Source organism: Candidatus Rokuibacteriota bacterium, from assembly GCA_016188005.1.
Classification (GTDB): Bacteria; Methylomirabilota; Methylomirabilia; order Rokubacteriales; family CSP1-6; genus UBA12499.
In genome coordinates, this window is sequence record JACPIQ010000098.1 from 1 (window position 1) to 51,028 (window position 51,028).

Annotated in this window: 47 protein-coding genes, 2 rRNA genes and 3 pseudogenes; 11 read left to right on the forward strand and 41 right to left on the reverse strand. The window is 70.8% G+C overall.

Annotated elements, in window-relative coordinates:
* Positions 1 to 87: 87 nt before the first annotated feature.
* The 6 genes from HYV93_19370 to HYV93_19395 all read right to left on the reverse strand — a co-directional run bounded on the left by HYV93_19370 (position 88) and on the right by HYV93_19395 (position 8,615).
* Positions 88 to 906 carry a phosphate ABC transporter ATP-binding protein gene (locus HYV93_19370; protein MBI2528129.1) on the reverse strand — a complete coding sequence of 273 codons (819 nt, stop codon included), beginning with the start codon at positions 904 to 906 and terminating at the stop codon, positions 88 to 90.
* A gap of 28 nt (positions 907 to 934) precedes the next feature.
* Positions 935 to 2,548 carry a phosphate ABC transporter permease PstA gene (pstA, locus tag HYV93_19375; GenBank protein MBI2528130.1) on the reverse strand — a complete coding sequence of 538 codons (1,614 nt, stop codon included), beginning with the start codon at positions 2,546 to 2,548 and terminating at the stop codon, positions 935 to 937.
* The gene (locus HYV93_19380) at positions 2,545 to 4,839 is read right to left on the reverse strand and encodes an ABC transporter permease subunit (GenBank protein MBI2528131.1); all 2,295 of its coding nucleotides are present in this window, start codon (positions 4,837 to 4,839) and stop codon (positions 2,545 to 2,547) included. The genes pstA and HYV93_19380 overlap by 4 nt, the downstream gene beginning before the upstream one ends.
* Positions 4,840 to 5,817 (reverse strand): phosphate ABC transporter substrate-binding protein PstS family protein, encoded by a 978-nt coding sequence (gene pstS, locus HYV93_19385; GenBank protein ID MBI2528132.1) that lies wholly within the window; start codon positions 5,815 to 5,817, stop codon positions 4,840 to 4,842. It lies immediately after the preceding gene.
* A gap of 204 nt (positions 5,818 to 6,021) precedes the next feature.
* Positions 6,022 to 7,920, reverse strand: a complete 1,899-nt coding sequence (locus HYV93_19390; protein MBI2528133.1) for a HAMP domain-containing protein — start codon at positions 7,918 to 7,920, stop codon at positions 6,022 to 6,024.
* An 8-nt stretch (positions 7,921 to 7,928) separates the two neighbouring features.
* Entirely contained in the window at positions 7,929 to 8,615 is a 687-nt protein-coding gene (locus HYV93_19395; GenBank protein MBI2528134.1) for a response regulator transcription factor, read from the reverse strand.
* A 231-nt stretch (positions 8,616 to 8,846) separates the two neighbouring features.
* On the opposite strand from HYV93_19395, the gene HYV93_19400 reads away from it, so the two are divergent.
* From HYV93_19400 to rho, 3 genes are all read left to right on the forward strand, one after another.
* On the forward strand, positions 8,847 to 10,499 hold the full coding sequence (locus HYV93_19400) for an indolepyruvate ferredoxin oxidoreductase (GenBank protein MBI2528135.1): 1,653 nt from the start codon (positions 8,847 to 8,849) through the stop codon (positions 10,497 to 10,499).
* The gene (locus HYV93_19405) at positions 10,492 to 11,070 is read left to right on the forward strand and encodes a 2-oxoacid:acceptor oxidoreductase family protein (GenBank protein MBI2528136.1); all 579 of its coding nucleotides are present in this window, start codon (positions 10,492 to 10,494) and stop codon (positions 11,068 to 11,070) included. Before HYV93_19400 ends, HYV93_19405 begins: the two co-directional genes overlap by 8 nt.
* Before the next feature lie 379 nt (positions 11,071 to 11,449).
* Positions 11,450 to 12,448: a transcription termination factor Rho gene (gene rho, locus HYV93_19410; GenBank protein MBI2528137.1), complete on the forward strand. Its 999-nt coding sequence runs from the start codon at positions 11,450 to 11,452 to the stop codon at positions 12,446 to 12,448.
* Here rho and HYV93_19415 read toward each other — a convergent pair.
* From HYV93_19415 to HYV93_19440, 6 genes and pseudogenes are all read right to left on the reverse strand, one after another.
* Positions 12,445 to 12,558 (reverse strand): annotated as a pseudogene (locus tag HYV93_19415) (ABC transporter permease). The gene rho and the pseudogene HYV93_19415 overlap by 4 nt on opposite strands.
* Positions 12,559 to 12,604: 46 nt before the next feature.
* Positions 12,605 to 13,513, reverse strand: a complete 909-nt coding sequence (locus HYV93_19420) for a carbamate kinase (GenBank protein ID MBI2528138.1) — start codon at positions 13,511 to 13,513, stop codon at positions 12,605 to 12,607.
* Positions 13,510 to 14,865: a tetraacyldisaccharide 4'-kinase gene (locus HYV93_19425; GenBank protein ID MBI2528139.1), complete on the reverse strand. Its 1,356-nt coding sequence runs from the start codon at positions 14,863 to 14,865 to the stop codon at positions 13,510 to 13,512. The genes HYV93_19420 and HYV93_19425 overlap by 4 nt, the downstream gene beginning before the upstream one ends.
* A gap of 118 nt (positions 14,866 to 14,983) precedes the next feature.
* Complete coding sequence (locus HYV93_19430; GenBank protein MBI2528140.1) at positions 14,984 to 17,233, reverse strand: MMPL family transporter; 2,250 nt, start codon at positions 17,231 to 17,233, stop codon at positions 14,984 to 14,986.
* 72 nt (positions 17,234 to 17,305) lie between these two features.
* Positions 17,306 to 18,386 (reverse strand): annotated as a pseudogene (locus tag HYV93_19435) (DUF4070 domain-containing protein).
* An 87-nt stretch (positions 18,387 to 18,473) separates the two neighbouring features.
* Positions 18,474 to 19,622, reverse strand: a complete 1,149-nt coding sequence (locus HYV93_19440) for an acyl-CoA dehydrogenase family protein (protein MBI2528141.1) — start codon at positions 19,620 to 19,622, stop codon at positions 18,474 to 18,476.
* A gap of 105 nt (positions 19,623 to 19,727) precedes the next feature.
* Here HYV93_19440 and HYV93_19445 point away from each other — a divergent pair, with 105 nt between their 5' ends.
* On the forward strand, positions 19,728 to 20,213 hold the full coding sequence (locus tag HYV93_19445) for an Lrp/AsnC family transcriptional regulator (GenBank protein ID MBI2528142.1): 486 nt from the start codon (positions 19,728 to 19,730) through the stop codon (positions 20,211 to 20,213).
* A gap of 48 nt (positions 20,214 to 20,261) precedes the next feature.
* Here HYV93_19445 and HYV93_19450 read toward each other — a convergent pair whose 3' ends face one another.
* The gene (locus tag HYV93_19450) at positions 20,262 to 21,203 is read right to left on the reverse strand and encodes a radical SAM protein (protein MBI2528143.1); all 942 of its coding nucleotides are present in this window, start codon (positions 21,201 to 21,203) and stop codon (positions 20,262 to 20,264) included.
* Positions 21,200 to 21,898, reverse strand: a complete 699-nt coding sequence (locus HYV93_19455) for a hypothetical protein (GenBank protein MBI2528144.1) — start codon at positions 21,896 to 21,898, stop codon at positions 21,200 to 21,202. The genes HYV93_19450 and HYV93_19455 overlap by 4 nt, the downstream gene beginning before the upstream one ends.
* A 358-nt stretch (positions 21,899 to 22,256) precedes the next feature.
* On the opposite strand from HYV93_19455, the gene HYV93_19460 reads away from it, so the two are divergent.
* The gene (locus HYV93_19460; GenBank protein ID MBI2528145.1) at positions 22,257 to 22,481 is read left to right on the forward strand and encodes a type II toxin-antitoxin system HicB family antitoxin; all 225 of its coding nucleotides are present in this window, start codon (positions 22,257 to 22,259) and stop codon (positions 22,479 to 22,481) included.
* Positions 22,474 to 22,689 (forward strand): type II toxin-antitoxin system HicA family toxin, encoded by a 216-nt coding sequence (locus HYV93_19465; protein ID MBI2528146.1) that lies wholly within the window; start codon positions 22,474 to 22,476, stop codon positions 22,687 to 22,689. Before HYV93_19460 ends, HYV93_19465 begins: the two co-directional genes overlap by 8 nt.
* Before the next feature lie 175 nt (positions 22,690 to 22,864).
* Here HYV93_19465 and HYV93_19470 read toward each other — a convergent pair.
* The 19 genes and pseudogenes from HYV93_19470 to HYV93_19560 form a co-directional block, all read right to left on the reverse strand.
* Positions 22,865 to 23,236, reverse strand: a pseudogene (locus HYV93_19470) (ISAzo13 family transposase).
* A gap of 594 nt (positions 23,237 to 23,830) precedes the next feature.
* Positions 23,831 to 24,688 (reverse strand): ABC transporter permease, encoded by an 858-nt coding sequence (locus tag HYV93_19475; GenBank protein ID MBI2528147.1) that lies wholly within the window; start codon positions 24,686 to 24,688, stop codon positions 23,831 to 23,833.
* Complete coding sequence (locus tag HYV93_19480; protein ID MBI2528148.1) at positions 24,681 to 25,625, reverse strand: ABC transporter permease; 945 nt, start codon at positions 25,623 to 25,625, stop codon at positions 24,681 to 24,683. The genes HYV93_19475 and HYV93_19480 overlap by 8 nt, the downstream gene beginning before the upstream one ends.
* A 41-nt stretch (positions 25,626 to 25,666) precedes the next feature.
* A complete protein-coding gene (locus HYV93_19485) occupies positions 25,667 to 27,244 on the reverse strand; it encodes an ABC transporter substrate-binding protein (protein ID MBI2528149.1) in 1,578 nt (525 codons plus the stop codon).
* Entirely contained in the window at positions 27,241 to 27,756 is a 516-nt protein-coding gene (locus HYV93_19490; protein ID MBI2528150.1) for a 3-isopropylmalate dehydratase, read from the reverse strand. The genes HYV93_19485 and HYV93_19490 overlap by 4 nt, the downstream gene beginning before the upstream one ends.
* An 18-nt stretch (positions 27,757 to 27,774) precedes the next feature.
* On the reverse strand, positions 27,775 to 29,025 hold the full coding sequence (locus HYV93_19495) for a 3-isopropylmalate dehydratase large subunit (GenBank protein MBI2528151.1): 1,251 nt from the start codon (positions 29,023 to 29,025) through the stop codon (positions 27,775 to 27,777).
* Positions 29,026 to 29,036: 11 nt separating this feature from the next.
* On the reverse strand, positions 29,037 to 29,945 hold the full coding sequence (locus tag HYV93_19500) for an isocitrate lyase/PEP mutase family protein (protein ID MBI2528152.1): 909 nt from the start codon (positions 29,943 to 29,945) through the stop codon (positions 29,037 to 29,039).
* The gene (locus tag HYV93_19505) at positions 29,945 to 30,094 is read right to left on the reverse strand and encodes a hypothetical protein (protein ID MBI2528153.1); all 150 of its coding nucleotides are present in this window, start codon (positions 30,092 to 30,094) and stop codon (positions 29,945 to 29,947) included. Before HYV93_19505 ends, HYV93_19500 begins: the two co-directional genes overlap by 1 nt.
* Entirely contained in the window at positions 30,091 to 31,359 is a 1,269-nt protein-coding gene (locus HYV93_19510) for a 3-isopropylmalate dehydratase large subunit (GenBank protein ID MBI2528154.1), read from the reverse strand. Before HYV93_19510 ends, HYV93_19505 begins: the two co-directional genes overlap by 4 nt.
* A 93-nt stretch (positions 31,360 to 31,452) precedes the next feature.
* Positions 31,453 to 32,118, reverse strand: a complete 666-nt coding sequence (locus tag HYV93_19515) for a GntR family transcriptional regulator (GenBank protein ID MBI2528155.1) — start codon at positions 32,116 to 32,118, stop codon at positions 31,453 to 31,455.
* 253 nt (positions 32,119 to 32,371) lie between these two features.
* A complete protein-coding gene (locus HYV93_19520; GenBank protein MBI2528156.1) occupies positions 32,372 to 34,258 on the reverse strand; it encodes a CBS domain-containing protein in 1,887 nt (628 codons plus the stop codon).
* Between the two features lie 62 nt (positions 34,259 to 34,320).
* Positions 34,321 to 35,469, reverse strand: a complete 1,149-nt coding sequence (locus HYV93_19525; GenBank protein MBI2528157.1) for an NAD(P)/FAD-dependent oxidoreductase — start codon at positions 35,467 to 35,469, stop codon at positions 34,321 to 34,323.
* A gap of 13 nt (positions 35,470 to 35,482) precedes the next feature.
* Positions 35,483 to 36,208 (reverse strand): methyltransferase domain-containing protein, encoded by a 726-nt coding sequence (locus tag HYV93_19530; protein MBI2528158.1) that lies wholly within the window; start codon positions 36,206 to 36,208, stop codon positions 35,483 to 35,485.
* Between the two features lie 2 nt (positions 36,209 to 36,210).
* Complete coding sequence (locus tag HYV93_19535) at positions 36,211 to 37,482, reverse strand: hypothetical protein (GenBank protein MBI2528159.1); 1,272 nt, start codon at positions 37,480 to 37,482, stop codon at positions 36,211 to 36,213.
* Complete coding sequence (locus HYV93_19540) at positions 37,479 to 38,300, reverse strand: outer membrane lipoprotein-sorting protein (GenBank protein MBI2528160.1); 822 nt, start codon at positions 38,298 to 38,300, stop codon at positions 37,479 to 37,481. Before HYV93_19540 ends, HYV93_19535 begins: the two co-directional genes overlap by 4 nt.
* Complete coding sequence (locus HYV93_19545; protein MBI2528161.1) at positions 38,297 to 40,612, reverse strand: MMPL family transporter; 2,316 nt, start codon at positions 40,610 to 40,612, stop codon at positions 38,297 to 38,299. The genes HYV93_19540 and HYV93_19545 overlap by 4 nt, the downstream gene beginning before the upstream one ends.
* Before the next feature lie 22 nt (positions 40,613 to 40,634).
* The gene (locus HYV93_19550; GenBank protein MBI2528162.1) at positions 40,635 to 40,796 is read right to left on the reverse strand and encodes a hypothetical protein; all 162 of its coding nucleotides are present in this window, start codon (positions 40,794 to 40,796) and stop codon (positions 40,635 to 40,637) included.
* A 45-nt stretch (positions 40,797 to 40,841) separates the two neighbouring features.
* Positions 40,842 to 41,201, reverse strand: coding sequence for a winged helix-turn-helix transcriptional regulator (locus tag HYV93_19555; GenBank protein ID MBI2528163.1), 360 nt, complete (start codon positions 41,199 to 41,201; stop codon positions 40,842 to 40,844).
* A gap of 163 nt (positions 41,202 to 41,364) precedes the next feature.
* Complete coding sequence (locus HYV93_19560) at positions 41,365 to 42,327, reverse strand: Tim44 domain-containing protein (protein ID MBI2528164.1); 963 nt, start codon at positions 42,325 to 42,327, stop codon at positions 41,365 to 41,367.
* Between the two features lie 159 nt (positions 42,328 to 42,486).
* Between HYV93_19560 and HYV93_19565 the strand changes: the two genes are divergently transcribed.
* Together HYV93_19565 and HYV93_19570 are read left to right on the forward strand one after the other, a co-directional pair.
* Positions 42,487 to 43,302, forward strand: a complete 816-nt coding sequence (locus HYV93_19565; protein MBI2528165.1) for an enoyl-CoA hydratase/isomerase family protein — start codon at positions 42,487 to 42,489, stop codon at positions 43,300 to 43,302.
* Positions 43,303 to 43,612: 310 nt separating this feature from the next.
* Positions 43,613 to 43,789, forward strand: coding sequence for a hypothetical protein (locus tag HYV93_19570; GenBank protein MBI2528166.1), 177 nt, complete (start codon positions 43,613 to 43,615; stop codon positions 43,787 to 43,789).
* A gap of 217 nt (positions 43,790 to 44,006) precedes the next feature.
* Here HYV93_19570 and HYV93_19575 read toward each other — a convergent pair whose 3' ends face one another.
* Together HYV93_19575 and HYV93_19580 are read right to left on the reverse strand one after the other, a co-directional pair.
* A complete protein-coding gene (locus HYV93_19575) occupies positions 44,007 to 44,246 on the reverse strand; it encodes a MoaD/ThiS family protein (protein ID MBI2528167.1) in 240 nt (79 codons plus the stop codon).
* Entirely contained in the window at positions 44,243 to 45,238 is a 996-nt protein-coding gene (locus HYV93_19580) for a transglycosylase SLT domain-containing protein (GenBank protein MBI2528168.1), read from the reverse strand. The genes HYV93_19575 and HYV93_19580 overlap by 4 nt, the downstream gene beginning before the upstream one ends.
* Positions 45,239 to 45,776: 538 nt before the next feature.
* On the opposite strand from HYV93_19580, the gene HYV93_19585 reads away from it, so the two are divergent.
* Positions 45,777 to 46,109 carry a hypothetical protein gene (locus HYV93_19585; protein ID MBI2528169.1) on the forward strand — a complete coding sequence of 111 codons (333 nt, stop codon included), beginning with the start codon at positions 45,777 to 45,779 and terminating at the stop codon, positions 46,107 to 46,109.
* 49 nt (positions 46,110 to 46,158) lie between these two features.
* On the opposite strand, the gene HYV93_19590 is transcribed toward HYV93_19585, so the two are convergent.
* The 4 genes from HYV93_19590 to HYV93_19605 form a co-directional block, all read right to left on the reverse strand.
* A complete protein-coding gene (locus HYV93_19590; protein MBI2528170.1) occupies positions 46,159 to 46,686 on the reverse strand; it encodes a hypothetical protein in 528 nt (175 codons plus the stop codon).
* 167 nt (positions 46,687 to 46,853) lie between these two features.
* Positions 46,854 to 47,765, reverse strand: coding sequence for a lysophospholipid acyltransferase family protein (locus HYV93_19595; protein MBI2528171.1), 912 nt, complete (start codon positions 47,763 to 47,765; stop codon positions 46,854 to 46,856).
* Entirely contained in the window at positions 47,762 to 48,757 is a 996-nt protein-coding gene (locus HYV93_19600; protein ID MBI2528172.1) for an inorganic phosphate transporter, read from the reverse strand. The genes HYV93_19595 and HYV93_19600 overlap by 4 nt, the downstream gene beginning before the upstream one ends.
* A gap of 10 nt (positions 48,758 to 48,767) precedes the next feature.
* A complete protein-coding gene (locus tag HYV93_19605; protein MBI2528173.1) occupies positions 48,768 to 49,385 on the reverse strand; it encodes a DUF47 domain-containing protein in 618 nt (205 codons plus the stop codon).
* Positions 49,386 to 49,547: 162 nt separating this feature from the next.
* Between HYV93_19605 and HYV93_19610 the strand changes: the two genes are divergently transcribed.
* Together HYV93_19610 and HYV93_19615 are read left to right on the forward strand one after the other, a co-directional pair.
* Positions 49,548 to 49,763 carry a DNA gyrase inhibitor YacG gene (locus HYV93_19610; protein ID MBI2528174.1) on the forward strand — a complete coding sequence of 72 codons (216 nt, stop codon included), beginning with the start codon at positions 49,548 to 49,550 and terminating at the stop codon, positions 49,761 to 49,763.
* Positions 49,760 to 50,410, forward strand: a complete 651-nt coding sequence (locus HYV93_19615; protein ID MBI2528175.1) for a site-2 protease family protein — start codon at positions 49,760 to 49,762, stop codon at positions 50,408 to 50,410. The genes HYV93_19610 and HYV93_19615 overlap by 4 nt, the downstream gene beginning before the upstream one ends.
* A 62-nt stretch (positions 50,411 to 50,472) precedes the next feature.
* Here the strand turns inward: HYV93_19615 and rrf are convergent.
* Both rrf and HYV93_19625 read right to left on the reverse strand, forming a co-directional pair.
* Positions 50,473 to 50,589 (reverse strand): 5S ribosomal RNA (gene rrf / locus HYV93_19620).
* A gap of 66 nt (positions 50,590 to 50,655) precedes the next feature.
* Positions 50,656 to 51,028 (reverse strand): 23S ribosomal RNA (locus HYV93_19625); the annotation flags it as partial.

Here is a 51,028-nt window from a genome sequence, read left to right on the forward strand (position 1 = left end):
CCTCGACGAGCCCCCCCATGGCGAGGAGGGTCTGCTTCAGCCCCTCCAGCTCCTCGTGAAAGTGCCGCTGCATGGCGTCGCTCCGTCCTATCCGAACCGGCCGGTGATGTAGTCCTCGGTGTGCTTGTCGCGCGGGTTGGTTAAGAGCTCCCGCGTGACCCCCCACTCGATCAGCTCGCCCAGCAGCATGAAGCCGGTGTAGTCGGACACGCGGGCCGCCTGCTGCATGTTGTGGGTCACGATCACGATCGTGTAGCTGTTCTTGAGCTCGAGCATCAGCTCCTCGATGCGCGCCGTGGCGATGGGGTCCAGGGCGGAGCACGGCTCGTCCATGAGAAGGACGTCGGGCTCCACGGCGATGGCGCGGGCGATGCACAGCCGCTGCTGCTGGCCGCCGGAGAGGCCGAGCGCGCTCTCCCCAAGCCGGTCCTGGACCTCGTCCCAGAGGGCGGCCGCGCGCAGGCTCCGCTCGACGATGCCCTCGAGATCGCTCCGGCTCTTCACGCCCAGGATCCGCGGGCCGTAGGCCGCGTTGTCGAAGATGGACTTGGGGAAGGGGTTGGACTTCTGGAAGACCATCCCCACCCGCTTCCGCAGCTCGGTCACGTCCACGCTCCGGTCGTAGATGTCGGTCCCCCCGACCCGGACGGTCCCGACGATGCGCACGCCGTCCACGAGGTCGTTCATCCGGTTGATGCAGCGAAGCAGCGTGGTCTTCCCGCAGCCGGAGGGCCCGATGTAGGCGGTGACCCGGTGCTTGGGAATGGACATGGAGACGTCCTTGAGGGCGAGCTTGGTCCCGTAGTAGAGCGAGAGCCGGTCGATCTCGACCATGGGGCTCTCCAGGGTCGACGCGGCCTGCGCCCGGGGGTTCAGGTTCGCCGCGAGCTCCACAGTGCCGGCCATGAGCGCCTCCTGGGGCATGCTGGCCCCGCTACACCGCCACGGTCGCGTACGTGCGGCGGAGGCGGTTGCGCATGTTGATGGCGAAGAGATTGAGCAGCACCACGAGGCCGAGGAGCAGGAGCGTCGTGGCGAACACCATCGGGCGCGCCGCATCCACGTTGGGCGACTGGAAGCCCACGTCGTAGATGTGGAAGCCCAGGTGCATGAACTTCCGGTCCAGGTGCAGGAATGGCCAGAGGTCGTCGATGGGGAGCGCGGGCGCCAGCTTCACCACCCCGGTGATCATCAGCGGCGCCACCTCCCCCGCCGCTCGTGCCATGGCCAGGATGAGCCCGGTCAGGATGGAGGGCATCACCGCGGGCAGCACCACCCGCAGCGTCGTCTCGAGCTTGGTCGCCGACAGCGCGAGGGAGGCCTCCCGCACCCCCCGCGGGACGGCGGCGAGCCCCTCCTCGGTGGCGACGATCACGACCGGCACCGTGAGCAGCGCCAGGGTCAGCGACGCCCAGAGAATGCCGCCGGTGCCGTAGGTCGGCGTGGGCAGGGCATCGGGATAGAAGAGCCGGTCGAGGGAGCCCCCCACGATGTAGATGAAGAAGCCCACGCCGAAGATCCCGAAGACGATGGAGGGCACCCCGGCCAGGTTGTTCACCGCGATGCGCACGGCGCTCACGAAGGGCCCCTGCTTGGCGTACTCGCGCAGGTAGAAGGCGGCGAGCACACCGAGCGGCGTGACGAGCACGCTCATGATCATCACCATCATGACCGTCCCGAAGATGGCCGGGAACACGCCGCCCTCGGTATTGGACTCGCGCGGCTCGTCGGAGACGAATTCCCAGACCCTGGCCCCGTAGTGCCGGAGCTTGGCGGACCCGCTCATGCGGTTCGGGAAGTAGACGTCGAACACCTGCGCCAGCGGCAAGGCCTTCTCCTGGCCCTGGTCGGCCGCCACCACGACGCTCGCCCCCTGCCGCTCGCGGAGCTCGCCGAGGCGCCTCGCCTGCTCCGTGTAGCGGAGCTGGAGCGCCGCCATCTCCTGCTGCAGGGCCTCCACGTCGGGCCCGCTCGTGATCCCCTTCCGGTCGAGGGTCTTCAGTCGGAGGCGGGTCCTCTCCTGGGCGACGTTGATGGCGCCGATGTCGCGGGTCTCGATGCGGCGGACCTCGGCGCGCACCCGCGCCGCCTCCGGCAGCCGCGTCTGCACCTCCCGCCAGCTCCCTTCGGGCTCTGTCGCCACGACGGCGTCGCCCTCCCGGACCTCCCTGATGGTGCCGACCAGCAGCCCCCATTCCGTCCGCTCGATCACGGCGACATCCGGGGGGAACTCCCGCCGGACGATCGCCGCCTCGTCCACCCAGTTGAAGTCCGCCCCGTAGAGATCCCGGTTGGCCACCTTGAGCTTGATCCGGGACTGGCCGGGCCGGCCCGGGATGGCCTCGCGGCCCGCCACCTGGCCCGTCATGATCTTACCGTCGGCGAGCGTGAGGCGGATCACGCCGCTGGGCCAGAAGAAGCCGAGCCCGTTCCCGAGGATGAGACCGACGAGGCCGGCGACCAGGAGGAGGGCGAAGGCGAGCGCCCCCCCTGTGAGCCAGATGAACGGCTCGCCGCTCCGCCATGTCTTGCCGAGGTCCGCTCTCACAGGTAGCGGTACCTCTCCCGGAGCCTCAAGCGGACCAGCTCGGCGACGGTGTTGATGGCGAAGGTGAGACAGAAGAGGAGGAAGGCGGCGAGAAAGAGGACCCGGAAGAGCGTCCCGCCCTCCGGCGCCTCGGGCAGCTCCACCGCGATGTTGGCCGACAGCGCCCGGAACCCGTTGAAGATGCTCCAGTCCATCACCGGGGTGTTGCCGGTGGCCATGAGCACGATCATGGTCTCGCCCACCGCGCGCCCGAACCCGATCATGATCGCCGAGAAGATCCCCGGGCTGGCCGTGGGCAGGACGATGCGCAGCGCGGTCTGCCAGCGCGTGGCGCCCAGCGCGAGCGAGCCCGCCCGCAGATGCTGGGGCACATTGGCCAGCGAGTCCTCGGCGATGGTGAAGATGATCGGGACCACGGCGAAGCCCATGGCCACGCCGACGACGAGCGAGTTGCGCTGATCGTAGGTGAGCCCGAGCGCGGAGAGCAGCCACCCGCGGTAGTTGCCGCCGAGCAGGGTCGCCTCGATGGCGCCCCCGAGCGCGAATGCCGCCCACGCCCCGACCACCACCACGGGCAGGAGGAGGAACACCTCCGTCCCCGTCTTGAAGCGGCCGCGCACCGCCGCGGGCAGGCCGCCCCAGGCCACGAAGGCGGCGAGGATGCACACGGGCAGGACGAGCGGCAGCAGGAACAGGCCCGGCACGATGCGCTCGATCATCGGGGCCAGCCAGAGTCCGGCGAGGAAGCCGAGGACGACGCTCGGCAGGGCCGCCATGATCTCGACGACCGGCTTGACGTACCCCTTGACGGTCGGGTGCATGAACTCGCTCACGTAGGTCGCGGCGAGCAGCGCCAGCGGGACCGCGAAGAGCAGCGCGTAGATGGTGCCCTTCAGCGTCCCGAAGATCAGCGGTGTCAGGCTGAACTTCGCCTCGAAGTCGTCGGTACCGCCCGTGGACTGCCAGACGTGCTCCGGCGCCGAGTAGCCCTCGTACCAGACTTTCCCGAACACCGTCTTGAGCGTGATCTCCGGGTGGGGGTTGTCCACCTCCCAGTGCGACCACCGGCCCGTGCCGTCCACCCCCAGGATGCCGTCGGTCTTGGGGGAGAAGACCACGGTCCGGAGGTCGCCGGCCGGCGCGCGCGGGGAGAGCAGGGTCTTGCCGGAGGTTCCGTAGTTGATGTGAAGCTGACCGGAGGCGTCCGCCGTGACGAACCCCTTGTCCCGTTTCGAGGCGCTGATGGCCACGACGGGACCTCGGTGCGGGGTGAACTCGTGGATGCGCGTGAGCCTCCGCTCGCCCCCCTGCGCAGGCGGGACCACCTGCCAGGTGGACACCCGTCCTTTCGCATCGCCGACCACGAGCGTGCGGTGGCCGATCAGGAACGCGAGCGCGGTGACCGGCGTGTCCTGAGCCTCGCCCACGGGGATGGCCTCTCTGACCGTCGGGCTCTCCCGGTCGCGCATGTCGTAGCGGAGGACCCAGCCGCGGGAGGTGCCGATGAACAGGTCCTCGCCCCGGCCGTCGAGCCTCAAGGCCGTGGTCTCCCCGTCCACGGAGACGGCAAGCGTCGTGAGGGATTCCTCGCGCCGGCTTCCGCCGATCAGCGCCTTCTTCTCCACGACCGAATGCAGCACCAGCTCCGTGGGGCCCACCTGGGCCACCGTCAACGTTCCCGTCCCCGTCTCCGCGAAGGCCAGCCGGCGCACTGGCCGGTTGCGCTCCGGATCGAGCGCCACGGGCTCGCCGAAGATCGGCTGCGGCGTCACCGTTCGCAGCCCGTCCTTGAAGGCGACGTCCAACTTCATCTCGAGCGGGATGGCCCGGCCGTCGGCTGAGCCGATGAGGTGCCGCCCGTTCCCGGCCGCAGCCACGGTCGTGACGGCCGAGCCGCCGAGTCCCGGGACGGGCACCGGAGGCAGAGCCCCCTTGCCCTTCAGGGAGACGAGCTGGAGCGTGCCCGCGGAGGTCACGGCATAGGCGATCTCGCGATACTCGTCCACCCCCGCCCCCTCACCCGGAGCGGGTACCAACGACGCCCCCTCCATGGCCCGGTACGTGCCGAGGAGCGAGGCGGTCGGCGCCTTGAAGAGCGGGTACACCTCCCCGACGATGACGAGGAGGATGGCGAGAATGGAGGCGATGATGATGATGCCGCCGGAGACGACGAGGCGCGAGGCCCAGCGGTCGAGCGCGATGCGCCGGCTCGTGCGGGCCCGCGAGACGACCAGCGGGCGAGCCGGCGATGCCGGCCCGCCTGTCCCCACCGCTTCGGCATGGCTCGCCACCTACTGGACCTTGTTCAGCTCTTCCCTGGCGATCCCGGCCGGGATCGGGAAGTAACCGTCCTTGATGACGACCGCCTGGCCCTCCCGTGACAGGATGAGCTTGACGAACTCCCGCGTCACCGGCTCCAGCGCCTTGCCCGGCGCCTTGTTGACGTAGACGAAGAGGAATCGCGACAGCGGGTAGGTGCCGGCGTAGGCGTTATCCGGGTCCGCGTCGTAGCACCTGGCGCCTTCCTTGGCCGCCAGCGGGACGGCGCGGACCCCGGCGGTGGCGTACCCGATCCCGCTGTAGCCCATGGCGAAGCGGTCCACGGTCACGCCCTGGACCACCGAGGCCGAGCCGGGCTGCTCCTTCACCTGGTCCTTGTAGTCGCCGTTCTCGAGGGTGTGTTCCTTGAAGAAGCCGTAGGTCCCGGAGGCCGAGTTGCGGCCGTAGAGGCTGATCGGCTTCGACGCCCACTCGCCCGTGAGGCCGAGCTGACCCCAGGTCCTGATGTCTTCCTTGTGGCCGTGCCGGCGCGACTTGGAGAACACCGCGTCCAGCTGGGGGATCGTCATGCACTTGATGGGGTTGTCCTTGTTCACGAAGACGCCGAGAGCGTCCACCGACGTGCGAATCGGCGTCGGCTTGTAGCCGTACTTCTTCTCGAAGCCGTCCACCTCGGTGCCCTTCATCTCGCGCGACATGGGGCCGAGCTGGGCCGTGCCCGAGATGAGCGCGGGCGGGGCCGTGGATGACCCCTTCCCCTCGATCTGGATCCTGGCGCTGGGGTAGAACTTCTTGAAGCTCTCGGCCCACAGCGTCATCAGGTTGTTGAGCGTGTCCGAGCCGATGCTGGAGAGGTTGCCGCTGACCCCGCTCACCGCCTTGTAGGCCGGCAGCGCGGGGTCGAGCTTGGGCGGGCCGCTGGCCCCCGCATACCCTGCCGCGAGGGTGACGGCCGCCACGGCTGCCGTGAAGATTGCGCGCTTTCTCATTCCTGTCTCCTTGTTCATGATCTTCAGTGTGCCCTGCCTGTGTTTCGAACACATGACCGCCACGTTACATTCGTGTTAACGGCCGTTCCGAGCCATCGCGGCCGAGTCTCTGCCGCCCGGGTGACGCCTTGATGACGGCGGGGTAAATTCTGCGTAAACGCTGGGCCGCGCGGCGGAGGCGGCCGCGGGTATGGGGACCTTCAACTACGTGGGCGACTTCTCCGGGGGGCCGCCATGGCCTCCTTCGGCCGCATCGATCTCCTGACCGATGTCGTCCTGAGGGATTGACGCACCTTCCGGGCTGGTCGGCAGCGTGAAGACGACCACCGTCCCCTCGCCGGGCCGACTGTCGATGCGAAGCTCGCCGCCGTGGGCCTGCACCAGGTGCTTCACGATGGCAAGCCCGAGCCCCGTCCCGCCCAGCTCGCGCGAACGCGCCCTGTCCACCCGGTAGAAGCGCTCCGTGATGCGGGGGAGATCAGCCGGCGGGATGCCGATGCCGGTGTCCGAGACCGTCACGGCGACCATCCCTTCCACGGTCGCCGCCGCCTCCACCGTCACGCGCCCGTCCGCGGCGCTGTACTTCACCGCATTGTCCACGAGGTTGAGCAGAACCTGGGCGAGCCGATCCCGATCCGCCCGAACCAGCGGCAGGTCGGCCGGCAGCCGGACGCCCAACGGGACACGCCCGGCCCGAGCCTTCGGGCCGATGATGCCGAACACCGACTCGACGACGTCTCCCAGCGCCACCGGCGCCAGGTGAAGCGAGACCCTCCCCAGCTCGATGTTCGACAGGTCCGTGAGATCCGCGAGCAGCCGGCCGAGCCTCTCGGTGTGCCGATGGGCGATCTTCAGGAATTCGCGCGCATGCTCGGTGTCGTCCAGCCCACCATCGAGGAGCGTCTCGAGGTAGCCGTGGATCGCGGTCAGGGGCGTCCGCATCTCGTGGGACACGTTGGCGATGAACTCCGTGCGGACCTGCTCGAGCCGGCGCAGCTCGGTGACATCGTGGAAGACCATCACCACAGCCGGCGCCCCGGCCCCGAGCCGCAGCGGCACCGCGGTGACCTGGAGGCTGCGGGCCGGGAGCCGGCTGAGGCGCAGCTCGCGGTGGAGCCCCACGCCCTCGGCCGCCGCGCGGGCCTCCCGGGCGATCTCGTGGAGATCCGCGTTGCGGACCGCCTCCAGGAGCGGCCTGCCCTCGACCGGCCCGGCCCCGACACCGGCCAGGACACGCGCCCGCTCGTTCATCCAGAGGATGCATCCCTGGCCGTCCACCGCCATGACGCCCTCGACCATCCCCTCGAGGATGGCCGTGACCTTCGCCCGCTCCGCCTCGAGCGCCTCGAGCCTCTCGGTGAGCCCCGCCATCATGCGGTTCAGCGCCCGGCCGAGCGCGCCGATCTCATCCGGCGAGCGCGCCGGAGCGCGCAGCGCCGAGTCGCCCTCGGCCATCCGCCGGGCGATGGACTGCATCTCGATGAGCGGGCGGGTGACCCGTCCGGCGACGAAGAGGCCGATGCCGGCGGCCACGGCCAGCGTGACGAGCGCCCCGGCGGCCATGATCCGGTACAGCGCGGCGAAGGAGGCCGTCACCTCGGGCAGCGGCAGCGCGAGGCGGAGGACGGCGCTCACGCGGCCGGGCTCACCGACCGGGATGGCGACATAGAGCAGCGGGGCTCCGAGGGTGGCGCTCGTGCGCAGGTCGCGGCCGGGGCGACCGCGCAGGGCCTCGCGGACCTCTGGCCGGCTCCCGTGGTTCTCGAGCCGCGCCAGGTCGCCGGGCTCGACCTCGGAGTCCGCGAGGACGGTTCCGTCCGGGGCGACGAGCGTCACCCGCGCTGCGGTGGGGCGCGCCGCCCGCAGCGCGAAGGCGCGCATGGCGGGCGCCGCGCGGCCGGCGGCGACGGCCCGGGCCTCGTCGTGCAGGAGGCGCGCGGCCAGCTCCAGCCGGGTCTCCAGCGACTCCACCGCGAAGGCCTGGAGGGCCCGGCTCAGATAGAGATCGGCGGCGAAGACGGTGACGGCGACGAAGCCCACCAGGGTCAGGGTGAGCTTCACTGCGATGCGGCCGCGGACGAGGCGGACGAGCCAGCGGACCATTCTGCGCCTCAGTCGGGGTCGAGCCGGTAGCCGATGCCCTTGACGGTGACGATGCGTCGGCCCTCGCCGCCGAGCTTGGCCCGGAGCCGTCTCACGTGGACGTCCACGGTGCGGGACTCGATCTCGTCGGCCCGCGCATAGCCCCAGACCCCGTTCAGCAGATGCTCGCGCGAGAGCACCCGCCCCGCCGACCCGAGAAGGGCCTGGAGCAGGTCGAACTCCTTCGGGGTCAGCTCCACCGGCTGTCCATCGACCTCCACCCCGTGGCGCCCCGCGTCCAGCCGCACCCTGCCGGCCATCAGCACCCGCCCGGTCTCCTGGGGCTCCGCCCGCCGCAGCACCGCGCGGACCCGGGCCACCAGCTCCTTCGGCGAGAAGGGCTTCGCGACGTAGTCGTCGGCCCCCAGCTCGAGCCCGACCACCCGGTCGATCTCGTCCGCGCGCGCCGTCAGCATGACAATCGGGATGCGCTCGGTCGCCGGGTCGGCGCGGAGGCGGCGGCACACCTCGAGGCCGTCGAGCTCAGGGAGCATGAGGTCGAGGACGACCAGATGGGGCGGCCGGCCCCTGGCCGCGCTCAGGGCCTCGGGACCGGTGGCGGCCGTCCGGCACCGGAACCCGCTTCGCTCCAGGTGCAGCACGATCAGCTTTCGGATGTCCGGCTCGTCCTCCACGACGAGGATCTCCTGAGGCATGGTCATCCCGCCGCCGAGCATACCCCAGGATCGACCGCGGAGAACGGCGGCGAGGCGGGTGCGCGACGACGGCTCCGGCCATCTTTGGCATCATTTGCGCAATCCAGAGGCATGAATGCCCTCGTCGGCATCCTATTTCGCAATCTTCTGTCGCCGGCAGTGCGCTAACGTGGCGACATGGGGCGCTCGTCCGTCGCCCCCCGCCCGGGCCCACCCTCTGGGAGGTGCTGCATGGACACCGGATGGAGTCAGGCCGAGGTCGTCGCGCTCGGTGTCGAGGCCGTCGCCTATGCGGCCTTCGACGCCGGCATCAAGGCCGTGTTCGGCTATCCGGGCACGCCGTCCACCGAGGGCTTCGAGCGCGCGGAGCTCTTGATCCGCGCCGAGAATGCCGGGCGCAGGGCGCACTGGGCCGCCAACGAGAAGGTCGCCTACGAGCTCGGCCTCGGGGTGAGCTACGCCGGCTACCGCACGCTCGTGACCATGAAGCACGTGGGGCTCAACGTGGCCATGGACGCCTTCGTGAACTCGGCGCTCACCGGGGTGCAGGGCGGCTTCGTGCTGCTGGTGGCCGACGACCCCGGCATGCATAGCAGCCAGAACGAGCAGGACAGCCGCTACCTGGCCGACTTCGCCCATGTCCCGTGTCTCGAGCCCGCGACAGGGCAGGAGGCCTACGACTACACCCGGGAGGCCTATGGCCTCTCCGAGCGCCTGAAGCTGCCGGTGATGCTGCGGCTGGTCACGCGACTGGCGCATTGTCGCGGGAGCGTGGCGCGTCGCGCCCCGGATCCTGTGTCGAGCGTCGGCTTGCCCCATCCATCGGAGGTCCCCGGCTGGATCCTGGCGCCCGCCAATGCCCGCGCCCAGTACCAGAGGCTCAAGCAGAAGCTCGGGCCGCTCCTGGCCGAGATCTCCCCCTACAACCGGCTCGTCCCGGGGGCCGCGCGTCGCGGGCTGGCCCTCGCGGGGCTCGGCCGGGCGCTCTTCTTCGAGCTGGCCCGCGAGGCCCCCCGGCTCCTCGACTGGCCGCGGCTCGAGGTGAGCGGCCTGCCCCTCGGCGCCGATCTCATCGACCGCTTCCTCGGGCAAGCCGACGAGATCTTCGTCTTCGAGGAGGACTACCCGTACGTCGAGGACCTGCTGCGCAACCACGCGGCCGGCGTGGCCGTGCACGGCCGGCGGGACCGGACCCTCTCGCCGACGGGGGAACTGAGCGCCTCGCAGGTGCGCGATGTGCTCGGGATCGAGCACCCGGCGGGCAAGGCCCCCGTGACGCTGTCCGTGCCGCCGCGCCCTCCACGCTTCTGCGAGGGTTGCGGCCACGTGGACGCTGTCGTGGCCCTCAAGGAGGCTCTCGGGCGCGTGGGGGCCGCCGGGACGCGTATCTTCGGCGACATCGGCTGCTACGCCCTGGCCGCCGGGGCCCCCTACGACGCCATGCACGCCTGCGTCGAGATGGGCGCCTCCGTGGGCATGGCGCTGGGAGCCGCCTTCGCCGGTCTCCAGCCGGGGGTGGCGGTGATCGGCGACTCCACCTTCGTCCACTCCGGGCTCCCCGGCTTCACCTCCTTCGCCCGGGCCAGGGCCAACCTGACGCTCCTCATCATGGACAACCGCGCCACCGGCATGACCGGCCAGCAGCCGGTCGAGACCGTGGACAGCCTCGAGCGGATCGTCACGGGACTCGGCATGGACCCGGCCCACGTGCACACGATCGTGCCGCTGGCGAGGCGCCATGCCGACAACGCCGCCGTGATCGAGGCGGCCCTGCGCCACGAGGGGCCCAGCGTGGTCATCTGCCGCCGGGAATGCGTCCAGGCCTCCCGCAAGGGCGTCAACCGCGAGCATGATCTGTCCGTGCGGGAAGCCGCCCGTGGCTGACCTGGCCCACGATCCCTGTCGCCTGATCCTGGTCGGGGTCGGCGGCCAGGGAACGCTGACGCTGGCGCAGATGATCATGGAGGTGGCCCGGCGCTCGGGCTACCAGGCGCTGCAGTCCGAGATCCACGGGATGAGCCAGCGCGGCGGGACGGTCTACGCCTATCTGAGCCTCTCGCGGGACGCGATCCTCACGCCGGCCGCCATGGAAGCCTCGAGCCACCTCCTGATCGCGCTGGAGCCGCTGGAGGCGCTCCGCTATCTCCCCTTCCTCCGGAGCGACGCGCTCCTCTTCGTGTCGCGGGAGCCGGTCCGGACATTGCCCGACTACCCCGACGAGGGCAAGCTCCTCGCCGCCCTCGAGGCCGTCCCGGGAGTGAGGCTGGTGGACACCGTGGCCCTGGCAGAGCGCCTGCGCTTCAAGCAGGCCGGCGGCATGGCGCTGCTGGGCCTGGCCGCCCGCTGCCTGCCCTTCGGCGACGAGGTGTGGCGCCGCGTCATCGCCGAGCGCTTCGGCCCCGGAACGCCCGTCACGGAGAAGAACCTCCAGGCCTTCGCCCACGGGCTCGGGTGAGACGACCACAGGCTCGACGCGGAAACACCGCCGGGAGGGACGGGCGAGAGGCGCTCGCGGGCCCCGGGGAACCCGCTCGGGCCCCGCAGGAGGCGGCCGGGCCCGCCCCCCGACCCTGGGCGCAGCGGCGCCTGCCGGTCGGAGCGCTGAGGGCTGGCCCCTGCCCCCGCAAGTAGACGAGGCGGCGGGGCGAGAGATTGCGGTAGTATGCAAGTAGCCCCTGGATCCACCGGGGCCCGACGTGTCGCCCTCGCCGGTGCGGCTCGACTCACCGCCCCAGCCCAGCCGGCGGGGTGAGTCAAGCCCCCTCGACTTCCACCGACTGCGAGGGACGACGGACGTCGCATGACGTCACCATGAGCCTGACGAGGATCCCTTCGTGAGCCGACGATTCCGCCGGGGGCGACCGCCCTCGGGGCCCGGGACGCAGGGCCGGCGCCCGCCCGAGGGGGCGCACCCCAGGCCTGTCCCGCGCCCGCCTGCCGCCTCCGTGGCGACCACCGCCGCCTTCGAGAAACTCACCGCCATCCAGCCCAACGAGCGCCTGCGGCTGGAGACCGCGCCCACCGAGCTGTCCATGCGCGTGATGGACATGTTCACGCCCATCGGCAAGGGGCAGCGGGGGCTCATCGTGGCCCCGCCGCGTACCGGCAAGACCATGCTCCTCCAGCAGATCGCCCGGGCCGTCCTGGCCAATCATCCGGACGTGGCCGTCATCGTCCTGCTGGTGGACGAGCGGCCCGAGGAGGTCACCGACTTCCGGATGATGCTCGGCAAGACGGGGGCGGAGGTCGTCGCCTCGAGCAACGACAATCCCTGGGCGCGCCACATCGCGATCACCGAGGAGGTCCTCGATCGAGCCAAGCGGATGGTCGTGGAGCACAAGCGCGACGTCCTCATCCTCTTCGACTCCCTCACACGGATGACGCGCGCCTACAACAACCAGCTCACCTCCCGCGGGCGCACCATGTCGGGCGGCATCGACAGCCGTGCCTTCTTGATGCCGCGCACCTTCTTCGGCGCGGCCCGGAAGGCCGAGGAGGGCGGTTCGCTCACCATCGTGGGCACGGCGCTCGTGGACACCGGCTCCCGCATGGACCAGATCATCTTCGAGGAGTTCAAGGGCACCGGGAACATGGAGCTGCACCTGAGCCGCGAGCTGGCCGACCGGCGCGTCTTTCCCTCCTTCGATCTCCTCCGCTCCGGCACGCGCCACGAGGAGCTGCTCTTCGCCGAGGAGGAGCTGCGACGCATCCAGCTGCTGCGCCGCGCCCTCTCCGGCCGCAAGCCCGTCGAGGCCATGGAGATCCTGCTCGATCGCCTCCGCCTCACCGCCACGAACGCGGAGTTCCTGAAGGGGCTCGGCGAGCGCGCCTAGCCGATGCCGCGCAGGCGCGGGTCGAGCGCGTCGCGGAGCCCGTCGCCGAAGAGATTGAAGCCCAGGACCGCCACCGTGATGGCCGTCCCCGGCGCCACCGCGAGCCACGGGTCCAGCTCCGTCCCGGCCTCCGCCCTTGTCAATGCGCCCCGCCGCTCAGGGACGGATGGTCGTCCCGGCAGCGCCCCGGAGGGACGCCTCCATCGAGCCGATGGTGGTGATGATGGCCTCGCGCCGGGAGCTCTCCACGAAGTCCGCGGCGCTCTCCACCTTCGGCGCCATGGAGCCGGGGGCGAAGACGCCGGCGGCGAGGCGCGCTCGGGCCTCCGCCACGCTCATGACATGGATCTCCGCCTGGCCGGCGCGGCCGAAGCGGTCGAAGGCATGCGAGACGTCCGTGACGAAGAGCAGCCGCTCGGCGCCCAGCGCCGCCGCCAGGAGCCCCGCCACCCAGTCCTTGTCGATCACGGCCGGGCGCGGCCGGCGCGAAGCGCCGGCACAGGTCAGCGCCACGCCACCCCCACCGCCCGCCACGACGTGATGACTCCGGAGGAGGGTGGCGATGGCGGCCTCCTCGACCACGGCCACCGGTCGCGGTGAGGCCACCACCCGCCGCCAGCCGCGGCCGTCTGGCGTCCTCACCGCCGGAAGCCCGGCGGGCGGCTCCGCGAGCACCGCTCCCACCGGCTTGCTGGGAGCGGCGAACGCGGGGTCCTCCTCGTCCACCAGGACGCGGGTGACGAGCGCGGCGCAGACGTCGCCGCCGAGCCGGCAGTCCAGCGCCTCGGCCAGGAGATAGCCCAACTCGCCCTGGGTCTGGGCCACGTGCACATCCAGGCTCTCGGGGTCGCCGAGGCCGGGAGCGCCGAGGAGCCGTCCCACCTGGGGCCCGTTGCCGTGGACGACGAGCAGCCGCGCGCCGCCCCGGGCCAGGGCGGCCAGCTCGGCAACCGCGTCGTGGACGAGGGCGCGCTCGGTGGCCAGCGCGAGATCGCCACGCGGCGGGCAGATGGCGTTGCCGCCGAGCGCCACCACGTGGAGCGGCGCGGCGCCAGGCGGGCTCACGGACGGGCCCCGGGCGCGCCGCCCCCGGCGAGGAAGCGGTCCACGAGGGCGCCCAGGGTCGGCTCGCCGGCATCGGCATACTCGTAGCGCGCCCGCACCACCGGCTTGTCGATCCGGATCAGCGCGGCGAGGTCGATGGGCGTGGCGGCGACGACCACCTCGGCCGCCGAGCCGTTGATGGTCTCGCGGAGCGCCTCGAGCTGGGCCGCACCGTACCCGACGGCCGGCAGGACGCGGCCGATGTGCGGATACCGGGCGAAGACGACGACGATGTCGGGATGGGCGCTCTCCCGCGGATCGATCACGGCCGCCGCGCCGCCGCGGGTGGCGGCCACGAAGCCGGCGCCCCAGGCCATGCCCCCGTGGGTGATGGTGGGACCGTCCTCGACCACCAGGACGCGCCGGCCCTGCACGCGCCCGGGGTCGTCGAGGCGCACCGGCGAGGCCGCGCGCACCACGGGCGCCTGCGGATTGACCGCGCGCACCTCGTCCACCACACGCTCCACGTCGGCCGCGGCGGCGACGTCCACCTTGTTCACCACCACCACGTCCGCCATGCGGAGGACGGCCTCGCCGGGGTGGTAGGCGGCCGCCTGACCGGGGCGCAGCGCATCGGCCATCACGATGTGGAGATCGGGCCTGATGAAGGGGAAGTCGTTGTTGCCGCCGTCCCAGACGATGAGGTCGGCCTCGCGCTGGGCCAGGGCCACGATGGCGGCGTAGTCCACGCCGGCGAAGACCACGTTGCCTGCAGCCAGATGCGGCTCGTACTCCTCGCGCTCCTCCACGGTGCAGCCGGCCGCGTCGAGGTCGGCGCCCGAGGCGAAGCGCTGGACGCGCTGGCGCTCGAGATCGCCATAGGCCATCGGGTGGCGGAGCACGGCCACGCGCAGGCCCCGCGCCCGGAGCCGGCGTCCGAGCCAGCGGGCGGTCTGGGACTTCCCGCAGCCGGTGCGAATCGCCGAGATGGCGATGACGGGGACGGGCGCGCGGAGCATCGTGCGATCGGGCCCCGGGAGCACGACGTCGGCGCCCGCCGCCAGCGCCCGCGAGGCGAGGTGCATCACCTCCGCGTGCGAGACATCGCTGTAGGCGAAGACCACCTGGGTGATCCGCTCGCGCCGGCACAGGGCCTCCAGGCTCGCCTCGTCCTCGATGGGGATACCCTCGGGGTAGCGCGGGCCGGCAAGGGCGGCGGGGTAGCGGCGGCCGCCGATGCCGGGGATCTGCGCGGCGGTGAAGGCCACCACCGTCGCCCCGGGGTCGTCCCGATACAGCACGTTGAAGTTGTGGAAGTCCCGCCCGCCGGCGCCGAGGATGAGGATCCGCGCCGGCGTGGAGAGCCTCTCGATACCGAGCCGCGCGGAGCGGGTCACAGTGCCGTAAGCTAGCGCCTTTCGTTTCGCCGCGCAACGTCGCCCCGCCCCCCGCTCCGCGAGGGCGGGGCCGGTGGGCCCGGCCGTGCGGGCGTCAGTCGGGCTCGCCGAGGCCGACGCGCCGATGCAGGCGGGCCAGCGGACCGGGCGCCCACCAGTTCCAGTTGCCGAGGAGCCGCATCGTCGCGGGCACGAGGAGCGCGCGCACGATGGTCGCGTCCACCACGACCGCGATCCCCATGCCGATGCCGATCGCCTGGATGGGGACCATGTCGGCGGCGCCGAAGGCGAAGAACACCACAGCCATGATCGCCGCTGCGCCGGTGATCAGCCGGCCGCTGACCTCGAGGCTCCGGGCCACCGCCTGGACGTTGTCGCCCGTCCGCTCGTACTCCTCGCGAACCCGGCTCAGGAGGAACACCTCGTAGTCCATCGACAGGCCGAACATGACGCAGAACATGAGGATCGGCGTCAGGGTCTCGATGGGCCCCGGCGTGAACCCGAGCCAGGCGGCGAGGTGGCCGTCCTGGAAGATCCACACCAGCGCGCCGTACGAGGCGCTGATGGACAGCAGGTTCATCACGACGGCCTTCAGCGGCAGGAGGAGGGAGCCCAGGAGGAGCACGAGCACCACGTAGGTGGCGCCCATGATCACGCCCACCGCCAGCGGCACCCGGCGCACCAAGGCCGTCGCGGTGTCGAGGTCGAGCGCGGTCTGGCCGGTCACGAGGAGCTCGCCCTCGACGGGCGGATGCGCGCGGCGAATCGTCCGCACCAGCTCCTGCGCCGCCTCGGAACCGGCGCGGAGCCCGCTGGAGGCGACCAGGACGAGGAGGCGGTCGCTGGCCGTCCGCTCGCGCGCCGCGCGGAGCTCGGGCGGCAAGAGCGCGGGGGGCGCGGCCGCGAGCTGGCGGTACTGCTCGAGGGTCATTCGCGGGTCGAGATCCACGAGGCTCTCCACGCGGCTCACCCCGGGAAGCCCGGCGAGCCAGCGGCTCACCGCGTGAGCCCGCCCGATCCGCTCGGCCCCGAGCGCCCTGCCATCGGGATGGTGGAGCACCACGACGACCTGCGTGGCCCCGCCCGCAGCGAACTCGCGGCGCAACAGCTCCTCGCCTCTCCGGGACTCCACGGTGGGCGGAAGCGCCGTCGCGTCGCTCGCGCCGACGCGCAAGCGCAAGAAGGGCGAGCCGACGAGGAGCAGGCCCAGCGCCACCGGGACCAGCACGCGCCACGGGTGCGCCATCACGGCGGCGGCGAGACCGCCCCAGGCGCGCCGGCTCCACTCCGACTGCTCGGGACGCAGGAAGGGGAGCCGGAGCGCGTCCACGCGCGGCCCGAGGATGGCGAGGAGCGCGGGAAGGAATGTCAGGGCGAAGAGCACGGCCAGGGTCACGACGGCGGTGCCGGCGAGACCCATGGAGCCGAGGCTCGGCACGTCCAGGACAAGCATGCCGAGCAGCCCGATCGCGACCGTCACGCCCGAGAAGAACACGGCGCGTCCCGCGGTCGCCAGCGTGCGCGCGAGGGCTTCGGGGGGCCGGTGGCGGCCGAGCTCGTCCCGGAACCGGCTGACCACGAAGAGCGAGTAATCGACCGCCACGCTGAAGCCGATCATCGAGACGACGTTGACGGCGTAGATCGAGACGGGAGTCACGTGGGAGAGGGCGAGGGTCGCCGCCATGCCGCCCGCCACCCCGAGGATCCCCACGCCGAGCGGGAGCACGGCAGCGATCACCGAGCCGAAGACGAGCACGAGGAGCGGAGGCACCACCGGCCAGATCACCCGCTCGGCACGTCCGATCGCGCGGCGTGCCGTCTCCGTGAAGTCGTGGTCGAGCGCCAGACCACCCACGGGCAGCACCACGAGCGCGTCGGAATGGACGCGCGCGCGCAGGTCCGCGTACTCGCCGCTTTCCCCCGCCCCGACCGCCACCGACGCCCCCGGCCCGCCCCGGAGCTCCACGGTGACGAGGACACGCCGCCCGTCGCGGGAGACCGACCGGGCGGCCGGGATCTCGCCCTCCCACGGGGTCCGGAGGCGGACGACACGCGGGTCGCTCCGGAGCGGCGCAATGGCGCGCTCGACGGCCTCGCGGAAGGCCGGCGCGCCCGCGGCGAGGGAGCCGCTGCTCAGGATGAGGCCGAACGACGCGGGCCGGCGCGGCAGCTCGAGCGTGATGAGGTCGAGCGCGCGGCGGGACTCGGTCCCCCGCGGCAGCGGGTTGTTGTCGAAGCGACCCGCGCGCGTGGCGAGCCACGCCGACGGGAGCAGCGAGAGCGCGGCGAGGACGAGGATCGGCCAGCGGTAGCGGTGGACGAGAAGACCCCACGCGGCGAACACGACGGCTACCCCGCCCCGTGGCGACGGCCGCCCGGCTCGTGACCCGCTCGCACCGTGGATCGGGCTCCGTGCCTACGCGTCGGCGTTCACGGCGGTCACGACCCGCGCCGGGGCGTAGAACGAGGACTCGGGCATGCCGGCGAGGCACTCGCGCGTGAACTGTATGAGGTGGTGGCTCACGAGCGCGCTGTGGACGAACTGCTCGACGCGGCCCGCAGCGAGCATCCGGACGGCCATCCGCCAGAAGGGCCGCCGGTAGTCGCCGCGGACGCCGAGGTGCCAGAAGAGGCGCCCGAGAACGCCGAGGCCGCGCCCAATGCTGCGGGGGCTCAGCCGGCGCAGGTCCACCGGGTATCGCTTGCGGCGGCGGAACGTGTGCGCCTGGGTATGGGCGTACCGCGCGTAGAGGAACTCGGCCTCGTACGCCGTCTGGATGCAGCGCCGCCACATGTCCAGCACGGTGTCATACGGCAGGAGGAAGTCCACGTTGGATTCGCGGCCTGCCTCCTCGCGCAGCCGGCCCGCGCGCGCGAGCCGCGCCCACAGTGGCGTCTTCGGCAGGGCATAGAGGATGTTGATAGGGACAGCCGCTCGAGAACTGGATGCTGCCCAGGAAGTACTCCGGAATCGAGACCAGGTGGTAGGCGGGCATCGGGAAGGCGGCCAGCGGCAGGCGCTCCCGCGTCGTCAGCACGATCGGCTCGGCCGGGCGCCCGCCGCCGACGTCGACCAGCTCGATCAGCCGGTCCGTCGCGTCCCCGAGCTCTCCCACGTGCAGGACATCCGCATCGGGGTACATCTCCGGGCAGGCCGACACCGAGGGCCCGCCCAACGCCACGAGCCGCCCGACGGAGTGCGCGCGCCGGATGATGCCCTCGATGTGGGGGCGCTGCACGTGCATCCCGGAGACGAACACTGCGTCCGCCCAGCGGAAGTCGTCCTCGGCGGCCGGGCGCGCGTTCTCGTCCACGAAGCGCACGCCCCAGGCCTCGGGAAGGTACGCGGCCACGACGAGGAGGCCCTGGGGCGGCATGAACGCGCGGACGCTGCGCAGCAGCGGGTAAGCGTGGTGGAACGTGCCGAACGAGGGCGTGTAGCGGGCGAAGATGCAGAGGATATTCCGGACGTTCCGGGGCTGGTACGGGGTTCGCATCGACGCGGCACCCGATCGTCAGTGTACCACGGGGCGCAACAGCCGTGGCGGCCGCGCCCCGGGAGACCGGGCTGCGCCCAGGTCGGCTCAGAGCTGGAGCAGCTTGGCCGCGACCTCCTTCATCACCTCGTCGGCCCCGCCGCCGATGGTGCCGAGGCGCGAGTCCACGAAGGCGCGCGCGGCCGGGTTCTCCCAGATGTAGCCGGAGCCGCCGAAGAGCTGCACGCAGGTCGTGGCCACGTACTGCTTCGTGTTGGCGCAGAAGACCTTCGCCATGGACACGTCGAGCGTCACGTCCTCGCCGCGCACCATCTTGCGGATGCAGCGGTGGGCCATCTCCTGGGCCGCCGTGATCTGGATCATCATCTCGACGAACTTGAAGCGGTTCACCTGCATCTTGGCGAGCGGCTTGCCGAAGGCCACCCGCTGCTGGGCATGGGCCAGCGTGAGCTCCCAGAGGCGGCGGGCGGACACCGGAGAGGTCACGACCGGCACCATGCGCTCGTCCTGGAACTGCGCCATCTGCTGCTGGAAGCCGCGGTTCGGGTGGCCGATGGTGTTCGTCACGGGGACGCGCACGTCGTCGAAGAAGAGGAGCCCGGTGTCTGATCCCCGGTTGCCGATCTTGTCGAGCAGCCGGAAGGAGAAGCCCGGCGTGTCGGTGGGCACGATGATCTGGGTGTAGCCCCCGTAGCCCGCGCCGGGGTCGGTCACGGCCAGGAGACAGAGCCAGTCGGCGTTGGCGGTGTTGGTGATGAACATCTTCGAGCCGTTGATCACCCAGTCCGCGCCGTCCCGCACGGCCCGCGTCTTGATGCCGGCCACGTCGGAGCCGGCCCCGGGCTCGGTGACGGCGATGGCCGCCACCTGCTCGCCCGCGATCGCCGGCACCAGGTACCGCTGCTTCAGCTCCTCGCTGCCGAAGTGGTGGAGGGCCGGCGTGGCCATGTCCGTCTGGACGCTGATGCCCATGGCGACGCCCGAGTTGTCGCAGAGGGCGAGCTCCTCGAGGAACACCGCCTGGTAGGAGTAGTCGAGCCCCTGCCCCCCGTACTTCGGGTCGTAGCGGATCCCGAGCAGCCCCAGCTCGCCGAGCCGCCGGAAGATCGCCTTGTCGGGCCGCCCCATCTCGTCGAACTCGCGCGCGCGGGGGGCGAGCTCCGCCTGGACGAACTTCCGCACCACCGCGCGGAACTGCTGGTGCTCCGGACTGCCATAGATGTCCTCGCCTGCCATAGGGCCTCCTGTCCCGTCTCGCCGCCGGCGGCTCCCGTGTCATGATAGCCCAGCGTGTCGGCCGAGGACATGGGATCGCGCACCTCACCTCACAGGAGGCATGACATGGCGCTCAAGGGGCTGGATGACATCGACTCCCGGATCCTCACGGAGCTGCAGAAGAACGGCCGCGTCCCGAACATCGAGCTGGCCGACACGGTGGGGCTCTCGCCCTCGCAGTGCCTGCGGCGGCTGCGGCGCATCGAGGGGCTGGGGATCGTCCGGGGCTATACCACGCTCCTGTCCACGGAGGCCCTGGGGCTCGGCGTCACCGCCTTCACCCGGGTCTCGGTGGAGAAGCACGGGCGGGCGCCGAGCCAGGCCTTCGAGCGCGGCGTGCAGCGGATCCCGGAGGTGCTGGAGTGCTACTCGCTCACGGGCGAGGCCGACTACCTGCTGCGCGTGGTCGCGCCCGACCTCACCGGCTACTCCGGCGTCCTGACAGGCAAGATCATGCCGCTGCCAGGCATCACCAGCGTCAACAGCGCGCTGGTGCTGCGGGAGATCAAGCACGTCACGGCGCTGCCGCTGCAGTACGCGCGGCGCGGCTGAGGACCCGGGGCGGCGGCCCGGGGCCGCCCGCCCCCGCGCCGGCCCGGACTACGACGTGGCCGGGCGCAGGAGCCGGCGCGCGCGATCCTCCGGTGCGGGGTGGCCGTCACCGACGCCGAGCTTCGCCGCGAGACTGAAGACCACCCAGGCGCCGCAGCGGCCACAGTCCACGTCGTTGCCGTAGCAGCAGAAGGGCGTGACGAAGTGGTCACCCTCCATCCAGAGCGGGAGCACGTTGGCCTGAGAGGGACAGGCGGCCGTGACCCGGTCGCAATGGGGCGGCAGCATGAGCTCGAGGCTCCGGGTCGCGTTGCGGATGAAGCCGCCATATCGCGCCTTGAGACGCATCACCTCGCGCACCGCCCAGGCGCGCTCCTCGTTGGTGGCCCAGGCGTCCTCGCCGGCGTCGGCCGCGCGCGGGACGTAGAAGGAGAAGGTCATCCAGCCGACGCGTGTACCCTGAAGCGCCAGGACGAGCTCCTCCAGGCGCTGCTGGTTGCGCCCGGTCACGACGCATTGGACCTGGACCGGCGTCGAGAAGCCGGCCGGGAGCTGGGCGAGGTTGCGGAGGACACGGCGGTAGGTGCCCCGGCCCCGGATCGCGTCGTTGAGCTCCTCGGGGCCGTCGAGGCTCACCACGTAGAGCACGTCGGGGCCGAAGTCCACCAGCGGCGCCGTGCCGTTGGTGGTGACGGTGCTGCGCGCGAAGAGGCGCACCCCCTCGGCGAGGAGGCGGGGGCGCAGGAGCGGCTCGCCGCCCATCCAGAGCATGGACACGATCCCATGGCGGTCGCGCAGCCCGGCCAGGGTCTCGAGAATGGCCCCATCCGGCATCTCCTCCCGGACCGAGGCGGGCTCCTCGTTGGGGTTGCCGTCGCGGAAGACGAAGCAGTGCTGGCAGGAGAGGTTGCAACGGTTGGTGATGTTCACCATCGCGGCGGGGTAGCGGGCGTCCTCGCGGTAATGCCCCCTGAGCGTGGCCCTGATCATGGCTCGGACGTCCTGGCCAGCTGGACGACGCGGGCCGGATCGCCGGTGAGGATGTCGCGCACCCGCGCCTGCCACAGCGCTCCGAAGCGCCGCTGCTCCTCCGCCGTCGCGCGGCCGCCGAGGGCGGCGACCATGAGCGGCGACATCTCCGGGGCGGGCGGCACGGAGGCGGGGCTGTAGGTCACCTCCACCGCAGCCCCCGTGTCCACGCGCCGGAACCTCACCTGTCCCCGGAGGGCGGGGTCGAATGTCAGCAGGTCCTTCCGCCGGAACTTCCCCATGAGCCCGCCAAACCCCGTCTGCGGCGCGGCGCCGGTCAGGAGCGCGATCACCTGCGCCATGGGGCCGGTCCCGCCGTCGTCCGGCGGCCCGCCCATCGTGACCTCGAGATCGCCGCGCACCCCGACCCCGTCGGGGTAGAGGCCCCGGAGGGCGACGGCGGTCATCAGGTAGGCGCCGGCCACGGTGGGACACGAGTGCCCCGCCAGCTTCACCGCGTCCTCGTACGTGTAGCGGAATGTCCCGCCCGGCTCGAGCGCCCCGAGCAGCTCCGCCAGCGGATCCCGCATCGTCACGACCGGCCCGATCTCAGCCACGGTCCCCCTCCGCCGCGTGCCGCTTCCGGACTCTGTTCCACCACGTGCCCCCAAGCCTAGCACGAGGCTGCGGCTGACCGCGTCGCCTCCTGGCGGCATCGTCGGGGGCCACCGCGATGACCTGGCGGGTCATGATCTCCGTGGCGGCCCCGTCGAGGGGCGCGCCCCGGGGGCAGTGACGCCCCTCACATCGCACTCGCTCACGACGCCGGCGAGGGCGCCCTGGGGGCCGACGACGGCCGCGATGGACCTGTGGGCCTCCACGAGCCTCGTCGCCGCCTGGCGGAATGTGCAGGTCACGTCGACGGTCGGGACAGCTTCCATGAGGCCGGCGGCGGTGCGGCCGCCGCCTCCGCGCCGCCTGCATCGCGGAACCCAGGGGCGCATGTGTTCGCCGGGCGAGCGACGGAGCCCGGCATGCGGGGAATGAGCCCGCTGGTGGTGCTATACTGGCGCCGTGGCTCAGGACAAGAGCTTGAATGTCTACAAGATCGTCCTGTATCGCCAGGACGACGGCTCCTGGGTCGCTGAGGTGCCGGCCATCGCCGGATGTTACGCGCTCATGCCGACCCGCGAAGAGGCCTTGGCGGAGCTCAGCCACGTCTTCGACATGATCGCGGAGGAGTTCCTCGAGCGAGGAACCCCGCTCCCCGAGGACACCACCGAAATCGTGAATGCCTAGCGCCACAGCGCTGGATTTCCAGCGTGTGGCGCGCCGGCTTGGTTTCGTCCAGCGGCGTCAGACAGGCAGCCACGAGCGCTGGAATCATCCCGACGGGCGAGCCGTGACCATCCCGCTGCACGGCGGCCGTGACATCGGGCCCCCACTCTTCTACAAGATCCTGCGCCAACTCGTCATCTCGGTGGAAGAGTTCGAGCGCCTGCGCTGAGCCAGTGGCCAGGGGCAAGTCTCCCGGCCCGACACCGGCGCATCTGCGACCGGGACGCGCGCCTCGACCGAGCGTTCACCTTTGGGTGTGTGCGCCGACGCTCAGCCGTCGTACCCAGGAGCATGGCGCTTGCCCACCCCACGGTTAGGAGTTGTCATAGAACAAGTGGACCCAATTACGTTCGCGAGCGCACCGGGTGGATGGTGTAGTTCCAGTCTCTGCGGAAGCGATGGGGCGTCAGCGTGAGGTGAGCCATCTGCGCGTCCGAGATCGCTTGGCCCTTCGGGTACGTCCCGCGATCCAGTTCACAGCGCACGCGCAGGCCGGCGGTGGTGCGGGTGGAGCCGATGAGATTCACGATCACGGCCAGGCTGATCAGCGGCTGCCCGCGCCAGTTGGTGCTGATGTACGAGAAGAGACGATGCTCGATCTTGGTCCATTTGCTGGTCCCGGGGGGAAAGTGACACACGGTGATCGTGAGCCCCGTGCGGTTGGCCAACTGTTGGAGTTCCCACTTCCACAGCCGGACCCGCGTCCCGTTGCTACCCCAGGACCCGGGGCTGGATCATGGTTGTGCCCATGTCCCGGTGTCCGAAGAGCTCCTGGGCGGTGCGGATGTTGTGGGCGTCTTCCCGCATATGGGTTGCGAAGAGGGCCGGAGGGTGTAGGGGCTGCCGCGCTTGGCGCGGGCGAGGCGGCAGGGACGGGGCGCCTCGGGAGAGAGCCGGACTCGTGGGCCACGGTTGCTCATGCTCGCCAGCCTCCGGCCGGGCGCGCGAACGGCGCGGGCAATCCTCGCAGCGTCATGGCGTGATCTCCCTCTCGGTCGGGACGCGCCGACTATAGGGCATGGGTCCGAACTGGGCAATCGCGCGCCCGCCGGTGCCGAAATAGTGCCACTCGCACTGTCACTCGGGCTCGCCAGCAATCACGCTGCCAACTCTCGGAACGCTGGGTAACCCTCCGGCGCCTCTCGCTGTTTCTCGCTCGCGCTCACTCCCGGTGGTTCACGGTGGAATGCCCCTGGACGGCCTTCCAAGCCGCGGGGCGTGGGTTCGAATCCCTCCGGGCCCGCCACACCCCTTCGGTCCCGACTCCCCATCCGAGCCCGCCGGCCCGCCGCCCCGCACGAGCGGCGCCATCACGCGCCGAAGCGGCCGAGCCCGGGGCGGAAGCGCGGGTCGAAGAGGTCCCGCAGGAGGTCGCCGACGGCGTTCAGCGCGAAGAGCGTGAGGGCCAGCACGCCGCCCGGGAGCAGCGTGATCCAGGGCGCGGTGCGGAGGAAGGGCAGTCCCTCCTCCACGAGCTGGCCGAGGCTCACCGCGGGCGGGGGGACGCCGAGGCCGAGGAACGAGAGCGTCGCCTCCGCGCGCACCACGTAGACGAACGTGAGCGTCGTCTGGATGAGCATGGGTCCCAGCGCGTTCGGCAGCACATGGTGGAGGAGGATGGCGCGGACGGGGCTCCCGAGCGCCCGCGCCGCCTCCACGTACTCGCGCTCCCGGATGGCGAGGACCGCCCCGCGGACGACGCGGGCGAAGGGCGGCGCGTAGACGATGGCGAGCGCGAGGGAGAGGCTGCCGATGCCGCTGCCAGCGACGGTGACGAACGCCAGCGCGAGCAGGATCCCGGGGAACGAGAGCACGAGGTCGACCACGCGCATGAGCACCAAATCGACCCAGCGCCCGAGGTAGCCGGAGACGAGCCCGAGAGCGGTGCCGCTCACGAGGCTCGCCGCCGACACGATACCGCCGATGAGGAGCGACAGGCGCAGGCCGTGGAGGACGCGGCTCAGGATGTCCCGCCCGTAGCGGTCGGTGCCGAGGAGGTGCCCGCCGCCGGGGGCCCGGAGCCGCTCCCGCACATCCTGCGTGAGCGGATCGGCGGGAGCGAGAAGGTCCGCCCCGAGGCTCCCGATCGCCACCACCGCCAGGAGGAGGATGGCGAGGGCGGTGGGGGGCGAGCACGCCGCCGCCCGGAGCGTGGCCGCCCTAGCCATGCCCGATGCGCGGGTCGAGCGCCGCGTACGCGATGTCGACGAGCAGGTTGAGGAACAGGAAGAGCGTCACCACCAGCAGCACGATCCCCTGCACGAGCGGGTAGTCGCGCTGGAAGATCGCGCGCACCAGCTCCGACCCCACGCCGGGGATGCCGAAGATCGTCTCCACGACCACCGCGCTGGCGAGCAGAACGCCGACGTTGAGGCCCACCACCGTCACCACCGGGAGCACCGCGTTCTTCAAGGCGTGCTTGGCCACGACGCTCCACTCCGAGAGCCCCTTGCTGCGGGCCGTCACCACGTAGTCCTGGCCGAGGACGTCCAGCATCCCGCCCCGCGCCATCCGCGCCACCACCGCGCCCTGGATCACGCCGTAGGTGAGCGCGGGGAGGATCATGTGCCGCGCCCAGCGCGCGAGGTCCTCGGTGGGCTCGACGTAGCCGCGGACGGGGAGCCAGTCGATCCAGACGGCGAAGACGAAGATGAAGAGGATGGCGACGAGAAAGCTCGGCAAGGCGAGGCCCGTCGTCGTGAGGGCCATCAGGGCGGTGTCCCCCCAGCCGCGCGGGCGGAGCGCGGCCAGGGTGCCGACGACGATACCGAGGAGCGTGGCGACGAAGGTGGCCGTCAGCGCGAGCTGGAGGGTGGGGCCGAGGCGCTCGAGGAGCGTGGCCAGGACCGGGGCCCGGCTCTGGTAGGAAACGCCGAGGTCTCCCTGCAAGACGCGCCCGTACCAGCCGAGGATCTGGACGGCGAGCGGGCGGTCGAGGCCGAGGTCGCTCCGGAGCCGCCGGACCTCCTCGCCACTGGCGCCGGAGCCGGCGAGGATCTGGGCGGGGTCCCCCGGGGCCAGCCGCATGAGGAGGAAGACGGCCAGCGCGCAAACGAGCCACAACGGGATCAGCGTCGCGAGCCGCTGGCCGACGAACCTCCCCACCGGGCACCGCCCCGAGGGCTAGCCGCGAGCGCCCATGGACACTAGCGCGCGATCCAGACGTTCCAGAACATGTCGTAGAAGGGGTCGAGCACCCGCACGCCCCGGAGGTGGTTCCGGTAGGCGTCGATGTGGTCGTAGTGGTTGAGGACGATGAGCGGCACCTCGTCCATCACGATCTTCTGCGCCTCGTCGTAGAGCTTGATCCGCTGCGGCATGTCGAGGGCTTTTGCGGCCTCCTCGATGAGCGCGTCGAGCCGCGCGTTCTGGTACCAGCCGGGATGCTCCTTACTGTGGACGCGGATCCCGTAGTGGAAGTGGGGATCGGGCCGGAAGGCGCTCCCCACGAGCGTGCTGATGTGCCACTTGGGGACCGTGCCGCGCTTCGAGCGCTGGTACATGCTGTCGAGGTGGGCGCCCAGCTCCTGCTGCTTGAGGTCGACGTTGAGCCCCACCCCGCGGAGCTGGGCGAACAGGGTGTCGCCCGTCTCGCGCGCCAGCGTCTGGTTGATCGACTCGAGGATGCTCGGGGAGCCGTCGTAGCCGGCCTTCTTGAGCAGCTCCTTCGCGCGCGCGGAGGTGAACTCGTGGGTCCGGGCGTGCGTGGGCGTCCGCCACCGGCGCTGGACGTCGGGGATCAGGGAGTTCGCGACGCGGCCGTAGCCGGCGAAGACCTGGACGATCAGCTCCTGGTAGTTGATGGCCGCCGCCACCGCGCGGCGGGCGTCCAGCTTGTCGAAGGGCGGGATCTTCGTGTTGAAGTACAGCGCGCTCCACCACGTGCCCGGCGCCACCGCCACCGTCACGTCCTTCACCGACCGGAGGCGCTTCACGTCCTCGTACGGGATGACCTCGGCGTAGTCGATCTCCCCTTTCTCGAGCGAGAGCGTGCGCACGGCGTTGTCGGGGATGGGGATCCAGAGGATCTGGTCGACGTACGCCGTCTTCCGCCCGGCGTAGCCCGACGGTCTGTCCGTGCGCGCCGCATAGTCCTTGAACCGCTCCAGCTTGATGTGCTGGCCGCGCTTCCACTCCACGAACCGGAACGGGCCCGTCCCCACCGGCTGGACGATCTGCTTGTGCTGGGCGAGCTGGGCCTCGCTCGCCTCCTTGTTGAGGATGAGAGGGAAGTACTGGCTGAGGGCCGGGATGAAGGTCGGGGTGGCCTCCTTCAGCGAGATCTCCACGGTGTAGCGGTCGACCGCCTTCACCCCGCTCACGTGACGGAGATCGCCCCGCCGCGCGGACAGCTTCATGAAGCGGTCGAGGCTCCACTTGACGTCCTCGGCGGTCAGCTCCTGGCCGTTGTGGAACTTGACGCCCTTGCGGAGGGCGAAGGTGAAGAGCTTGCCGTCTGGGCTGGCCTTCCAGCCCTCGGCGAGCATGGGGACGGGGTTCGTGTGCTCGTCCCACGTCACGAGCCCCTCGAAGAGGTGGTTGCGCACGCGGAGCCCCGGCGGGTCGTGGGCCACGTGCGGATCCATGCTCGTCGGCTCGTAGTACTGGCCGACCCGGAGGACGCCCCCCTGCCGCGGCGTCTCCTGCGCGCCCGCGGGCGCCACCACCCACGCCGCGAGAGCGAGCGCGACCCCGACCAGCGCCATGCGCCTCAAGCCAATCATCCCTCGCCTCCCTTCCCGGCGGGCTCGACGAGCCCCTCCGCTTCGAGCAGCGGTAGGATGCCACCTTTCTCGAGGATGCGGTAGAGGGGCTCCGCCCAGGGCCGGCCCGTGAGCGACGCCCCCGTCCGCGCGTTGCGCACGGTGGCGACGGTGAAGTCGATCTCGGCCTGGTCCCCCTCCTCGAAGGCGTCGTGGACGCCGGGGACCTCGAGGCCCGGGAACCCGTAGTTCACGCAGTTGCGGAAGAAGAGCCCGTTGATCGACTCCGCGAGCAGGCACGCGATGCCCAGGTCCTTCAAGACCCGCGCCGCGGGGCGCCCGGAGCCCGTCCCGAAGTTCCGGCCCGCGACCAGGATGTCGCCCGGCCGGACCTCGGCGGCCCAGCCCGGCCGGTTGGCCGAGAACACGTGGCGGGCCTGCTCCTGCACCGGCATGAAGATCACCGGCACGGGCTGGATCAGGTCCGTGTTGATATCGTGACCGAAGCGCCACACCTTGCCGCGGAAGCGCATGTCTCCCTCCCGTCCGGATCAGAGGAACTCCCGGGGATCGGCGATCGAGCCCCGGATGGCCGAGGCCGCCACCGTGGCCGGCGACCCCATGAAGATCTCCGCGTCGTCCGCGCCCATGCGGCCCTTGAAGTTGCGCGTGCTCGCCGTGATGCAGCGTTCCTTGGGCCCGAGGGCGCCGTTCTGGAGCCCTGCGCAGGCGCCGCACGACGACGTCGTCACGAGGGCGCCCGCCTCCACCAGCGTGGCCACGAGGCCCTGCTTTAGCGCCTCCCGATAGATCGCCTGGGACCCAGGCGTCACGATGAAGCGGACGGTGGACGCCACCTTGCGCCCCTTCACCACGCGGGCGGCCACGGCGAGATCGTCGAGGGTGCCGTTGGCGCAGGAGCCGATGAAGGCCTGGTCGATGGCGACGCCCGCCGCCTCCTTCACCGGCCGCGCGTTGTGCACGACGGTGTCCGGGAAGGCCACGAGCGGCTCCAGGCGGCCCACGTCGATCGTCCGCACCGCCGCGAAGCGGGCATCGGGGTCGGACACCTGCGGCGCGAACGTCCGGGCGGTCCGCGCGCGGCAGTGCTCGACGACCTTCTGGTCGGCCTCGAACGTGGCGAACTCGGCGCTGATCTCCGCGCACATGGTGGCGAGCGTGCGCCGGGCGTCGAGCGTCATTGCCGTCACCGCGGGTCCCACGAACTCGACGTTCCGAGTGGCGTGGTCGCCGAACGTCCCCGCGATGTGGAGGAAGATGTCCTTGGCGGTCACGATGGGCGGCACCGTTCCCTCCAGCACGTAGCGGACGGTCTCGCCCACCTGGAACCAGGTGCGCCCCTTGGTCAGCACGTAGAGCAACTCGGGGCCGCCGATGCCGCGCGCCGCGCAGTTGAAGGCGCCACCGCTGCAGGTGTGGGAGTCGGCGCAGACGAGGACGGTCCCGGGCAGGGCGTAGGCGCGCTCGGCGATGAGCTGGTGGCAGATGCCCTGCTCCGGCCCCACGTCGTGGAACCGCGTGATCCCGAACCGCTTGACGAACTCGCGGCCGGTCTGGAGCGCTGTCGCCGTCTGGACATCCTTGGCGGGCACGATGTGGTCGAAGATGACCACCACCTTGTCGGGGTCCCAGACGTGGCGCACCGGGCGCCAGAGCGCGCTGATGAAGTTCATGTCGATGGGGACGCAGGTGTCGACGGCGACGTCCACGAGGTCGCCGGGCGCCACCGCCGGCCGGCCCGCGGCGCGGGCGAGGATCTTCTCGATCATGGTCATGCCCATCGCGCCGTCCCCTAGCGCCCGGCCGGGCCGCCCCCGGGCCGCACCACGTAGCGCGACTCGAGGCGCCGCCACTCGCTCATCCCGAACAGCTCGAAGAAGGCCGCCGGCGAGAACCCCATGGCGGCCACGTGGGCGTCGCTCCCCGTCTCGCGCGCCGTCTGCGCCGCCTGCCGCATGGCGTGGATGGCCGGCCCCATGCCGAGCGTGGGTACAACAGCCAGCTTGTAGCCGAGGTCCTCGAGCTGGCGGGCGCTGAGGGCGGGGCTCTTGCCGCCAGTGGCGAGGTTGTAGAGGAGGGGCGCCTTCACCTCGCGGGCGATGGTCGTGACCTCGGCGACCGTGGTCGGCGCTTCCAGGAACACCACGTCGGCGCCGGCGGCCGCGCAGCGGTTGCCGCGGTCGATGGCGTCGGCGAGACCGGTGACAGCGATGGCGTCGGTGCGGGCGATGATGATGAAGTCGCGGTCCGTCCGGGCCTCGGCCGCGGCCCGGATCTTCTCCACGAACTCCTCGCTGGAGACGACCACCTTGCCCGCGACGTGGCCGCACTTCTTCGGGAACTCCTGATCCTCGAAGTGGACGCCGGCGATGCCGACGCGCTCGAACTCACGGACGGCGCGGATCACGTTGAGCGCGTTGCCGTACCCGGTGTCTCCGTCGACGACGAGCGGGATCTGGACGCAGGCGGCCACGCGGGCCCCGGCGTCCAGCATGTCGGCGAAGGAGAGGAAGCCGAGGTCGGGCAGACCGAGGCGACTGCCGGCGAGCCCGGCGCCGGAGAGCGACAGCGCCTCGAAGCCCGCCTCCTCCATGACGCGGGCCGAGATGCAGTCGTAGGCGGAGGGGAACAGCGTGAGCCCCGGCCGCTCGAGGAGCCGGCGGAGGCGGGTGGTCGGGCGGTCGGTCGACGGGGACGCCATCAGTGTGTCTCCTCCAGCAAGAGGTCCTTTGTGGTCCGGGCGGCGGGCCGGCCGGAACCGGTGCCGCCGTTGCGGCCCGCAACCAGGATGTCGCCGGGGCGGACCTGCACCGCCCAGCCGGGCCGGTTGGCCGCGAACTTCTCCTTCACGCGCGCGCTCCCCCGCCCACCGCTCGGGGGTCGGTGATGTAGCCGGTGAGGGCGGAGGCCGCCACCGTCGCCGGGGACCCCATCCAGATGCGCGCGTCGGGGTGCCCCATGCGGCCCTTGAAGTTGCGGGTGGAGGCGGTGAGGCAGACCTCGCCGGGACCGAGGGCGCCGAAGTCGAGCCCCGCGCACGCCCCGCAGGCCGACGTCGTGACGAGGGCGCCGGCCTGGATCAGGGTGTTGACGATTCCGAGCCGCGCCGCCTCGCGATAGATCCGCTGGGAGCCGGGCGTCACGATGAACCGGACTCCCGGCGCCACCTGCTTGCCCCGCACCACCGCCGCCACCGTGGCGAGGTCGTCGAGCGTCCCGTTGGCGCACGAGCCCACGAAGCACTGGTCGAGCCGCACCTGCTCGGAGAGCTCGCCGATGGGCAGGGTGTTGTGGACGACGGTGTCGGGACGCGCCACGTAAGGCCCGAGCGCGTCGAGGTCCACGCGCCGCACCTCGACGTAGCGCGCGTCGGGGTCGGGCCACGTCGGGTGGAAGGGCAAGGTGGTCCGGGACTTGACGTGGCTCAGCAGCACGTCGTCGGGCGGCCACAGGGCGAACTCCGCGCTGACCTCCGCGCACATGGTGGAGAGCGTGCGCCGGGCGTCGAGGGAGAGGGAGCCGAGGGCGGGCCCCCCGAACTCGACGTTCAGAGTGGCGTGCGAGCCCCACCGGCCCGCGATGTGGAAGAAGACGTCCTTGGCGGTCACCCAGGGCGCGAGCGTGCCGTGGAGCTCGTACTTGACCGTCGGCCCCACCTGGAACCACGTCTCGCCCTTGGCGAGGACGTAGGTCAGCTCGGGGGCGCCGATGCCGCGGGCGCAGCAGTTGAGGGCGCCGCCGCTGCAGGTGTGGGAGTCGATGCAGACCAGGACAGTGCCGGGGCGGGCGTAGGCCTCGTCGGCCGCCACCTGGTGGGCGATGCCCTGCGACGGCCCCACGTCGTGGAACCGCGCGATGCCGTACTCCCTGACGAAGCGCCGCCCCGTCTGGAGGGCCTGCGCCGACTGGACGTCCTTGGGCGGCACCACGTGGTCGTGGATCACCACCACCTTCTCGGGATCCCACACCCGCGTCGGCCACCGCCACAGTCCCGGGTAGAAGCCCATGTCGATGACGACGGCGGTGTCCACCTTCACGACCACGATCTCGCCTGGGCTCACGCCCTCCCGCCCCGACGCCCGCGCCAGGATCTTCTCCGCGATGGTCATGCCCATCAGCTCGTCCTCTCCTCTCCGCTCCGCTCCGGGTTCCGTCCTTCGCCCCCGGCTGGGACCCCCGCGACTCCTCCTCGATCTCCTCCGGGGGCCTCACCGCGACGCGGGCGCGACGGGTGCGATCGCGCGCACCACGGCCTGGCGGCTCCACTCCATGTGCCGCCGCATGGCGGCCTCCGCGCGCTCGGCGTCCCGGGCGGCGAGCGCGGCCAGGATCCGCGCGTGGTGCCGCTGGGAGGTCGCGATGTCGATGGCGTCGAGCGCCGACACGAACTGGTGGCCGATCATGGGCGTGTTGAGCCGCGTGAGGACCGCGCACAGCGTGCGGTTGCCCGCCATCTCGGCGAGCGTGTGGTGGAAGCGGTGGTTCAGCCGGACGAGCTGGACGCGATCGCGGCCTGGGGTCAGGCGCTCCGCCTCCGCGTAGACCCCGCGCAGCACGGCGAGCAGTTCGCGGGGCCCGGTGGCAGCCAGGCGCGCGGCCACGGTCTCCAGCGCCTCCCGCACGACGTAGAGCTCGTCGACGTCCCGGTGAGTGAGCCGGCGCACGCGGGCGCCCCGATGCGAGGCCAGCTCCACCAGGTCGTCGGCGGAAAGCCGCCGGAGCGCCTCGCGCGCGGTGCCGCGGCTCACGCCGTGCGCGGCCGTCAGCTCCGCCTCCACCAGATGCATGCCGGGCAGGATCTCCCCGCCCACGATGCGGTCGCGGAGGGCCTGGTACACGCGCTCGACGGTGAGGGCCCGCGGCGGAGGTGCCACGGCGACAGCCGTCCGCCTCCGCGACCCTCCGCTGCCCCGCCGAGCGCCGTCTGACTTCATTGTCGGACGATATTATCCGACAATTCTCGCCTGCGCCAGCTGCCGTCCATGAGACGCCCGGCCCTCCCGGCCACTGCCAGCACTGAGGGCGCGCGAGCGGCACCTCGAGCGGTCCAGCGGCCGGAGCGTCGGCATCGCTCCGGGGGCCCTGCCTTCTCCCTGGCATCGACCCTGTCGAAGGGACGCGCGACGCTCACTCCGGCTGCGACTGCAGGAGACGGAAGAGCGAGCGGCGCGCCAGGAGGTCGGCGCTGACCATGCCCTGCACGACGTTCCCGGCCACGACGGGCATGGCCGAGATGTCGTGGTGCTCGAGCTTGCGCACCATGTCCAGGATGCCGTCTTCCGGGGCGACCGCGATGACCTGGCGGGTCATGATCTCCGTGACGGCCTCGCCGGGGGGCGCCCCCTGGGCCGTGGCGCGCGTGACGTCCCACTCCGTGACCACACCCACCAGGTCGCCCCGGGGACCGACGACCGCCGCGATGGGGCAGTTGGCGTCCAGCAGCGTGGCCGCCGCATCGCGGAACGTGCAGGTCACGGCCACGGTGGGGATGGGCTCCATGAGGTCGGCGGCGGTGCGGCCGCTCTCCCGGGCCGCGATGCGCCGGACGCTGATGCGCTCGGCGGCCTCGCACGGCAGCATGTCGGCGTCCGACACCAGGAGATCCACCAGCTCGCGCATGTTGGCGCGGATGGCGTCTTCCCGGTGCGCTTCGCCGGCCGCTCGCCGCCGCTCGGCCAGCGCCTCGAAGTCGGCGGCGTGCTCCGCGAGCCAGCGCTCCACGGCGCGGCGGTCGCCGAGCATGGGTGCGGGGATCCGCAGGCTCTCGGGTGTCGGGATGAGCAGCTCCTGGGCGGCGAAGATCACGCCCCCCGAGTTCACGAGATAGTCGGTGGCGATGAGCACGCCGCGCTGGCGGTAGACGGCCCGCTCCATGCGGGCCCGCGCGGCCTTCCGCGCGGGATCCGGGGAGTAGGTGTTGGCCCCCTCCACGCACACCGCCCATCGTCCCATCCGGTCCACCGTCATGGACGGTTGCGAGGCGGGATCGGTGTCGAGGTAGTTGGCGACGGGGGCGGCCGGGATGAGACAGAAGGCGTTCTCGCGCAGCAGGTCGTCGGGGGAGCTCGAGTACTTGGTCCGGAGCGGGCGGCGGCTCCCGACCCCGCCCCGGGCCATCGTCATCTGCTCGAGGAACCACGAGTGCGTCACCACGCCCTCGGCCGGCCAGCGGCTGAACAGCGCGTCCACTGGCAGTCCGCCCTCGTCGTACAGGTAGCCAGCGGCGTCGCTGATGCCGACGACCCGCGCCCCCGGCAGCCGCTCTCCGAGCATGCGAGCGGCGTGGGCGCCGACAGCGCCGAAGCCCTGGACCAGCACAGTGAACGCCTCGAGGGGCGGCAGCCGGAGACCGGCGAACTGGGGCAGTGCGCGGAGACGGGGCATCTCCTCGAGCAGCGCCTGGAGCGCGATGACGACACCGCCGGCGGCCGCGCCCAGCTGGTCGATCCGGTTGCCACCCATGTCGGCCGGCTTGGAGAGCACGCTGTCGAGCCCGTTCTCGATGGCGACCGTCTTCATGTCGGCGTCGTTGGTGCCCACGTCCGGCCCGGGCAGGTAGAGGTCGCGATACCGCGCCAGCAGCCGCGCGAAGCCCCGCACCACCTCCGCGTGTGCCTCCGGGGGGAGATCGTCTCCGGGAACGATGCCCGACTTGCCCCCGCCGAAGGGCAGGTGCGCCGCGGCATTCTTGAGGGTCATGCCGCGCGCGAGGTTGTGGATGCGGTCGGGCGTGAGGTCGGGCAGCATCCGGATGCCGCCCATGGAGGGCCGGCCCATGGCCAGGTTGTCCACGACCAGGTAGCCGCCGATTTCCAGCGTCGCGGTCTCGTCCCACATGCAGACCACCAGCTGCGGGCCGAGCGGGTCCACCTCGACGCCGAGCCGGGCCAGACGGTCCACGTCCGTGGAGCCGAACTCCACGAAGCAGAGCCCCCCGTCCCGCACCAGGCGATTCTCCAGGGCCCGCTCGGGCAGCCGCTCGGCCAGAAAGGCCGCCATCGCCTTCGGGATCATCCTGGTCCTCCGTTGCTTCCGCTGGGCCCGCGGGGCCTCGTGGCCGAGAGTGCGCGGGACCGTCAGAACCAGCGCCTCAGCCACCGCTTCTCGAAGTAGATCTTCCCCCAGTGCCAGAGGCGGCTCGGCGAGCGCATCGTCATCGCGGGCGCGGGATCGGCGTAGAAGTTGCCCTTCGCGTAGGCGGCCACACCGTGGCCCATCTCGATGATGCAGGAGCCGAAGCCGTCGAAGCGCCGCGCGCCGCTCCGCCCGGCGATCTCCGCGGCGATGTTCTCGGCCACCACCTCGCCCTGGCCGTCGGCGAAGACCCCCGCCTTGGGAAGCGGCAGACCCACGGGCAGTTTGATCAGCGTCGTGTCCCCGATGGCGAAGACGCGCTCGTGGCCCGTCTGGAGCGTCCCCTTGTCCGCCGGGACCCAGCCGGGCTCGGCGGTGAGCCCCGCCTCCTTGACGACCGGGGAGCACCGGTGGGGCGGGACGACGACGAGGAGGTCGTAGCCGGCGCGGACCCCGTTCTCGAACGCCAGTTCCCGCCGCTCCGGATCCACGGCCACCACCTTGTGCTGTGGGTGGAAGCCGACCCCGCGGCCCTCGACGAGGCCCTTCACGGCTTCCCCCATCGCGCGGCCCGCGACCGGCATGGGCAGCGTCTCGGGCGTGTAGACGTCCACCTGCGTCCGCTCGCCCAGTCCGCGCCGGCTGAGCGAGGCCTCGATGAGCATGGCGGCCTCGTAGGGCGCCGCCGGGCACCTGAAGGGCAACCCGGCGATGAGCACCGCCACGCGCCCCTCGTGGAACTGCCGGAGGGCATCGCGCAGCCCCAGCGCGCCCTCGAGATCGTAGACGTTGTGGCCGGCGCCGTCGAGACCCGGGATGCCACCGAGCCATCCCTCGGCGCCGAGGGAGACGACGAGGTAGTCGGCGGAGAGCGTCTGGCGCTCGGTCTTCACCCGACGCGTCATGGGATCGATCTCCCGGATCTCGTCCTGGACCACCTCGATCCCCTTGCGCTCGAGGCTCGCGAGGTCGCGGGCGATCTCGTGAGGCTCACGCCAGCCGAGCATCATCCAGAGGAAGGAGGGGGTGAAAACGTGCTGGCGCTGGCGCTCGACCAGGACGATGCGGTGCTTCCGGTCGAGCCGGCGCCTCAGCATGTTGGCGGTGACGAGCCCCCCCACACCTCCTCCGAGAATCACCGTGGTCGCCATCGCCCGTCCTCCTCTATGCGCGCCGCGCCGCCACCGCCACGAAGGTTGCCCGCCCAGGCATCCACCGAGCGCCTATGGCCTCCCACCGCTCGAGCCAGCCGCCACTCCTCGGCCAGAACAGCGGTAGGAAGTGTACCGCGCTCCGCCACCGGGGCTCCGTGAAACCGCGCGCACGCAGCAGATCCCGCAGCTCGTCAGGGCTGAGAAAGGTCGCACCCCTCCAGACGGAAGGACCCACGAGACGCTTGAGCCGGCGCCAGGCGGTCCAGAGCCCCGCGCGAGCGAGGATCGCAGCCACGAGCCGCCCGCCAGGCACCAGGACACGGTGGCACTCCTCCAGGACGCGCCGAGGTTCACCCGCGAACTCGAGTCCGAGGATGACCGTCACGAGATCGACGGCACCGGCGCGCAAGGGTAATGCGTGCGCGTCGGCCCTGACCAAGTGGAGATCACAGCCGGCCTCGCGCGCCTTGGCGCGCGCGACGAGGAGCATGGGCTCGGAGACATCCACCCCCACGACCCTCAGGCCCCGCCGCGCCAGGGCCAGCGCGTAGCGCCCCGTCCCACACGACAGGTCGAGCGCCCGGACACCAGGCTTCTCGCCGACGAGGCCGAGCACCGCCTCCCTCTCGAGGCGGTCCACGAGCCGACCGAGCGGGGTCCCGTACCACGCATCGTATGTCGGCGCGAGCGTGTCGAACAGTCCGACCGCGGCCGCCTCCCGGCGCGATGTCTCCATTGTCAGAACGCGTAGCGGACGACGGTGTAGAGATTCGAGTTGGCCTCGAACTGACCGTAGTCGCTCCGGCGCGGGCCGCCGAAGACGTTCAGGCCGAGCGCGGCCGACAGGGCATCCGTGATCTGGTACCGCGCCTCCGGCCCCAGGTACCAGTCGCCGTCGCTCGGGCTCGCCAGCGCGAAGAGGCCGAGTCGGAGCGTCTGGTGGAACAGGAGCTGGGTGAGCCGGGCCGTCAGGACATGCCGGGCGGCGCCCCGGTGCGGCATCCCCGGGCCCCGGTTCCGCACGTACTCGCCGTGGTCCTCCATCACGTGGACGTAGTACTGCCCGGAGAGCGTGAGGTCCGGCACGATCTCCCTCTGGTAGCCAGCCAGGAGCCTCACCGAGGAGTTCTCCACCGCCGGGTCGCGTCCGGACCGATCATCGCGGGAGTCGTAGTAGCCCGCCTCGATGCTCAGCACGCCGCCGAGCACCGCCCCCTGGGCGCTGGCGCCGTAGACGCTCAGCGGCGGGAAGAAGAACCGGAGCCGCGGCCCCGGTTCCACCTCGCCGGCCGGCGCGTGGAAGAAGCCGCGATAGGCGTAGAGCGACAGGTCCCAGCCGAGGACGTTGCGCGACAGGCGCGCGCCGGCCTCGGTGTGCCCGAGCGACGCCTCGGGGTCGTCCGTGTAGCGCCGCTCCACCGCCGCCGCGGGATCGTGGAAGGCGAGCCGGCCGCCGGCCTCGGGGAGCGTGTCGGCCTCGAAGCGGGGAATGAGCACGAGCTGGAGCGAGGTGCCGGCCCAGTGGCCCGTGGCGCTGACGGCGTCCGACCCCTTCTTCAGGTACTCGAGCGGGAGCCCCGCGATGAAGGCCACCCAGTCCTTGGGGAAAACGTCGTTGACGAAGACCAGGTCCCCCACGCCCCAGGTGATGACCTGGCGCCCGATGCGCAGGTCCACGCTCCGCAGTCTGAGGTCGAGGTAGCCCTCCCGCAGCTCCCCGTCCACCTCGGGCACGAGCGCGTCGAGGATCATCTCGCCCTTGGCGGTGAGCCCCCACCACTCTCCCCGCGGCGTCAGCTCGACCCGGGCCCGCCCCTCGCCCAGGACGAAGGGCTCCCGGCAGGCGAGCCGCTGGGTGCGGGGGCATCGGTCTGGCTGGATCAGACGATACGCCGTCCCCGACTGCACGAAGCCGTGGAGCGGGACGCCGTCCTCGTCGGCCTCCGCGCCGCCCCCGAGCGCCAGGGTCGCGGCGGCGGCGAGCCACGCCAGCGCCGCGCGGCCTCTCACCGCACCAGCTCGGTCGGGGGGGCTCGGAGCGCGCGCTCGGTGAAGAGATCGGGGGCGAGCTTCTGGTTGTAGCGGACATCCGCGAACACGGCTTCCGTCCTGTGGCCCGTCTGGACATTCTTCATGACGCGCTTCGTGACAGTCCAGAAGCCCTGCGCCTCCTTGAGCTCCTCACCGCTGAAGACCCGCGCCAGCTCGCCCCGCCGATCGTAGTACTCCTCCTTGAGGGGCAGTCCCGTGGCCACGTCGATCCACGAGACCTTCCGGGTGAAGTCGGCACTCCCGGGATCCCTGGGGACGCTCTCTACCACGTGGGCGACCCGCTCACCGACCTTCTCCTCGCGGAGCCGCTTGTGGGCGTCCTCCTCGGGCTCGCGCCCCGAGACGTCCTCGTACGAGAAGTCGGAGCCGACGAAGCTCGTGTGCTTGTCGCTGGCCGCGATCCGCCGGACCAGCTTCAGCGCCGGGATGTAGAGCCAGCGGTCGTCGTCCCGCCCGGCGTACTTCCAGACCAGGAAGGCCAGGTCCCGGACGTCCGGGGGGCGGTGGAAGACGACGAAGTACCGCTGCTCCCCGCCTTCCTTGAGAGTGCGCCGGGTCAGGGTCAGCTCGCGGATGCGCTCGCCGCCGTCCTTCGAGACCAGCCGCATGGTCACGCGTGCCCGCATGTCCTCCCCGGCGTAGTACATGGCCAGATGTGCCCGCCGCATGAGCTCCTCGCCAGACGGGGCCTGGGCCGCCGCCGGCAAAGCGACCGCCCCGGCACCCAGCGCCGCCAGCAGCGCGCGGGCCGCCCAGCGTGGTCGAATCCGTCTCATCGAGATCCCTCCCGGAGCCCCCGGATCAGCCAGCGGGGGAAGAGCGCGACCACGGCCGTGAGGTACACCACCGTGGCCGCCGCGGAGAGCAGCATGATGGCGATCATGAATACCCCGACCGTGATGTACGGGGTGAGCGCCGCCGCGAGCATCACGGCAAAGCCCGAGGCGAAGAGCAGTGCGTTCTTCAGGATGCCGAGTCCCGGCCGCGCCGCCGTCCAGACCAGCGCTCCCTCGAGGTCGCCCGTTTCCCGGTAGCGCTGCTGGAAGCGGCTCACGAAGTGGATGGCGAAGTCGATGGCCAGGCCCAGCGACAGGGTGGAGAGCACCGAGATCGGCATGTCGAAGTCCTTGCCGAGGAAGCCCACCATCCCGTAGATCAGGACGACGGTGAAGAGCAGGGGCAGGAAGCTCACGACCCCCCAGCGCAGCGAGCGGTAGTTCAGGACGAGGAGCACGAGCACGAGCACGCAGGAGGCGATGAACCCCTCGAGCATCCCCACCAGGACCTCCTGGTTCCACACCATGTTGAAGTAGGCGATCCCCGCGGGCCTGAGCTCGGCCCCCGGGATCGGGTGAGACGCCAGGTGGTCTCGGGCCGCGGCGAGCACCCCCGCCGTGTGGGTCGCGTCCCAGCTCCGGAGCTGGACCATGACGTTGGCCTTCCGGGCGGGGTCGTCCACCACGTTGCTGAGCTCACGCTGTCGGGCGGCCATGCTGAAGAGGAGCAGCGCCTGGGCCGCCGCCTCCTGCGAGTCGGGGATGATCTCCTGTGCCGGGTCGTTGTCTCTGAGCACCCGGTGAACCCGCTTGACGACATCGGCCACGGAGGTGGTCTTACCCACCACGGTCTCCCGCTCGATCCTCCGCTGCAGCCCCTCGAGGGCCCGCAGGAACTCCGGCCGCGTCACGGCGTCGGGCTGCTTGCCGTCGGCCACGAGGTAGAGAGTCGCCGTGCCGCCGAGCGCCCGGCTGAGCGCCCTGTCCGCGATACGGATGTCGCTGCCCGCCTTGAACCAGGCCACCATGTTGTTGTTCATGCGGATCTGCGTGAGCCCCACGGCCGAGGCCCCGAGGACGCCCGCCCCGACCAGGACCACGGCGGTCTTCCAGGCGACGCACGCCCGGCCCACCCGCGCCAGCCACCGGGACGCGGGCTCCGCCTCCCCGGGTGCGCCGGCCACCCGCCTCTCGCGCGCGATGGCCATGAGCGCGGGAACCAGGGTGAAGCTCATCACCAGGATGACGCCCGTGCCGAAGGCGACGAGCAGGCCGAAGACGCGCACGGGGATGATGGGCCCGATGGCGAGGGAGGCGAATCCGGCGATCGTCGTGAGGTCCGAGAAGAGCACCGGCGTCCCAACGGCGTTCATCGTCTGGAGGATCGCCTCCCGCCGGGTGCGCGCCTCCCGGCGCCGGAAGGCGAACTCGTTGAAGATGTGCACGGTGTCGGTGGAGATCGCCATGAGGAAGACCGGGCTCATGGAGGCCATGATGTGGACCGGGATGCCGAGCCCGATGAAGAGCCCCATGGCCCAGATGATGGCCAGCATGGCCACGACCATGTTGGCCGCCACCAGCCACCAGCTCCTGAACATGAAGAAGAGCATCCCGCACATGAGCAGCCCCGCCAGCGGCGAGAAGAGCCCCATCTGGCGGAACATCTCGGCGCCGAAGGTGTCGCGCGCCACGGGATCGCCCGCGACGTAGTAGCGCTCGGGCCCGGTGTCCGTCGCGGTGAGGCGGCGGATCTCCTCGGCGATGAGCTTGCCGTTGGCGCTCTTCTCGATGGGAACGTAGAGGGCGGTGGTCTTGCCATCGGCGGAGACGAGCCGGTGGACCAGCAGCGCGTTGCCGAGCACCTGCTGCCGGAGCCGGTCCGCCTCGGCCGCGTCGCGCGGGACCCTGCCCAGGATGGGGCGTGCATCGAGGGCGCCGTCGGCCACCGTGACGTCGTTCACGGTGGGCAGCGCCACCACGTCCCGGGCGATCACCCCGGGCAGGCGCAGCACCGCCTCGGTGAGCCGGCTGAGGCGCCCCAGGGTTTCCGGCGTGAAGATGCCCTGGTCGCTCTGGATGGCGACCACGAGTACATCCGGGTGCAGGCCGAACCACCCCTCCACCTGGTCGTTGTACTGCCGGACGGGTGAGGTGATCGGCAGCATGTTCTTGGGATCGGTGTCGGTCCGGATCCGCGGAAGCTGGCTGCCGAAGGCGAGCGTCAGGAGGAGGACGAGGACGAGCACCGCCCGGGGATGGTCTACCGACCATTCCACGGTGCGTCGGCGGACGCGATCCCACCGGGCTCCCATGAGAGATCCTAGAAGGCCCCGATCACCCGGTCGTGATCGCCGGCCCGAGGGAGGCCTGGTCCACGAGCACCCGCACGCGCCCCTCGCCCATCCCGACGATCCCGCCGAGCGCCTCAGACAGCGAGAGCCACGCGCCGGGCAGCGCCGACCGTCCCGGCAGCGCCGTGTAGACGCTGTCTCCCATCAGGGGCTCGCCGACAGGACGAAGGTCAGGAGGCGCTGCATCCCGTCACCGTGCCGCCCGGCTCCGCCGGGTCCCCGCCGCGGCCGCCTGGACCAGCCGCCGCCCGTCGGCGAGCTGCTCGAACAGCACCTCGCGCATGATGTCGAAGGCGCGGAGGATCTTGGGGTTGGCGATCCGGTAGTGGATGGTGGCGCCCTCCCGCCGGGTGAGGACGACGCGGCGCTGGCGGAGGATGGCCAGGTGCTGGGAGAGGTTCGGCATGCTCGTGCCCACGCGCCGCGCCAGCTCGGCCACGGCGATCTCCTGGTCCCGGAGCGCGTTGAGGATCTTCAGCCGCGTGGGGTTGGCCAGGATCTGGCAGACGCTGGCGTGCAGCTCGTAGATCTGGTCGTCGGTGGATGTCATGGGTTCCTCGATTTAGAATTTAACAGGATTCGAAAGTGATAGGCAAGCGAAAAGCTCGGGCGGTGAATGGGCGCGCGCGGCTGTCAGCCGGCCCTCGCGGGGACCGGCTGACAGGATTCCGACGACGAGGGCAGGGCGGGCGGAGGCCGCCCGCCCGCGACCCTCAGGCTTGCTGGATGGCGCTGAGCCTCCAGGCGTTGGGCCCGACCGGGCGGGCGAAGGTCCAGTACTCCTCGAACTTGACGGGCTCCGTGCGGCTGCCTTCCACCACCTGGCCGGTCGCCTCGTCGACGGTGTAGTCGAGCAGGTTGGCCAGGAAGCGCATGGTCACGAAGTCCTGCCCCGCCTCCTGCCACGCCTCGGTGGCCTCTACCGAGCGAACCGCGATGTTCTCCAGGCGGTTCACGCGGCGTTGCTGCCTCAGCCTGTCGCAGTCCTTCTGGAGGGTCGCCTGCATCTCGGGGGTCACGACCTCCCGCACCAACCCCATGTCCCGCCCCATCCAGGCGGCCTGGAGCTTGAAGAAGATGTCCGAGGCCTGCTCCGCGAAGCCTCGAGGATCGAAGCCCGCGTCCATCTGGCGGATGTGAGCGAGGCCGAGGTCCAAGTCGCTCGGCCCTGCCGGGGCCTCGACCGCCGCCGTCGTGGCGGCCGCCGAGCCGGGCTGCCACGAGGACACCTCGCTCCGACCGGGAACTCCATGGCCCGCCGACGTGGCGGAAACCGGCTGCTGGCGCCGCCTGAGCCATGAGAAGGCGAAGTAGGCCAGCGCACCTACAATGATGATCTCCATCAGCCCGATGCCACCGCCGAGCCCGTGGCCCATGCCGCCCCCGAAGAGCATGCTTCCGAGGAGGCCGCCGAGGACGAGGCCGCCGATCCCGCCCATGAGGCCACCCATCCATCCGGGGCGCTGAGGCGCCGGCTGCTGGAACGAGGAAGGCGGCGCCGCGGAACGGCTGGGCGACATGGGCGCCGGAGATGGCCGAGCCGGCGCCGAGTAGCTCCGCGACCCGCGGCTGCCGCTGAAGCCGCCGCCGCCGGCGCGGGCCCAGGCATCCGCCGCCCAGAGGGCTGGGAACAGGAGTGTCAGGGCGAGCGCGACCATCGTGAGTGAACGCTTCATAGGGGGGTGTCCTCCTGGGCGCATTATACGCGTCTTTGCCCGGTTGCCCGGCTTGACCTTCTCCCCCAACCCCGTCATAGGGTGCCCCCGGGGCCGTCGGGGCCCCGGCAATCCCCGGAAGCCAAGTGCTCCACCCCGAAGGTCGAGTCCGAGGAGACCATGGACTACTCGACCTACCGGACGATCCGAGTCGATCGCGAGGGCGGCGTGCTCACCGTCACACTGAACCGGCCCGAGAAACTCAACGCGATCGACGCGGCACTGCATGCCGAGCTGGCGGGGATCTTCGCCGACGTCGGGCGGGACCGGGAGGCTCGCGCCGTGGTGCTCACGGGAGCCGGGCGCGCCTTCTCGGCCGGCGGGGACACGGACTGGTTCAAGGCCGATGATCCCAGTGCCTGGCAGCTCGTCCAGTGGGAGGCGAAGCGGATCATCCACGACCTGCTCGACCTGGAGATCCCCGTCATCGCGGCGGTCAACGGTCCTGCTGCCGGGCTCGGCGCCACGCTGGCGCTCTTCTGCGAGACGATCTTCATGGCCGAGGGGGCGAGGATCGGCGATCCCCACGTCAAGATGGGGATCGTCGCCGGAGACGGGGGCGCGATCATCTGGCCATGGCTGGTCGGACCCGCCCGCGCCAAGGAGTACCTGATGACGGGTGACCTCCTCAGCGCGCAGGAAGCCGAGCGAATCGGGCTCGTGAACCACGTCACGCCGGCCCAGGAATGCGTTCCCCGGGCGGAGGCGTTCGCCCGGCGGCTCGCGGAGGGTCCCGTCCTCGCGGTGAAGGGAACGAAGGTCTCGGTGAACAAGCTGCTGAGGGAAGCTGTCAACCTCGTGCTCGACACCTCCCTGGCGCTGGAGGCCCAGACTTTTACGAGCGAGGACCACCGGGAGGCCGTTCAGGCCTTCATGGGAGAAGCGACCAGCCCGATTCCTCGGCAGGTAGGGAAAGCCATCCTCATTCCCTGCTGATTTGTTTCCACGCCCTGTCGGTCCCTCCGGCGACGCGCAGTCCTGATCTCCAGAAAATCAGCTCCTTGCCGAGCCGGCATCTCTGGAATGCATCTTGCTACTGCATTCGGCAGGAGTAGGAAGTCGGACAAGAGGGCAGAGGTCGCCGGACCTGAAGGGAGGAATGGACATGGGCACTGCGACGGTCAGCACAGGACGCCCACGAGTCAGAGCAGGCGTGGGGGCCAAGCAGCGCGGAGCCAAGACCGTGCCGGGACGCCCCCTGCGCCCGGCAGCAAGCGGGGCGTCGCGCTCAGAGCTCCCTGCCATCGTGAGCGTGTTCTTCCACACGGACGGCACCATCTGTCACTCGTGGTGCGGGCGCCCTCTCGAGTTCCACGGCAGCCGCGGCGGACTCGAGCTGGATTTCTTTTGCACCCGGTGCATGGAGCACGTGACGCTGCCCCAATCCGTGCTCTCCCGCATCCCGGTGGGCCCGGGGATGTAGCAGACCCTGGAGGCCGCCGTGAACGCCTACGCCTCATGGCGAGCTTCATCGCGCGCCCATGCGGGTAGCCGAACTGCGGATCCCAGGCCATGACGCGGCTCATGGCGGGCGGCTACTCGAAGTCGTAGCGGAGCCAGGTCTAGGACAGCTCTGCTTCCGGGCCGGACCGGGATGCTCGGAGGCGTCTCTCAACCTGACGGTGGGCATGGCGATCTCCTCAACCTCCAGCGAGCGGCGGGAACATCGTCAACGCATCGCCTTCGACCAGGATTTGCCCGGGGTCCACGTCGCGGCCGTTCACCACGACAAGGCAGGGGAGGTCGAGAGGGATCTGCAGCGACTGCATGACCTGGCCGACCGTGGCGCCTTCGTCGAGCACGAGGGTCACGCCCTCGCCACCCGCTGCGTCGGGAAGATAGGCTGAGAGGGTTGCGAAGAGATGGACCCGGACCCTCACCTGAAGCCGCCCTGACCCTCCTCCTTCCCGGCAGGCAGAACCAGCGCCACCCGGAGCCTATCGCCGGGGAAGATGCGGCCGGCGTCGGTGAGCCGGTTCCATGTCACGATCTCGGCCGGCGAGACCCCGTAGCGCTTGGCGATGCCGCCCACCGTCTCCTGGGCCTTGACGACGTGGATCTTTCGGGACGGGAGCCTTGCGTGAGACGCCTTCGCGGCCTGGTGAGGGCCACCACGCCTCGCCGACACCTCAACAGTCGGTACGGCCTGCCTCCGGAAGGCGGCCCGCAGGATCGACGCGCCCCCGACGGGAACCTTGAGAGCATAGGGACTCCCGGGCGGCGTCTCGGCACGCCGGAGCTCCGAGTTGAGGCGCTTCAGGTCGCCACCGGCGATCTGGGACATCCCGGCCAAGCGGTTGAGCGGCATCAGGGGGGGAACGTGGATGACTTCGTAGCGGAGCGGATCCTCAGGTGTGACGGAGAACCCGTAGCGATCCGGCTCCCGGGCGATCAGCGCCGCGGCCTGGATGGCGGCGACGAAGCTCTTCGTCTCCTCAGCCAGGAGGGGTGTCCGGCTCAGCTGCCAGAAGTCGCTGGTGCGCAGCTTCTGGACGGCACGGGAAACCCGCATCTCTCCGGCGTTGTACGCCGCCTGGACGAGATGCCAGGAGCCGAATGAGGCGAAGAGGTCCTTGAGGTGGTCGGCCGCGGCCCGTGTTGACTTTTCGGGATCGAGTCGCTCGTCGACCCAGCGGTCCACGCGCAGCCCGTAGCGGCGGGCGGTGGGAGCCATGAACTGCCAGAGGCCCCTGGCGCCGGCCCGGGACACCGCCACGGGATCGAACCCGCTCTCGATCATGGCGGTGAAAGCGAGATCCTCGGGCAACCCCCGCTGGGTGAAGATCTCCCGGATCATCTCCAGGTACCGACCCGAGCGAGACAGCCAACGCTCCACCACGGCCCGACGATGCCCGGTCTGGAACCGCTCCACGAAGTAGCGAACCTCGGGCCGGTCCTGGACGACGTAGGGAGGCAGACCCCCCAGGGTGACGGTGGCACTCCTCGGGACGGGGGGCTCGGGCTGCGCCTCCGAACCGTGCTTCGACGAAGTCCGGGAACTATCCTCTCCCCGCTGATGTTGCCCCGATGGGGGGGAGTCGCCGAGCTCGAGGCTGAACAAGCCGTAAGGCCTTGCAACCGAGGGCGTTTCCGGCTGAGTCTGAGCGAGAGCCGCCTCGGCGAGGCCACGGACGGACGCCGGGTAGGGCTCCGGCGCCGCTGCCCCCGGCTGAGCCAAGGCACCGGCATACAGGAGCGCTAAGCCGATCAGGAGACGCTTCGATGAGAGCAGCATGAGGACAGTGAAGGTCTGCAGTTTTTACCATGGCAGGCCCCTCGACGTCAACTGCGGAGGGACCGGGGCAGGAGATTGTTCTTGACAGAGGAGCGTCAGACTACGTAAGGTGGGGCGTTGCGAAGAAGCGTTTGTTGATGGGTACTTATATTCGATCGAAAGGAGGTGAGAACCTATGAACAGAATGATGGCGCTGCTGGTAAGCATCGCCTTCTCCCTCACCGTCGTCGGGCTTGCCGCTGCGCAGACCAAGCCGGCCACCGAGACGGGCAAGGCCGCCGCCCCCGGCCAAGAGGTGAAGAAGGAGCAGGTGGAGAAGAAGGCCGAGAAGAAGGCCGAGAAGAAGGCCCAGAAGAAGGAGACCAAGGCCGACTGCCTGAAGGCGGCCAAGGACGACGCGGCCAAGGCCGACTGCGAGAAGAAGTTCGTCGCCAAGAAGGCGGAGAAGAAGGAAGCCAAGGTCCAGAAGAAGGCCGAGAAGGCGGAAGCCAAGCCCGAGAAGAAGTAGTCTCCGCTGCTGGCAGCCGAACCTTCGAGCGCTCGCCGGCGCACCACCCTCAGCGGGTGGTGCCCTGGCGGCGCTTGCCGGCATCTCCGAGGGAGTCCGGGGGTCTCGACTCCTCCCGCACCCCGGTCATCCAGCCGTTCCGGTCGTTGAGGGTGACGGTGGCCACTTCGCTCGTCCGGATGTGAAGGCGCATTCGCCAGTACGTGATGGCCGTGGAGCCAGTGCGCTCCAAGTTGCCTGTGAAGTGCCCCGCCTCCCGTTTCGGGAGTCTCCGACCTCGAACGGGGTGTTCCGCATTGTGCCAGGCCAGGAGCAGCCAGTCCCCGGCGGGCACCCCCGAGAACCGGAACCGCCCGTCGACGTCGCTCACCTCGCCTCGGACCAGCTCGCCGGCACCGGCAGCCAGCAGCGCGCGCTCGTACGCCTCGCGGGCCGCCACTACCCGCGCCGCTCCGTCGGTATAGCTCCGGAGGGACTCCCGGAGACCGGCCTTGATCCGATCCAGTTCCCGCTCGAGCGCGGCAGAGTCGGGGACGAGCATCACGGCCACCGACCCGTAAGGGACTGGAGGCCCCATCGGCGTCTGCGAGTCAGCGCGGGCTGTACCGACAACCTCCCCCAGCAAGCCCCGGGAAAGGCCCGCGAGATAGGGCGCCACGAGCGCTGAGAGGTCTTCGGCGGCGCCCGCCGGTCCCCAGGCGGTGGCGCACAGCAAGGCTGCGCCGAGGGCAGCCCGGCAGCCCCTCACGCCGGGTCCTCCTCGGGACGCGTCTTCCAGCGCCGATGCAGCCAGAACCACTGATCGGGAGCCCGGCGAATGGCCGTCTCTATGGCCCGGTTGAACGATGCCGTGTAAGACACCACGTCGCCGTCGCCCGGAGCGGGGAGCGCGGGCTCGATCTCGACGTGATGACGCCCGTCCGGCTGGCGCCGGATGAACACCGGGATCACGGGGGCGCCGGTCCGGAGCGAGATGACGGCGAGGCTTTTCGACGTCGACGCCGGGACGCCGAAGAACGGCGCGAACACGCCGGTGCCGCGCGAGGCGTTCTGGTCCAGCAGGATCCCGACCATCCGGCCTCGGCGAAGGGCGTCGATGATCTCCCTGAGGCCGCGACGCCTGGTGATCAGCTCGACTCCACTCCGCTCGCGAAAACGCTCCACCACCCGGTCGAGCAGAGGATGGTCCAGGGGTCGGACCACCACCGAGAGGGCGAAGCGAGTCAGCGCGTGGCTGGCGGCCAGCAGCTCCCAGTTCCCGTAGTGGGCGGTGAGGACCAGGATCCCGCGTCCCTGAGCCGCAGCTGCCTCGAGATGGTTCACCCCGCGCATCTCGACCCGGGAGAGCAGCACCGACGGGGACCGGAAGAAGAACACGCAGGCCTCGACGAGGTTCATCCCCAGGTGCTCGAAGGAGCCGCGGCCGACGCGGGTCAGCGCGGATCGGGCCCACTGCCCGCCGAAGGCGCGAGCGAGGTTCTCGACAACGACGGCTCGTCGGCCTCTGAGGAGCACCCAGGCGAGATCGCCGATCCTCCGGCCGAGCCAGAGCCCGAGGCGCGCCGGGAGATACGCCAGCGCCAGGCCCGCGGGGGCCAGCAGCGCGGCGGCCGTCCATCCCAGGACGGAGCTCGAGGCTCCGCGCCTGGCCCTCATCCGTGGGGCAGGACCAACCAGGCCAGGGCCGCGATGCCGCCCGACAGCGGGATCGTGAGGATCCACGCCCAGATGATACGACCCGCCAGCCCCCACCTCACGGCGGAGAGGCGCTGCGTCGCGCCGACGCCCACGATGGAGCCGGTGATGGTATGGGTCGTGCTGACGGGGATCCCGCCCGCCGCGGTGCCGATGAGCATCACCGCACCGGCCGCCTCGGCGCAGAAGCCACCGATCGGACGCAGCTTGGTGAGGCGCATTCCCATGGTCTTCACGATGCGCCAGCCGCCGGCGAGCGTGCCGAGGCCGATGGCCATGTGAGCCGCCATGATCACCCAGAAGGGGACGTAGAACTCCGGGCCCAGGTAGCCTCCCGTGAAGAGGAGGATGGCGATGATGCCCATGGTCTTCTGGGCGTCGTTCGTCCCGTGGCCGAGACTGTAGAACGCGGCCGACACCAGCTGGAGGCGCCGGAACAGCCCGTCCACCCGGCTGGGCCGCAAGCGTCGGACCACCCACAACGTCGCCACCATGAACACGAACCCCAGACAGAGCCCCATGACGGGCGCGAGCACGATGAAGAGCGTGATCTTGAGCAGTCCCGACGGGATCAGCGCGCCGAACCCGGCTTTCGCCACCGCAGCCCCCGCGAAGCCGCCGATGAGGGCATGCGAGGAGCTGGAGGGGATGCCGTAGTACCAGGTGATCAGGTTCCACGCGATGGCGCCCGTGAGCGCGCCCAGGATGACCCAGTGGTCGACGACCCCCGAGGCCACCACCCCTTTCCCGACCGTCTTCGCCACGTTGACCCCGAAACCAAAGGCCGCGGCGAAGTTGAAGAAGGCCGCCCACACCACGGCCTGGGTGGGAGTGAGCACGCGGGTGGAGACCACAGTGGCGATGGAGTTGGCCGCGTCGTGAAAGCCGTTGATGTAGTCGAAGGCGAGGGCAACCAGGATGATGGCGATGACCAGCAGCAGCGGGGCCGTCATGGAGCGAGGCTCACGCCATCTTGAGGACGATGCCCTCGATGACGTTCACCACGTCCTCGCAACGATCGGTCACCGACTCCATGGTCTCGTACAGCTCTTTCCACTTGATGACCTCGATGGCGTCGGTCTGTCCGTCGAACAGCGAGGCAAGCTCGTCCCGCAGCAGCCGGTCCGCCTCGTTCTCGAGCCGGTTCACCTCGACGCAGTGCTTGTGGTACAGCGGCGACAGCGTTCGCAGGCAGTGCACCGCACGGTCGGTCTCCTCGGCCGTCTTGACGATGATCCTCGCCATGCCCACGCAGCCCTGGGTGGGAGCCGTGATCTTGTAGAGGAGCAGGCGGTCTGCCACCGCGTCGATCAGATCGAGGACGTCGTCCAGCCGGCTCGACAGGGCGTAGATGTCCTCGCGGTCGATGGGGGTGATGAAGGTCGTGTTGAGCCGGCGCACCAGCTCGTGCGTGAGGGTGTCACCGGCATGCTCGAGGTCCTTGATCCGCTGAGCCTTCGCCTTGGCCTCCGGGTAGTCGAGCGTGAGCTCCTCGAGGACCCGCGCGGCGGCGACGATGTTCGACCCCTGCTGCTCGAAGAGGTCGAAGAACTTCTCCTCGCGGGGAAGGATCCGGAACATGGGGGTCAAGCTCCTGCGGCGGAACTGCATGCGATGCGCATCGGTCGCGGCGCCGGCGGCCGCTGACCCGACTGTAGCGAAGGCCCCCCGCCGTGTCAATGGCCCGGCGGCCCCCCGGCGGCCATGTTGACAGGCCTCGCGCGCGGCCGATACGATGGCGTCATGGCGCGTCGATCCACCGGCACTCGCCGCTCACTTCGCTGTCCGCGGTGCGGCGGCGTCGTCGCCTGGGAGGGTAACCCGAACCGGCCGTTCTGCTCGCTGTCCTGCCGGCTCATCGATCTCGGCGTGTGGCTGGACGAACGCTATCGGATCGCGGGCGAACCCGTCCCGAGCGACTCGCCGCCGGAGGATCGCATCCCCGCAGGCGGCGGATGACCGACCTCTTCGGTGACCCCGCCGGCTTCCTACAGCGGCTCGTCCTCCAGGTTCCCGCCCTCCTCCTCGCCGTCACCGTCCACGAGCTCGCGCACGGACTGCTGGCCGACCGGCTCGGCGACCCCACGGCACGCCTCCAGGGGCGGCTCACGCTGAACCCGCTGCCGCACATCGATCCCCTCGGCGCGCTTGCCTTCGTGCTTGCGGGCTTCGGCTGGGCGAAGCCAGTCCCCGTCAACGCCTACAACCTGAGGCATCCCGTACGAGACATGGCCTGGATCGCGGCCGCGGGGCCTCTGTCGAACTTTGTGACCGCCTTCCTCGGCCTCGTCGCTGTGGGGCTTGCGCGGCAGATCGCCGACATCCCGCTGATCGGCGCGCCCCTGGTCGGAATGCTCGTGTGGATCTACCAGTTCAACCTGGCGCTGGCGATCTTCAACCTGATCCCGCTGCCCCCGCTGGACGGGGGCCATTTCCTTCCGTATTTCCTCCCGCGTCGTTCCTGGGCGCGTCTGCACCAGCTGGAGCAGTACGGACCGTTTCTCCTGTTGCTGCTCGTCATGACGGGGGCGACCCGCTACGTCCTGGGGCCTGCGTTCCATCTGGTGAGCAGCGCGTTCATCACCATCGCGCGGCTCCTTTTCTAGCGAGGTGGCGGCGCAGAGGAAACGAAAGGCGCCCGGACCTTTCGATCCGGGCGCCTGAATTACCCCGGCGGCGACCTACTCTCCCACGCCGTTACCAGCGCAGTACCATCGGCCCTGGAGGGCTTAACTTCCGTGTTCGGGATGGGAACGGGTGTGGCCCCTCCGGCATCGCCACCGGGAGTCGGGTGGCAACCGAATACGATGATTCTCGAGTGCAGCCAAGCGATGTCATCGATGAGTGCAACGTGGTCAAGCCGCACGGCCGATTAGTACCGCTCGGCTGAACGCCTCACGGCGCTTACACCTGCGGCCTATCAACCTGGTAATCTTCCAGGGGCCTTCAGAGGGCTTGCGCCCTGGGAGGTCTCATCTTGAGGCGGGTTTCGCACTTAGATGCCTTCAGCGCTTATCCCTGCCGGACATAGCTACCCAGCGGTGCTCCTGGCGGAACAGCTGGCACACTAGCGGTCCGTCCACCCCGGTCCTCTCGTACTAGGGGCAGCTCCTCTCAAACCTCCGACGCCCGCGTCAGATAGGGACCGAACTGTCTCACGACGTTCTAAACCCAGCTCACGTACCGCTTTAATGGGCGAACAGCCCAACCCTTGGGACCTGCTC

Bases quoted from the DNA above. Each gene is read 5' to 3' on its own strand.
- HYV93_19610 (MBI2528174.1), top strand. From the start codon at position 49,548: ATGGCGCGTCGATCCACCGGCACTCGCCGCTCACTTCGCTGTCCGCGG.
- HYV93_19395 (MBI2528134.1), bottom strand. From the start codon at position 8,615: ATGCCTCAGGAGATCCTCGTCGTGGAGGACGAGCCGGACATCCGAAAG.
- HYV93_19465 (MBI2528146.1), top strand. From the start codon at position 22,474: ATGCCTAGCGCCACAGCGCTGGATTTCCAGCGTGTGGCGCGCCGGCTT.
- HYV93_19520 (MBI2528156.1), bottom strand. From the start codon at position 34,258: ATGATCCCGAAGGCGATGGCGGCCTTTCTGGCCGAGCGGCTGCCCGAG.
- HYV93_19390 (MBI2528133.1), bottom strand. From the start codon at position 7,920: ATGGTCCGCTGGCTCGTCCGCCTCGTCCGCGGCCGCATCGCAGTGAAG.
- HYV93_19370 (MBI2528129.1), bottom strand. From the start codon at position 906: ATGGCCGGCACTGTGGAGCTCGCGGCGAACCTGAACCCCCGGGCGCAG.
- HYV93_19495 (MBI2528151.1), bottom strand. From the start codon at position 29,025: ATGGGCATGACCATGATCGAGAAGATCCTCGCCCGCGCCGCGGGCCGG.
- HYV93_19555 (MBI2528163.1), bottom strand. From the start codon at position 41,201: ATGACATCCACCGACGACCAGATCTACGAGCTGCACGCCAGCGTCTGC.
- HYV93_19510 (MBI2528154.1), bottom strand. From the start codon at position 31,359: ATGGGCATGACCATCGCGGAGAAGATCCTGGCGCGGGCGTCGGGGCGG.
- HYV93_19595 (MBI2528171.1), bottom strand. From the start codon at position 47,765: ATGAGGGCCAGGCGCGGAGCCTCGAGCTCCGTCCTGGGATGGACGGCC.
- HYV93_19490 (MBI2528150.1), bottom strand. From the start codon at position 27,756: ATGCGCTTCCGCGGCAAGGTGTGGCGCTTCGGTCACGATATCAACACG.
- HYV93_19550 (MBI2528162.1), bottom strand. From the start codon at position 40,796: ATGGGAGACAGCGTCTACACGGCGCTGCCGGGACGGTCGGCGCTGCCC.
- HYV93_19530 (MBI2528158.1), bottom strand. From the start codon at position 36,208: ATGGAGACATCGCGCCGGGAGGCGGCCGCGGTCGGACTGTTCGACACG.
- HYV93_19590 (MBI2528170.1), bottom strand. From the start codon at position 46,686: ATGGGGCCTCCAGTCCCTTACGGGTCGGTGGCCGTGATGCTCGTCCCC.
- pstS (MBI2528132.1), bottom strand. From the start codon at position 5,817: ATGAGAAAGCGCGCAATCTTCACGGCAGCCGTGGCGGCCGTCACCCTC.
- HYV93_19440 (MBI2528141.1), bottom strand. From the start codon at position 19,622: ATGGCAGGCGAGGACATCTATGGCAGTCCGGAGCACCAGCAGTTCCGC.
- HYV93_19485 (MBI2528149.1), bottom strand. From the start codon at position 27,244: ATGATTGGCTTGAGGCGCATGGCGCTGGTCGGGGTCGCGCTCGCTCTC.
- HYV93_19455 (MBI2528144.1), bottom strand. From the start codon at position 21,898: ATGCCGCCAGGAGGCGACGCGGTCAGCCGCAGCCTCGTGCTAGGCTTG.
- HYV93_19540 (MBI2528160.1), bottom strand. From the start codon at position 38,300: ATGAGACGGATTCGACCACGCTGGGCGGCCCGCGCGCTGCTGGCGGCG.
- HYV93_19605 (MBI2528173.1), bottom strand. From the start codon at position 49,385: ATGTTCCGGATCCTTCCCCGCGAGGAGAAGTTCTTCGACCTCTTCGAG.
- HYV93_19545 (MBI2528161.1), bottom strand. From the start codon at position 40,612: ATGGGAGCCCGGTGGGATCGCGTCCGCCGACGCACCGTGGAATGGTCG.
- HYV93_19445 (MBI2528142.1), top strand. From the start codon at position 19,728: ATGGCGCTCAAGGGGCTGGATGACATCGACTCCCGGATCCTCACGGAG.
- HYV93_19600 (MBI2528172.1), bottom strand. From the start codon at position 48,757: ATGACGGCCCCGCTGCTGCTGGTCATCGCCATCATCCTGGTTGCCCTC.
- HYV93_19450 (MBI2528143.1), bottom strand. From the start codon at position 21,203: ATGATCAGGGCCACGCTCAGGGGGCATTACCGCGAGGACGCCCGCTAC.
- HYV93_19500 (MBI2528152.1), bottom strand. From the start codon at position 29,945: ATGGCGTCCCCGTCGACCGACCGCCCGACCACCCGCCTCCGCCGGCTC.
- HYV93_19560 (MBI2528164.1), bottom strand. From the start codon at position 42,327: ATGAAGCGTTCACTCACGATGGTCGCGCTCGCCCTGACACTCCTGTTC.
- HYV93_19400 (MBI2528135.1), top strand. From the start codon at position 8,847: ATGGACACCGGATGGAGTCAGGCCGAGGTCGTCGCGCTCGGTGTCGAG.
- HYV93_19475 (MBI2528147.1), bottom strand. From the start codon at position 24,688: ATGGCTAGGGCGGCCACGCTCCGGGCGGCGGCGTGCTCGCCCCCCACC.
- HYV93_19585 (MBI2528169.1), top strand. From the start codon at position 45,777: ATGAACAGAATGATGGCGCTGCTGGTAAGCATCGCCTTCTCCCTCACC.
- HYV93_19525 (MBI2528157.1), bottom strand. From the start codon at position 35,469: ATGGCGACCACGGTGATTCTCGGAGGAGGTGTGGGGGGGCTCGTCACC.
- HYV93_19615 (MBI2528175.1), top strand. From the start codon at position 49,760: ATGACCGACCTCTTCGGTGACCCCGCCGGCTTCCTACAGCGGCTCGTC.
- HYV93_19565 (MBI2528165.1), top strand. From the start codon at position 42,487: ATGGACTACTCGACCTACCGGACGATCCGAGTCGATCGCGAGGGCGGC.